Raw genomic sequence first — 54786 nt, 5'->3', positions numbered from 1 at the left:
GGCAGCGGCAGGGACCGGCAGATGTCGGCCACCGTGCGCGGGGCGCGTTCGTTGGCGGACAGGGCCACCATGTGTTCCTCGCTGACGATCACGTAGCGCTTGCGGCCCTGGGAGATGAGGGCCACCCCGTCGTGATCGGCCTGTTTGAGCACCGATCCGTACTGCGCCTTGAAGACCGAGATCGGCATCGGCGTGGTGTTGCGCGGCATGGCCGAGCCGACCTGGTGGCTCAGGTCCCGCAGGGCGCGGTTCAGCGGGTCGCGTTCGCCCTCGGGCAAGGCAGCGTCGGTGCGGGCAGAGAAATGGGACGGCATGGTCGACCTTTCTGGTCAGGTTGTGCTGCCATTGTTGGTCAGGCTGACCAGGGTGTCAATTGTGTCCATGGCAGGCCCCTGCGGCGCCCCGCAAGGCGCCGGTCCGCACTTGTACCCAGCCGCGACTGCGCTACACTTGCCCGCTATGTTCATTCATCGCATGTTCATTGCAGGTTGTGGAGACCGGGGAGCCTGGCCCTGGCGCAAGCCTGTCCAACTGAACAGCTGAAGCACCCGGGGCGCGACCCGGCGTGCACCCGAGGCCCTACGGGCCAATCGAATGAATCGGCGCAATCCATACGCAGCCCGCATCCCACACCAGGTCTGCCAGCGCCACGCAATCCGGAGCCTTCCCCCGTGATCACCGAACTCGAATTCAAGAGCCTTGCTGCGCAGGGCTACAACCGCATCCCTCTGATGGTCGAGGCGTTTGCGGACCTCGAAACCCCCCTGTCCCTCTACCTCAAGCTGGCCCATGCGGGCGGTGACGGCAAGCACAGCTTTTTGCTGGAGTCCGTGGTGGGCGGCGAGCGCTTCGGGCGCTACAGCTTCATCGGCCTGCCTGCACGCACGCTGCTGCGCGCCAGCGGCTTCGGCGATGCGGCATGCACCGAGGTGGTGACCGATGGCCAGGTGGTGGAGACGGCCAAGGGCAATCCGCTGGATTTCATCGCTGCCTACCAGAAGCGCTTCAAGGTGGCGCTGCGTCCGGGCCTGCCGCGCTTTTGCGGCGGCCTGGCCGGCTACTTCGGCTATGACGCCGTGCGCTACATCGAGAAGAAGCTCGAGGATTCCTGCCCGCCCGACACGCTGAACTGCCCCGACATCCTGCTGCTGCAGTGCGAGGAAGTCGCCGTGATCGACAACCTGTCGGGCAAGCTGTACCTGATCGTGTATGCCAACCCCGGCGAGGCCGAGGCCTATACGCGCGCCAAGAAGCGGTTGCGCCAGCTCAAGGAGCAGCTGCGCTACTCGGTCAGCGCGCCGCAGATCAAGGCGGGCGAGAACCATCCGGCGCAGCGCAGCTTCGCCAAGGACGACTATCTGGCGGCCGTGGAAAAGGCCAAGGAGCTGATCGCCGCGGGCGACTTCATGCAGGTGCAGGTGGGCCAGCGCATCCACAAGCGCTACACGGCCAGCCCCCTGAGCCTGTACCGCGCGCTGCGCTCGCTCAACCCCAGCCCCTACATGTACTACTACCACCTGGGCGATTTCCACGTGGTGGGCGCCAGCCCCGAGATCCTGGTGCGCCAGGAGAACACGGACGAGGGCCGCAAGGTCACCATTCGCCCGCTGGCCGGCACGCGTCCGCGCGGCGCCACGCCCGAGGCCGACAAGGCGATCGAGAAGGAACTGGTGGCCGATCCCAAGGAGCGTGCCGAGCACGTGATGCTGATCGACCTGGCACGCAACGACATCGGCCGCATCGCCCGCACCGGCAGCGTCAAGGTCACCGAGGCCTTCGCGGTGGAGCGCTACAGCCATGTCATGCACATCGTCAGCAATGTCGAGGGCCTCCTGCGCGAGGGCATGGACAGCATGGACGTGTTCAAGGCCACCTTCCCGGCCGGCACGCTGACGGGCGCGCCCAAGGTGCATGCCATGGAGATCATCGACCAGCTGGAGCCCACCAAGCGCGGCATCTACGGCGGTGCCTGCGGCTACCTGAGCTTTGCGGGCGACATGGATCTGGCCATCGCCATCCGCACGGGTGTGATCAAGGACGGCACGCTCTACGTGCAGGCGGCTGCCGGCGTGGTCGCCGATTCGGTGCCGGAGATGGAATGGAAGGAAACGGAGCACAAGGCACGTGCGCTGCTGCGCGCGGCCGAGCTGGTGGAGGAAGGACTGGAATGAGCACGGACAAGGCCCGACGCGCCATCGACCTGGTGCAGCACTGCACGGACATGCAGGACGTGCGCCGCAACGTCGATGCGCTGGACGATGTGCTGGTGCCGCTGCTGGTCACGCGCATGGGCTACATGCGCCAGGCCGCGCGCATCAAGGCCGACGCTTCCCAGGTGCGCGACGAGGGCCGCATCGAGGCCATCGTGGCCCGCGTGCGCGAGCGCGCGGCCGCCGAGGGCGGCCAGAGCGACATGATGGAGGCGGTCTACCGCCACCTCATGGAGGAATGCATCGCCTACGAGCACCGCGAGTTCGCGCGGCTGCGCGAGGGCGGCTCCGGAGACTGATTCAGGCCGCAGCTGCGGCCGGCAGCCAGCGCAGCGCGTGGCGCGCGGCCACCCATTCCTCGTTGGTCGGCTCCACGCCGATGGTGACGGCGCTGGCGGCCGTCGAGATCACGGCGGCGTCGCGCACATTGGCCTCGGCGTCCACGCGCAGGCCCAGGAAGCCCAGGGCCTCGCAGATGCGCCGGCGCATCTCGGCGCTGTGTTCGCCCACGCCGGCCGTGAACACCAGCAGGTCCAGGCCACCGAGCACGGCGACCAGGGCGCCGATCTCGCGCACGATGCGCCGCACGTACAGCGCCAGTGCGTCACGTGCGCGCGCGGCGCGGTCATCGTCGCCGGCCTCCAGCGGCAGCAGCACGCGCGGCTCGGACGAGCTGCCCGAGACGCCCAGCAAACCGGACTCGTGGTACAGGATGCGGCCCACTTCCGACAGGCTGAGCTTTTCGATCTCCATCAGGTAGATCACGGCGCCGGGGTCCAGCGCGCCGGTGCGCGTGCCCATCATCAGGCCGTCCAGCGCCGAGAAACCCATGGTCGTGGCCACGCTTTGCAGGTCCTGCATGGCGCACAGGCTGGCGCCGCTGCCCAGGTGGGCGATGATGGTGCGCCCGTGTGCCAGCCCGCCATGGCGCTCGGGCAGGGCCGTGGCCATGTATTCGTAGGACAGGCCATGGAAGCCGTAGCGGCGCAGCCCGCGCTCCCAGGCCGCGTGCGGCAGCGGCAGCAATTGCTCGACCTTGGGCAGCGTGTGGTGGAAGGCCGTGTCGAAGCAGGCCACCTGCACGATGTCGGGGCGCTCGCGCAGCAGGATCTCGATGGCCTCCAGCGCGAAGGGCTGGTGCAGCGGCGCCAGCGGGATGAAGGCCTTGAGATCGGCCAGCACGCCGGCATCGACGCGCACGGGCTCGAAGTAGCGGCTGCCACCGTGCACCACGCGGTGGGCGACGGCGGCCACGCGGGCCCCCGGCTGTTGCGCCAGGCGGGCCTGGATGCGCTCGCGGATCAGCTCCAGCGCGGCGCGGTAGGGGTGGGCGGCATCCAGCGCCACGGCGAAGGGCGGCACGCCGGTCTCGCCGAAGTCGGGCGACGGCCCGCCTATGCCCTGGACCTTGCCGTTCCACAGCGGCTTGCGCGGCAGCGGCGCCTGTGCGGCATCGAAGACGGCGAACTTGATGCTGGAGGAGCCGCAGTTGAGCACCACGACCAGGTCGCGGGCGGGAGAGGTGCTGGGGTTCATGGCGGGGTGTTCCGGTAGCGGTGGGCCAGCAGCAGGGCGATGGCGCAGGAGGCGATGCGCGATGCGCGACTGTCCGCGCGGCTGGTCAGGATGACGGGCACCTTGGCACCCATGACGATGCCGGCGCTGGCAGCCTCGCCCATGTACATGAGCTGCTTGGCCAGCATGTTGCCGCTTTCCAGGTCGGGCACGACGAGGATGTCGGCCTGGCCCGCGACCGGCGAATCGATGCCCTTGGTGCGCGCGGCGGCCATGGACACGGCGTTGTCGAAGGCCAGCGGGCCGTCGAGCACGCCGCCCGCGATCTGGCCGCGGTCGGCCATCTTGCACAGCGCGGCCGCATCCAGCGTGGCGGGCATGTGGGGGCTGACGGTCTCCACGGCGGCCAGGATGGCGACCTTGGGCTCGGGCACGCCGATGGCATGGGCCAGGGCGATGGCATTGCGCACGATGTCGGCCTTTTGCTGCAGGTCGGGCGCGAGGTTGATGGCGGCGTCGGTGACGATGAAGGGCCGGGGATAGTGCGGCGTCTGCAATACGAAGCAATGGCTGACGCGGCGCTTGGTGCGCAGGCCCGAGGCCGAGGCCACGACCTCGGCCATGAGTTCGTCGGTGTGCAGGCTGCCCTTCATGATGGCCTCCGCATCGCCCGAGGCGGCCAGTTCGGCACCGCGCTTGGCCGCGGCGTGGCTGTGCGGCACGTCCTCGATGCGCAGCCCGCCCAGGTCCAGCCCGTGCTCGGCGGCCACGGCCTCCAGCCGTGCACGCGGGCCGACCAGGATGGGGTCGATCAGGCCTTCGCGGCGCGCATCCAGCGCGGCCGAGAGGCTGGGCTCGTCGCAGGGATGGACCACGGCCACGCGGATGGGCGGCAGTCCGGCCACATGGGCCAGCAGGCGCTGCAGGCCGTCGCGCCCGCCCGCGTTCAGGCGGATCTCGGGCAGGCTGGTGCGCTGGCGCTCGATATGGCGCGTGGGCGCGTGCACGATGGCCTGGCCTTCGATCACGGCCGCGCCATGCTGGTTGGTGCAGGCCACGGCCAGCGTGACCTGGCGCTGTTCGGCCTGCTTGTCCAGCACCTCCACGCGCACCGTGAGGCGGTCACCGGCCGCCAGCGGCGCGAGAAAGCGCAGCGTCTGGCCCGCCAGCGTGGTGCCGGGGCCCGGCAGCCGCGTGCCCAGCACCGAGGCCAGCAGCATGCCGCCCCACATGCCGTGGGCGATCAAGGGGGTGTCGTCGCCATCGGCGCTGCCGTCCGTGCTGTCGGCCACGGCCGCGCCCGACAGGGCGGCGAACAGGCGCAGGTCCTGCGTGCTCAGGGTGCGGTCCAGGCTGGCACTGTCGCCCACGCGCAACTCGTCAAAGCGGTGGTTGTGCAGCAGCGCCAGGTCTTCAGGCGGCGAGGCCGCATCGGATGCGGTGGAAGGAGTCATCGTTTCTTTCGAGGGCTGGTGTGCGCGCGGCTGGCCGGTGCGCGCGTGGCTGCCTTGCGGGCCGGCGTGGACTTCGCAGGTGCGGCTGCCGTGGGCGGCGCGGGTTGCTGCGGCGGCTGCGGCACCGCGGTCGCTGGCTCTGCCGTCTCCAGGGCTCGCACGAAATGGGCCAAGGCCTGCTGCAGGCGCTGGTGCTCGGCCTCGCTGAGGTTGCCGCCCTGGTTGGCCAGCTCGTCCACCGTCGCCATGCCCCAGCGGATGTCGCGGGCCGGGGAGGCGGCCAGCAGATGGGCAATGGCCGCCATGGCGGCCTCGGGCTCGCGCTGCATGAGCAGCGCCTGGCGTCGCACGATGCGGCGGAACTGCGCCATGTCGGGCGGCACGCCGCCCAGGTGGTCCTGCAGCAGCCGCCAGGCGTGGCGGAAATGGCGTTCATCGGCCTCTCCGCGTGCGCGCAGCACGTGGAACAGCGCACGGATCACGGCCTCGTAGAGCCCCCCCTGGTCCACACCCTCGTGCAGCCGCGCCAGCTCCTGTCGCATGTACTGGCAATGCTCGGGCGATTCCCCGGGGTGGGGGCGTGGTGGCCCGTCGTCCTGGCGGCTTTGCCCGGCAAGCGCCTGCACCAGGGGCGAGCCGTAGATGGCATGGAACAGCCGGGCCTGCATGGTGTCGCGCTGGTCGCGGTAGCTGTCCAGCAACTGCACCGTGGCCTGCGACAGGGCTTCCTGTGCCTTCAGGAAGGGGTTGTCGGCATCGACGGCGCGCCGGTTCTCGCGCGCATGTTCGGCGGCCTGGGCCACGGCCGGGGCCAGCGGGTGCGAGTCCGACCAGCACTCATAGCCCACGCGCAGCGGATGCATGGCCTGCAGCCAGCGCGCCGACAGCGGCGTGGACAGCGCCTGCACCCAGGGCTGCACGGTGTTGCGGTACAGGGCCAGGTTGATCTCGGAGACGCGCGCGGCCGCGGCGAAGTGGCGTTCGCTCTCGGGGTCGGGCTGGACGATGGCGCGCACCTCGTCCAGGCTGCTGCGCCGGATCTTCATCAGGTAGGCGTCGTCGGTCAGCTCCTGCGGCGGCACGCCGGCCGGGCGGTCGGCGATCTCGGCGCGGTAGATGCCGGCGGGCAACAGGTCGATGATGTCGATGTGCTCGGCGAACTCGCGGTGCTCCTTGCGGCCCACGGCGCCCGAGACGAAGATGCCCAGGTGGCCGATGCTGTCATGCGTGGCGAAGACGATGGTCTGGTCGTGGGCGGCGATGTCCTCGTCGTCGCGGTACAGGTCGGTGATCCAGCCCAGGGCCTGGCCCGGTGGCGTGATGTTGTCGCCATGCGAGCAGAACACCACGATGGGCGAGCGGATGTTGCGCAGGTCGATGCGCACGCCGTCCGAGGTCGTCAGCTCGGCCGTGGCCAGCCGGTTGCCGATGAACAGGTTGTCCACGATGTACTGCATCTCGCGGCCTTCGAGAAAGACATGGCCGCCCCAGTACTTCTCGAAGCCCAGGTAGCGCGGCCCCTCGGTGTCCACGTCGGCATAGACCTGGTACTGCTTTTCCCACAGCGTGTTGGCGGGGTTGAGGTTCTCGAAGTTCTGCACCAGCCAGGCGCCGTCGAATCGGCCCGCGCCCAGGTCGCTGGTCAGCGCCGTCATCCAGCTGCCGCCCATCAGGCCGCCGCCATAGCGCATGGGGTTGTCGCCGGCCCAGTAGGACAGCGGTGCGCCGGCCACGATGATGGGGCCGAACAGCTCGGGCCAGACGGCGGCGGTCATGAGGATCTGCCAGCCGGCCTGGCAGTTGCCGATGACGGCGGGCTTGCCCCGGCTTTCGGGGTGCAGCTCGGCGACCTTGCGCACGAATTCGGCCTCGGCGCGCATCACGTCCTCGACGGTCTGGCCGGGTACCGGGTCGGGCAGGAAGCCCACGAAGTAGCAGGGATGACCGGCCTTCAGGGCCGCGCCGATCTCGCTGTCGGGCTTGAAGCCGCCGATGCCCGGGCCATGGCCGGCGCGCGGATCGACGACGATGAAGGGGCGGCTGGCCGGATCGACCACGGTGCCGGCCATGGGCGCGATGCGCGCCAGGCCGTAGTTGACGGGGCGCGGAAGCTCCAGCCCCGACAGCACGATCTCGGCCTGGAAGCTCAGCACATTGGGCACTTCCTCTGCCAGGTGCTCGCGGTACTGGTTGCCGCGCTGGCGCCGGATGTCGGCATACAGCAGCGTGCGCTGCCAGGCGTCCGTGGCGTACTGCGCCGCTGCCTGGGGCAGCTTCAGCGGATCTCCCCACATTCCTGCCCAGTCCGCGGCATTGCCGCTCTTGCGTTCCTCGTTCATCTGGCCCTCTCCTGTTGCTGGCATGGCATGTCCTCGTCGTGCGGATGGCGCCGGTGCGCGGGCTGGCCGCTACCGGCGCGGCAGGGGGCTCACTGGAGCGGCTGGGCGGCATCCTTGGCCGCGGCGTCCTGCACGGGCGCCTTGGCTGCATGGCCGGGGGTGGCCACGGATTGCACGGCCGAGGTCCAGCGTGCGAGCAGGTCGCTCCAGGGCACGGCGGTGTCGGCCGCGCCCTTGGCGTCGCCCAGCGTGGCGGCCACCTGCTGCTGCCAGTCGCGCACGGCCTGTTGCACGCCCTGGGTCAGGGCCATCTGGCTGGCCACGGCGGTCTGCACCAGGGCCTGGGCATGGCCCATGCGCAGGTGGGCATGGCGCCAGAAGGCCTGGGCCGGCAGCGTGGCCAGCTCCTGCCAGCTGCTGGTCTGCTGCACGCCCTCGATCTCGCTGCCGGTCTCGGCGATGCGTTCGGGGCCGCTGCGTGCGGCCTGCTCCAGCCACTGCTGGCCGCTTTCCTGCAGCAGCCGGCCCAGGTGCAGCTGCAGTTCGAGCTGGGCCTTGAGCAGATGGAGGGGAATGGTCTGTGCGCTCATGTGAAACTCCTTGCTGGTTGAGATGGAAAGACGCCTGGGTGGCGGAACGAAATCAGGCCATCTGGCCGATGGTCTTGCGAAAGCGGGTGAGGGTGAGGGCGAACAGCACGGAGCCGATCGCGGCCAGCGCGAGAAAGGGCTTCCAGACCACGTCCAGCCCCGCACCGCGGTAGAGGATGGCCTGCGACAGTTCGACGAAGTGCGTGGTCGGCGCGGCCAGCATGATGTTCTGCACCAGGTCCGGCATGCTCTCGCGCGGCGTCATGGCGCCCGACAGCAGTTGCAGCGGCAGCAGCACGAGCACCAGCAGCATGCCGAACTGTGGCATGTTGCGCGCCAGCGTGGCAAGGAAGATCCCCAGTGACGTCGTGGCGAACAGGCACAGCGCGGCTCCGGCCAGGAACAGCGGCAGCGAGCCTTCGATGGGAACGCCCAGGGCGCCGCGCACCACGAGGTTGAGCGAGGCGAAGGCGGTGACCAGCACGACCAGTCCCATGGACCATATCTTGGCCAGCATGATCTCGGTCGGTGTCACCGGCATGACCAGCAGGTGCTCCACCGTGCCGTGCTCGCGCTCGCGGATCAGGGCCGCGCCCGTGAGGATGATGGACAGCATGGTCACGTTGTTGATGATCTGCATCAGCCCGCCGAACCAGATCTTGTCCAGCGCGGGGTTGAAGCGCGCGCGCACCGCCAGGTCCACGGGCAGGGCGGTGGCACCGCGAAAGCGGCGCACGAATTCGCTGACCTCGGCCGAGACGATCTGCTGCACGTAGCTGTTGCCCGTGAAGGCCTGGCTCATGCGCGTGGCGTCCACGTTCAGCTGCAGCTCGGGCGCGCGGCCCGCCAGCACGTCGCGCTGGAAGTTGGGCGGGATGTTGAGCACGAAGGTGTAGGTGCCCGAGTCCATGCCCGGGTCCATCTGCGTGCGATCGATCATGGCCGGCGGCGCGAACTGCGGCGGATAGAAGGCCGCCGCGATGCGCTGGGACAGCGGCGAGCCGTCCTCGTCCACGATGGCGATGGGCGCGTTGTGCAGGCTCTCGGGCATGGCCGTGGCTGCCGTGTAGATGGACACCGTGAACACGTAGGCGATGAGCACCAGCAGCACGGGATCGCGCCACAGGCTCCACAGCTCCTTGACGCCGAGCCGGTAGATGTTGGAGAAAAGACGGGTGCGCATCTCAGTTTTCCTGTTTCCGGGTCAGCGCAATGGCCAGCCCCAGGATCACGGGCACGGACAGCAGCAGCGGCCAGAAGGAGCCGGCCAGCTCCCGGAACCCCAGCGCCTTGCTGAACACGCCTCGGCTGATGGCGATCATGTGGCTGGCCGGATAGACCTCGCCGATGACGCGGCCCGCGCCCTCCAGCGAGGAGACGGGGTCGACCAGGCCCGCGAACTGCGTGGTGGGGATCAGCGTGCCGATCAGCACCAGGAACATCGAGGCGATCTGGCTGCGCGTCAGCGTGGAGGCCAGCAGGCCGAAGCCGGTGGAGGCGCCGCTGAAGATCAGGGCCGCCAGGGCCAGCGTGGCAAAGCTGCCCGTGACCGGCACGCCGAACAGGGTGACGGCCAGCAGGCACATCAGCACGAAGTTCAGCATGGCCAGCGCCACATAGGGCAGCTGCTTGCCCAGCAGGAATTCGGTGCGCGTGACCGGCGTGACGTAGAGGTTGGTGATGGAGCCGCTTTCCTTCTCGCGCACCACGGCCAGGGCCGTCAGCATGGCGGGCAAAAGCAGCAGCAGCAGCGGCATGACGGCCGGCACCATGGCCGGCAGGCTGCGCACGTCGGGGTTGTAGCGAAAGCGTGTCTGGATGTCGATGAGGCCGGCCGGCGCCGCGCCCAGGCGCTCGCGCGCCTGCTCGGTCAGCCAGTGCTGGTGGATGCCCAGCAGGTAGCCGCGCACGGTCTCCGCGCGCGTGGGCATGGTGCCGTCGAACCAGGCGCCCACCTGCACCGAGCCGCCGCGCAGCACATCGCGCGCAAAGCCCGGCGGGATCTCGATGGCCAGGGCCAGCTCGCCGCTGCGCATGCGCCGGTCCAGCTCGCCGTAGTCGGCGATGGGCGGCTGCTCGATGAAGTAGCGCGAGCCCGACAGGCTCATCGCATAGCTGCGGCTGATCGTGGTCTGGTCCCGGTCCAGCACGGCAAAGCGCAGGTCCTCCACGTCCAGGCTGATGCCGTAGCCCATGACGAACATCAGGATCAGCGAGCCCACCAGGGCCAGCGTGGCGCGCACGGGGTCGCGCTGCAGCTCCAGCGCCTCGCGCCAGACATAGCTGAACATGCGCCGGGCGCTGAAGCGGCGCCGGCGCGCGGGATGCGCGACTGCCGGCGCCGGCGCGGTGTCGGGCGGCTCCTCGGACGGCGCTTCCCCACCGCCGGCCTCGACCAGGTAGCCGATGAAGGCCTCCTCCAGCGTGGCCGCGCCGCGCTTGGCCACCAGGCGCGCAGGCGTGTCGCTGTCCAGCACCTTGCCCGCATGCATCATGGACATGCGGTCGCAGCGCTCGGCCTCGTTCATGAAGTGGGTGGAGATGAAGATGGTCACGCGGTCGCGCCGCGACAGCTCCACCAGCAGGCGCCAGAAGCCGTCGCGCGCGACGGGGTCCACGCCCGAGGTGGGCTCGTCCAGGATGAGCAGCTCGGGCTTGTGCACCATGGCCACGGCCAGCGACAGGCGCTGGCGCATGCCCAGCGGCAGGGCGGCCGGCAGGCTGTGCTGCGCGGCTTGCAGGTCGAAGCGCTGCAGCATCTCGGCCACGCGCGCGGGAATGTCCGCCTCGGGCACGCCGAACAGGCGCGCGTGCAGCACCAGGTTCTGGTGCACGGTCAGCTCGCCGTACAGCGAGAACGCCTGGGTCATGTAGCCCACGCGGCGGCGCGTGTCGATGTCGCGCGGGTCCACGGGCTGGCCGAACAGCCAGGCCTGGCCCTCGCTGGCCGGCAGCAGGCCGGTCAGCATCTTCATGGTGGTGCTCTTGCCGCAGCCGTTGGAGCCCAGGAAGCCGAAGATCTCGCCACGGCGGATGCGGAAGGACACATGGTCCACGGCGACGAAGTCGCCAAAGCGCATGGTCAGGTCCCTGGCCTCGATGGCGATGTCGTCCTCGCCGCCCTCGGGCAGGGGGGCGATGGTCACGGGCGCGTGGCCGCGTTTCTTCTCCTCGGGCAGCAGGGCGATGAAGGCTTCCTCCAGCGAACGGCTGCCCGTGCGCTCCAGCAGCTCGGCGGGTGAGCCCGTGGCCAGCACGCGGCCCTCGTCCATGGCCACCAGCCAGTCGAATCGTTGGGCCTCGTCCATGTAGGCCGTGGCCACCAGCACGCTCATGCCGGGGCGCTGGCGGCGGATGCGCGCGATCAGGTCCCAGAACTGCGCGCGCGCCAGCGGGTCCACGCCCGTGGTCGGCTCGTCCAGGATGAGCAGGTCGGGGTCGTGGATCAGCGCGCAGCACAGGCCCAGCTTCTGCTTCATGCCGCCCGACAGCTTGCCGGCCGGGCGGGCCAGGAATTTGCGCAGGCCCGTGGCCTGGGTGAGGTCGTCGATGCGCCGGCGCCGCTCGGCCGCGTCGTGGCCGAACAGGCGCGCGAAGAACTGCAGGTTCTCCTCCACCGACAGCGTGGGATAGAGGTTGCGCCCCAGGCCCTGCGGCATGTAGGCCACGCGCGGGCAGACGGCCTCGCGGTGCCGGCGCTGGGCCATGTCGCCGCCCAGCACCTCGACGCTGCCTTCCTGGATCTTGCGCGCCCCGGAGATCAGCGCCATGAGGCTGGACTTGCCCACGCCGTCCGGCCCGATCAGGCCGACCATGCGGCCTTCGGGAATGTCCAGGTCGATGCCCGCCAGCGCCTCGACCTGGCCATAGCGCTGGTGCACGCCCTTCAGGCGCACGACCCAGCCGCTGGCGTGGTGCGTCGTGCTCTCGCTCATTGCGCGGGCTGGGCTGGCAGCTTGATGGCCAGGTTGGCGGGCCACTCATGGCTGGCGTCGGTGCGCAGCCAGGCCATGCCGGGCACGCCGGTCTTGACCTGTTCCAGATGGCGGCGCAGCAGTTCGGGCGGGATCTGGGCGCGCACGCGGAACATCAGCTTCTGGCGCTCGCTGGCGGTCTCCACGGTCTTGGGCGTGAACTGGGCCTGGCTGGCGACGAAGGACACGCGCGCCGGGATCACGTATTCGGGCGCGGCATCCAGCACCAGGCGCACCTCGCTGCCCAGGGCGATGCGCCCGGCGGCGGCCTCGGGCACGAAGAAGGTCATGTAGACATCGGACAGGTCCAGCAGGTTGAGCACGCGCCCGCCCGCACCCAGCACCTCGCCGGGCTGGGCCACGCGCAGCTGCACGCGGCCGTCGCGCGGGGCCTTGAGCACGCCGTCGTCGATGTCGGCCTGCACGCGCGCCACCGTGGCCGTGGCGGCCTGCACCTGGGAGCGCACGCCGACCACCTGGGCCTCGGCGGCCTTCACGGCGGCCTGGGCGGCGGCGGCCTGGGCGCGCGTGGCCGCCAGCGCCGCCTCGCTGCCGCGCACGCGGGCGCGGTCGTCATCGAGCTCCTGCACGGAGGAGGCCCCCTCGCGCGCCAGCGTCTCCGAGCGCTTGAAGCGGCGCTGTGCCGCGTCCACCTCGGTCTCGCGCTGCACGATCAGGGCCTGGGCGGCGGCCAGGTCGCTGCGGCGCAGCGTGACCTGGGCCTCGGCCGCGGCCACGCTGTGCTCGGCCTGCTGGCGCATGGCGTCGGCTTCCTGGCGCTGGGCGCGCAGGGTGTCGATCTGCATGCGCGCCACGGGCTGGCCGGCCCGCACGAAGTCGCCCTCGCGCACCAGGATTTCCTCCACGCGGCCGGGCAGCTTGGTGGAGATGTCGATCTCGGTGGCCTCGACACGGCCGTTGCTGCCGACGAAGCCCTCGCCCGGGCCCTTGGGCGTGAAGGTCTTCCAGGCCCACCAGGCCACGAGGGCCAGGACCGCCACGGCGGCGATCGGCACGATCTTGTTCTTCAGAGAGGTGTTCTTGTCCATGGGCGGGTCCGGAGGCTTCAGGAATTCGGGGGATCGGCAGGCATGGCCGGCAGGGTGGCGGGCAGCGCGGCAGGTTCCGCACCGCTGCCGCCGCCCAGGGCGGCATACAGGCCCACCTGGCTGGACAGCAGGGCGCGCCGCGCTTGCACCAGTTGCTGGCGTGCGGCCAGCAGGTCGCGCTGGGCGTCCAGCACCTCCAGGTAGGCGGCCGAGCCGTTGTCGTAGCGCAGCTGCGCCAGCCGCGCGCGCTCGGCCTGGGCCTGCACGGCGGTGCGCTGCACGGTGATCTGTTCGGACAGCCAGCGGCGTGCGGCCAGGCCATCGGCCACCTCGCGGAAGGCGGTCTGGATGGCTTTCTCGTACTGGGCCACGGCCATGTCGCTGCGGATCTCGCCCAGCTCCAGGTTGGCGCGGCGCCGGCCGCCGTCGAAGATGGGCAGGGACACCGTGGGCACGAAGGCCCAGGCGCGGCTGCCGCCGTCGAACAGGCCGTCGAGTTCGGCGCTGGCCGTGCCCCAGCGGGCCGTGAGCGCAATGCGCGGGAAGAAGGCGGCGCGCGCCGCGCCGATCTGGGCCCGGGCCGCGCGCAGCTGGTGCTCGGCCGCGGCAATGTCGGGCCGCGCCGCGAGCAGTTCCGAGGGCAGGCCCGGCCGCAGCTCGGCCAGCACCAGGGCGTCGTCAAAGGGTGCGGCGGCGGGCAGCGGGCCCGGGTGGGCGCCGACCAGCTGGGCCAGGGCGTGCAGCTGCTGCGCGCGTGCCAGCTCCAGCTGGGCCAGCAGGGCCTGCGCCTGGGTCAGCAGGGTCTGGACCTGGGCCAGCTGCAGGCGCGAGCTGGCGCCCACGGCCTCGCGGCGCGTGAAGATGCGAAAGGATTCCTGGCGCGTGGCCAGCGTCTCGCGCGCAATGGCCACGCGCTCGTCCAGCTCGCGCAGGCCCAGGTAGCCGTCGGCCACCTGGGCGATCAGCGCAGTCTGCACGGCATGGCGGCCCGCATCGCTGGCCAGCCAGGTCTGCAGCGCCGCGTCCTTGAGGCTGCGCACGCGGCCCCACAGGTCCAGCTCCCAGCTGCTGAAGCCGACCTCGGCACGGTACTCGCCGCTGACCACGGAGCGGCCCGAGAGGTTGAGGTCGCCAGGCACGCGTGCCCGTGCGGCCTGGCCGCCCACGCCAATGGCCGGGAACAGCTCGGAGCGCTGGATCTGGAAGGCCGCGCGCGCCTCTTCGGCGCGCAGCGCGGCCACGCGCAGGTCGCGGTTGTGCTCCAGCGCGGTGGCGATCAGCTGGCGCAGCACCGGGTCGGTGAAGTAGTCGCGCCAGGCCAGGCTGGCGGCTGCAGCGCCTTGCGTACCGGCCTGCAGGTGCGCGGGCCAGGCCTGGGGCACGGGCAGGGAGACGGGCTCCTGGACGGGCGCCATGGAAGTGCATCCGGCCAGCAGCGCGGCGCCCAGCGCGGCCAGCAGCAGCGGCGGCATGGGCGAGGCCGTGGCGGTTCGGGACAGGTCTGTGGTCATCTGGGTCGCATGCGGCATGCCCGGAAGGGGCCGCTAGTTGAGGATGTGGTGGCCGCCATCGACGTAGAGCGTGCAGCCCGTGATGGCGCGCGCCCCGTCCGAGGCGAGGAAGGCGCACAGCGGGCCCACGTCGTCGGGGCGCAGTTCACCGGCGATGGGCGAGCGGCGCATGCTGTCGGCCACCAGCTCGTCGAAGGCCGCGATGCCCGAGGCAGCGCGCGTGGCGATCGGCCCCGGCGAGAGGGCGTTGACGCGGATGCGCGAGGGGCCCAGTTCTGCCGCCAGATAGCGTGTGGCCGACTCCAGCGCGGCCTTGACCGGCCCCATGATTCCGTACTGCGGCATGACCTCGCTGGCGCCCAGGTAGCTCAGTGTCATCAGGCTGCCACCCTCGCGCATCAGCGGTTCGGCCAGGCGTGCCATGCGGATGAAGGAATGGCAGGAGATGTCCATGGCCAGCGCGAAGCCCTCGCGGGAACTGTCTGTCACGCGGCCCTGCAGGTCCTGGCGCGGCGCGAAGGCCACCGCGTGCAGCACGAAGTCCAGCCGGCCCCAGCGCGTGGCGGCCGCATCGAACAGCGCGCGCATCTGGCCGTCGTCGCCCACGTCCAGCGGCAGCCGCAGCCCGGCGCCGATCTCGTCGAGCAACGGCTCCACATGGGGACGGGCCTTGTCGTTCTGCCATGTGGCGCCGATCTCGGCACCCGCCGCATGCATTGCCTGGGCACAGGCCCAGGCAATGCTGTCGCGGTTGGCGATCCCTATGACCAGTCCCTTCTTGCCAGCCAGTAGCGTCATCTCGAATGCTCCAGATCAGAGGGCCTGCCCGGGAGGCGCAGGCCGCCCTGTATTGCAGACATATGCATGCCGGCAAATGTTGATGCTTCCTTTGAAGCCAATGCCTTCGATAGCCTGTTTTGATGGATGCAAATAACAAGTTTGCATGCCAATAAGGCCTATTGGTCTTTTTCATTCTATCTATGTTGCACTGCAGCGTCAGTTTTTGATGTTGCCAATCCGTTATATCGATGCCGCCTGATCTATTGAATTGACCTAAGTCAAAAAAAGGCCTGCGCCAGTAGCGGGGCGGCCTGCCATCCGCTGCTGCGGCCATGTTGGCGCTGGTTTCTTCGCGCTGCTGCGCCCGGGTGTTCCGTATTGGCTGTCCGGGCCGAATGGCAGGTGTGGCAGTCATATTTGCGCCGTGGGTAAAGAAAACCGGAAATCTGCCGATGGACCTTGAACAGAGGAAATCCATGCCTGCAATGGTCTGGAGCGCCATTGGCCCAGGAAAAAGACCGAAGGAAGACATTCACCCATGACCAGCATTCCATCCACGGGCGCCGGCTTTGCCGCCAGCGCACTGGGCACGCGGCCCCAGGCCACGGTGGCCGTGCGGCAGCCGCAGGCCGGCACGCAGGGGGCGGCGGCATCCGGCGCGCAAGACGTGCAGGGCACGCAGGTCACGCTGGGCCAGTCCGTCGACGCCAGCGCCATCTATGCCAGGCCGCAGCCTGTCGACATGGGGCAGTTCCGGTTGAGCCGGACCTGGGCTTCGCAGGATCGGGGTGACGTCAGCACCCTGATGGCCCGCAATCTGGCCCTGGGCCCGTCCGCCAGCCTGGCCGACCGCTGGCGCGGCCTGGGCGGTGCGCTGCTGTCGCGCATTGCCGCCGGCCAGACGGACTTTCGCCAGGCGATCGCGGAGTACCAGGAGCCCACGCAGACCGACGCCGTTGCGGGCGGCGCGGACCCACAGGCCCTGGACAAGGTCGCGCTGGGCGGGGTGTCCGAGGGCGCGGCCACCGTGAGCCTGAAGATCCGCACGCAGTCGGGCCAGAGCGTGGAGCTCAGGATCGCCACGAATGACGGCAGCCAGGAGGGGAGCAGCAGCGGGCTGCGGGTCGAGGTCACGAGTTCGGGGACGCTGAGCCAGGCCGAGAGCGCAGCCATCGGCCGGCTCGCCGACGGGCTGGACGAGGCGCTGGAAGCCCTGGGGCAGCGGGGCAAGCCCCGGCTGGAGCTGGGCAAGCTGATGGATTTCGACCGCGGCGTCCTGGCCGGACTGGACCTGGACATCCAGAACCCCAAGCCTTCGCAGCCCCTGTCCTCCTTCAGCCTGCATGTGGGCGCCGATGGAAAGTCGGTGGCGATGAAGGGCGCGGCCGGCGAGCTGGCCGTCAACCTGGAGTCCGAGGCCCCCGTGGGTGTCAGCGCGTCGCAGCGCCAGGCCGCGCTGGACCAGCATCTGCAGCGCTTCGACGCCGCGGCGCAGCGGGGTCGCGCGGACGAAGCCCTGGTGGACCTGTTCAAGAGCGCCTTCACCCAGCTGCACAGCGCGCAGGCGCCCGAGGCGGCGCAGCGCATGGCGGTGCTGTCCGGGCTGGAGCGTTCCGTGCAGTCGCTGCAAAGCGGCCTGGCCGATTTCCAGGCCAGCTTCAGCGGCGACTTCGAGAAGACCAACCGATTCGGCGCCGTGACCGAGGCCGGCCGGGCCGAGTACCAGGTGGGCCAGAAGACCTCCCGCCAGGCCCGGGGCACGGCGGGCGAGACCATCGCCCAGGTGATGACCGAATCCCTGGACGCATATTCGAAGAAGGCGCGCCACAGCGGCATGCTGGACCCGCTGTCGGGCAACTACGACCTGATCAAGGTGAAGGACAGCAGCAGCATCACCACGTTGATCGAGACGGGCATGAACCAGATCGCCAGCGCCCGGCGCGATACGCAGGAGAGCCGGCTGCACACCTGGGAGCAGCTCGAGAAGCACCGCGTGCAGCAGCGCCGCGAGACGCCCGAGGGGCGCAGCTTCACGGAGCTGATCGGCGTGAGGTAGTCCCGGCGCGGCCCGGTCGGTCGCCGGGTCGGCCTGTCGTCGTTGTGTCACAAAACTTCCGTATAAGAAGTTTCTTTTGACCAAGACATGACAACGGCCCGCGCGTTCATGACCGAATTTCCCGTGACTGCCATCCACTGCGGAGTCCCGCAGTGAACGCGCGCCGTGCATTGGCGGCAGGGCTGGCGGCCCTGCTGCTGGCGGCCGTGGGCGGCGGCATCTGGTACTCGCGCACGGCCCTGGTGCAGGACCGCCAGGCAGAGCTGACACAGCAGCAGGCCGTGACGGCGCGCGGCCTGATCGGCTCGGAGAAGGAAGCCTTCTTCCAGGACGAGCGCGTGCGCGGGGTGCTGGCCCGGCATGGCGTGACGGTGACGGTGCAAAAGGCGGGCTCGCGCAGCATCGCCAACGGCTACGACCCCAAGCTCTACGATTTCGGTTTCCCGTCGGGTGCGCCGGCGGCGGCGCAGCTCAAGGCGGCGGCCAGGGCGGCCAATGTCTACACGCCGTTCTACACGCCCATCGTGCTGGCGAGCTGGCGGCCCATCGCCGACATCCTGATCGCCAATGGCGTCGCGCGAAAGCAGGGCGACTTCTACTACGTGGCCGATCTTCCGGCGCTGCTGGCCATGGCCGCAAAGGGCACGCGCTGGCGTGACCTCAAGGCCTCGTCGGCCTTCGCCACCGGCAAGGCGGTCCTGCCCGCGAGCACCGATGTGCGCAGCTCCAACAGCGCGGCCATGTACCTGGCGCTGGCCAGCTATGTGCTCAATGGCCAGCAGGTGGTGCAGGGCCCGGAGGATCTGGCGCGCGTGATGCCGCAGGTGGCGCCGCTGTTCCTGCGCCAGGGATTCCAGGAAAGCTCCTCGGCGGGGCCGTTCGAGGACTATCTGGCCCTGGGCATGGGCAAGGCGCCGCTGCTGGTGGCCTACGAGTCGCAGCTGGTGGAGTTCCTGCTCAGGCATCCGCAGCGCAGGAACAGCGAGATGGTGATGCTCTACCCGCAGCCCACGCTGTATTCCAAGCATGTGCTCGTGCCCTACACGCCCGCGGGCGAACGCGTGGGCCAGCTGCTCGAATCCGACCCCGAGCTGCGCGCGCTGGCGCAGGAGTACGGCTTTCGCACGGGCGGCGACATCCACGGGCCCGAGCGCTGGGCCACGCAGGGTGTGCAGGCCCCCGTGCAACTGGTGGACGTGATCGAGCCGCCCAGCCAGGAATGGCTGGAACGAATGATCGTGGACATGGAGCAGCGCTTCAAATGACCGAACGAGCCAGGAGCAACCGATGAGCGAAATCCCCCAGACCACCACCGCCAACGCCGCCGTGTCCCTGCCCGTGCCGGAGCAGGATTTCGTGCTGGAGCCGCCTGCGCCGGCCCTGCCCGTGCCTGTCGAATCGGCCAGCGGCAAGGTGCGCCTGAGGGCCGAGGACGTGCAGCAGCTCGACGCCCAGGTCGCACAGTTCATCGACGACATCACGGCGCACGACAGCCAGTCGCCCGAGTTCAAGGGCGCGGTCGAACGCATCCATGGCATGGGCAACCGGGAGGTGGAGGCCGCGGCCGCCGTCTCCAACCGCATGCTGGAGCGCCCGGTCAAGACGCTGAGCAACGGCCTGTTCGACCAGGGCAGCCAGATCGGCCAGGGCCTGATCGATCTGCGCCGCCAGGTGGAGGCACTGGACCCCTCGCGCCAGGACGACCTGTTCAAGCCGCGCAAGCTGCTGGGCCTGATTCCCATGGGCAACAGGCTGGTGGACTACTTCGACAAGTTCCAGTCCAGCCAGAGCCACCTGAACGCCATCATCGACAGCCTCAAGCGCGGCAAGGACGAGCTGCTGCGCGACAACGCCGCCATCGAGCAGGAAAAGGCCAACCTGTGGGGCCTCATGGAGCGGCTGGAGAAATACATCCACATCGGCAAGAAGCTGGACGCGGCGCTGCAGGCCAAGGCCGCACAGCTGGACGCCAGCGACCCCGAAAAGGCCCGCGTGGTGCGCGAGGACATGCTGTTCTACGCACGCCAGAAGGTCACCGACCTGCTCACCCAGATGGCGGTGAACGTGCAGGGCTACCTGGCGCTGGACCTGGTGCGCAAGAACAACCTCGAACTGGCCAAGGGCGTGGACCGCGCGACCACCACCACGGTCTCGGCGCTGCGCACCGCCGTCATCGTGGCGCAGGCGCTGGCCAACCAGAAGCTGGTGCTGGACCAGATCACGGCACTGAACACCACCACGGGCAACCTGATCGCAGGTACCAGCGAGCTGCTGCGCGAGCAAAGCGGCCAGATCCACCAACAGGCGGCCGCCAGCACCATCGACATCGCCCGGCTGCAGCAGGCCTTCGGCAACATCTACCAGACCATGGACGCCATGGCCGACTTCAAGGTCAAGGCGCTGGCTTCCATGCAGACCACGGTGGACACGCTGTCGCAGGAGGTGGACAAGTCCCGCGCCTACCTCGAAAAGACCCGCCGCGAGGAGGTGCGCGATGCGCTGCGCGCACCGGTCGGCGAGGTGCAGCTGTGAGCATGCCGCAGCGCCTGGCGGCCCTGCTGCTGTTGCTGGGGCTGGGCCTGGCGCTGGCCGGTTGCGGCAAGTCGTCCGAGCCGGCCGCCGCGCAGCCTGCAGCCAAGGCCGGGGAGGTCGCCTTCACGGTGCTTGCGGGGTCCGAACTCCAGGACGTGGCGCCCGCGCTGGAGCAGGCCGCGAAGGAGGCCGGCGTGCCGCTCAGGCTCAGCTACGCGGGCACGCTGGACATGGTCGAGCGCATCAACGCGGGCGAGCGTTTCGATGCCATCCTGCCGCCCAATGGCGCCTACCCCGCGCTGGCACTGGCCGACAGGCCGCTGGCGCGCGAAAAGCTGTTTTATTCGCGCGTGGCGCTGGGTGTCAAAGTCCCGGTGCTGCAAAAGCTGGGCTGGGACAAGGCGGTGCCGACCTGGGCCGACATCGCGCGTGCCGCGGCCCAGGGCCGGCTGCGCTACGGCATGACCAATCCGGCCAGCTCCAACACCGGCATGAGCGCGCTGTTCGCGGTGGCCTCGGCCGTGGCCGGCAAGACCGAGGACTTGCAGGCCAGGGAGGTCGACGCCCGCGTGCTCAAGGATTTCCTGTCGGGACAGAAACTCACGGCGGGCAGCTCGGGCTGGCTGGCCGAGGCCTTCGAGCGCGAGCCCGCCGCTGTCGATGCGCTGGTCAACTACGAGGCCGTGATCCTGCGCCTGAACGAGAGGCTGCCCGCGGCCGACCGCCTGGCGCTGGTCTATCCGCGTGACGGCGTGATCTCGGCCGACTATCCGCTGATGCTGCTGAACGCCGGCAAGCGCGATGGGTACGACAGGCTCGTGGCCCGGCTCAAGGCGCCGGGCTTTCAGGAGCAGCCCCTGCGCCAGGCCCGGCTGCGCCCGTCCATCCCCGAGGCGCAGGCCAGCGCGCAACTGCCGGCCACGCCCGTGGTGGAGTTGAGCTTTCCGAACCGGCTGGAGGTCATCGATGCCGTGCTGTCGGCCTACCAGGGCGAGCTGCGCCGCCCGGCCACCAGCATCTTCGTGCTGGACGTCAGCGGCTCCATGAAGGGCCAGCGGCTGGTGCAGATGAAGGAGGCGCTGAAGCTGCTCTCCGGTGCCGAGGCCTCGGCCGCCAGCCAGCGCTATGCGGCCTTCCAGGCGCGCGAGCGGGTGTGGCTGATCCCGTTCTCGGGCCAGGTCGGACAGCCCGTGCGCGTGCAGCTCGAGCCCGGCGACCTGCAGGCCGGCCGCGCCCAGGTCCTGGACTATGCCGACAGCCTGTTGGCCGATGGCGGAACCGCCATCTACGACGCGCTGACGCTGGCCCAGCAGCAGGCGCGCCAGGAACTGCGGGCCGACCCCGAACGCTTCGTGAGCATCGTGCTGCTGACCGACGGGGCCAACACCGCCGGGCGCGACTGGGCCGCGTTCGAGCGCGAGCAGCGCATGGCTCGCGCCGGCGGCGCGCCCCTGGCGCGGGTGTTCCCCATCATCTTCGGCGAGGCGCAGCCCGGCGAGATGCAGGACCTGGCACGGCTGACGGGTGGGCGAGCCTTCGACGCGCGCAGCACAGGCAAGGGAGGGCTGGCGCGGGTGTTCAAGGAAATCCGGGGCTACCAGTGAGCGGCCCCCGGATGAAGGGACAGGCGTGATGCGCCGCCTCCTGCTCTTTTTCTACGGCAACGGCAACCTTGCGGGCCTTGCGCTGGCCCTGCTGGGGCCGGTGCTGCTGTTCACGGGCGTGATCGGCGCCGGCTGGGGCTGGATCACCCTGGGACTGTATGGCGCGGGCCTGCTGCTGGGCTGGGCCCTGCGGCCGGCGGATGCCGGCTTCGAGCGCGCACTGCGGCAGCACTGGAGCGCCGAGGACATCCGCGAGCGCATCGACGAGCTGGCGCACCAGGCCGCACCGCTGCTGACGGCCGAGATGCAGCGGCACCTGGACAGCGTGCGTGGCTCCGTGCATGAGGTGCTGCCCGCGCTGGCCGACGCCGGCCCGGTCTTCAATGACGGCCTGTTCACGGTGCGCGAGACCGTTCTGGAGTACCTGCCCGCGACGCTGTCGCACTACGCGGCCCTTCCGCCGCTGTTCCGGGTCACGCAGCCCGTGCACGAAGGCAAGACGCCCAGGCAGCTGCTGACCGAGCAGCTGGCGCTGCTGGCTGCGCAGATGCAGCAGGTGGTGGCCCATGTGGCAGCCAGCGATGCCCAGGCGCTGCTGGCCAATGGGCGTTTCCTCAAGCAGAAGTTCGACCAGCCCGATTTCCTGAAATGACGTGGCCGCCGGGGCGGGCTGCCGCACCGGGCAGGCCCTGTGTTAGCATGTGCCGCTATGCAGCCTGCTGCATGCACGTCTTCCAGACCTCTGAACTTTCGATCCAAGACAGCCATGAACGGTACCCCCGTTTCCATCATCGTTGCCCAGTGGTGGCGCTTCCAGTAAGGAAGCGGCACGTCGTTGCGGTTGCGAACCGCGCCTTGCCGCCGTGACGGCAGCAAGGCTCACCCCAGCAGATGGCTCCCCGGCACGGCGGCTCCCAGAACCCAGGAGATTGCCCAGATGCCCCCAGATTTCCCCCCTCGAGCACCCCAGGCGGCGCGCGTGCGCCCGGCCTCGCAGCGGCATGCCCGCGCCTGCCGCTTTTCCCTTTGAGACCCAGGAGCCGTGATGTCCAGACTGCTGATGATCGACAACTACGACAGCTTCACCTACAACATCGTCCAGTACTTCGGTGAACTGGGTGCCGATGTCACCGTGGTGCGCAATGACGAGGCCACGCTCGACGAGGTGATCGCCCTGGTCGAACGCGAGAGGATCGACCGCCTCGTGATCTCGCCCGGCCCCTGCTCGCCGGCCGAGGCCGGCATCTCGGTGGCGGCCATACAGCACTTCGCGGGGCAATTGCCCATCCTGGGCGTGTGCCTGGGCCACCAGAGCATAGGCGCGGCCTTCGGTGGCGACATCGTGCGCGCCGGCCAGCAGATGCATGGCAAGACCAGCGTCATCACCACGGACCGCAAGGGCGTGTTCGCCGACCTGCCCGAGCAGTTCACGGTCAACCGCTACCACTCGCTGGCCATCGACCGCGCAACCCTGCCCGAGTGCCTGCAGGTCACGGCCACCAGCGAGGACGGCGAGATCCAGGGCGTGCGCCACAAGAGCCTGGCCATCGAGGGCGTGCAGTTCCACCCCGAGAGCATCCTCACCGAGCACGGCCATGCCATGCTGAAGAACTTCCTGGAACAGAAGGCCTGACAGGCGAGCACCGAACCGAGACACCGCAATGACCCAGATCACCCCCCAGGAAGCGCTGCAGCGCACCATCGAGCACCGCGAAATCTTCCACGACGAGATGCTGCACCTGATGCGCCTGATCATGCGCGGCGAACTGTCGCCCGTGATGACGGCGGCCATCGTCACCGGACTGCGCGTGAAAAAGGAGACCATCGGCGAGATCACGGCCGCGGCCGAGGTGATGCGCGAGTTCTCCAACAAGGTCCATGTGGCCGACAAGCGCCATCTGGTGGACATCGTGGGCACGGGCGGCGACGGCGCCAATACCTTCAACATCTCCACCTGCTCCATCTTCGTCATCGCGGCGGCAGGCGGCAAGGTCAGCAAGCATGGCGGGCGCAGCGTCAGCAGCAAGAGCGGCAGCGCCGACGCCATGGAGGCGCTGGGCGTCAACATCCAGCTCAGCCCCGAGCAGATCGCGCGCAGCATCGCCGACGTGGGCATCGGCTTCATGTTCGCTCCCAACCACCACCCGGCCATGAAGAACGTGGCACCGGTGCGCAAGGAGCTGGGCGTGCGCACCATCTTCAACATCCTGGGCCCGCTGACCAACCCGGCCAGCGCACCCAACATCCTCATGGGCGTGTTCCACGAGGACCTGGTCGGCATCCAGGTGCGCGCGCTGCAGCGCCTGGGCGCCGAGCATGCCATCGTGGTCTATGGCCGCGACGGACTGGACGAGATCAGCCTGGGCGCCGGCACCCTGGTGGGCGAGCTCAAGGACGGCGTGGTGCGCGAATACGAGATCCACCCCGAGGACTTCGGCCTGCGCATGGTGGGCACGCGCGCCTTCAAGGTGGACAATCCCGAGGAATCCAAGGCCATGCTGCTGGGCGTGCTTCACGGAGAGCAGGGCCCGGCGCGTGACATCGTCTGCCTGAATGCGGGTGCCGCGCTGTATGCGGCCAACGTGGCGGCGAGCATCGAAGATGGCATGCTCCGCGCCCAGGCGGCGCTGGACAGCGGCGCGGCCCTGGCCAAGCTCAACGAACTCGTGGCCTACACGGCCCAGCTGGCGGCCTGAGCCGCACAGTCCCTTCATCGCTGAATACCAAGGAAACAACGTGTCCGACATCCTCAAGCAGATCTGCGACGTGAAAGTGCAGGAAGTGGCGGCCGCCCAGAAGCGCATGTCCTTCGCCGACATGCGCCGCGACGCCGAAAGCCGCGTGCTCACGCGAGACTTCGTGGGCGCGCTGCGCGCCAGGATCGCGGCCGGCCAGGCCGGCGTGATCGCCGAGATCAAGAAGGCCAGCCCCAGCAAGGGCGTGATCCGCGAGGACTTCATCCCCGCCGACATCGCGCAAAGCTATGCCGAGGGCGATGGAAAGAGCGGCATCAGCGCCGCCTGCCTGTCCGTGCTGACGGACAGGCAGTTCTTCCAGGGCAGCATCGACTACCTCAAGCAGGCGCGTGCCAGCTGCACCCTGCCCGTGCTGCGCAAGGATTTCATGGTCGATCCCTACCAGATCTACGAGTCGCGCGCCATCGGCGCCGACTGCGTGCTGCTGATCGCCGCCTGCCTGGACGATGCGCAGATGGCCGAGATGGAGCAGATCGCCCACAGCCTGGACATGGCCGTGCTGGTCGAGGTCCATGACGGCGCCGAGCTGGAGCGTGCACTGAAGCTCAGGACGCCGCTGGTGGGCATCAACAACCGCAACCTGCGCAATTTCGAGGTCAGCATCCAGACCACGCTGGAGCTGCGAAAGAACGTGCCGGCCGACCGCCTGCTGGTCACCGAGTCGGGCATAGGCAGCCGCGAGGACGTCAAGGCTCTGCGGGAAGCCGGCATCCACGGCTTCCTCGTGGGCGAGGCCTTCATGCGCGCCAAGGAGCCGGGCGAGGCGCTGGCCAAGCTGTTTGCCTGAAACGGCCCGCGGCCGCCCTCCCGCATCCCCGAAACTCCTGTCCCGCACGCCATGAACGCCTCCGCCGACGCACCGACCCAACTGCAATCCGCCGATCCCGCCGACTGGCCCGTGGCGCCAGGCTGGCAGCCGCTGGTCGAGGACTTCTTCGCGGGGGCCACGGGCCAGCAGCTGCTGACCTTCCTGCACCAGCGCCTGGAGGCCGGTGCCGTCATCTTCCCGCCGCTGCCGCTGCGCGCGCTGGAGCTGACGCCGCCCGATGAGGTGCGCGTGGTCATCCTGGGCCAGGACCCCTACCACGGCCGGGGGCAGGCCGAGGGGCTGTCGTTCTCGGTGGCGCCGGGCGTGCGCATGCCGCCTTCGCTGCAGAACATCTTCAAGGAGATGCAGCGCGATCTGGGCGTGCCCTTTCCGCCCTTCCCCGACCCCGGCGGCAGCCTCGTCAAATGGGCCCGGAACGGCGTGCTGCTGCTCAACACCTGCCTCACGGTGGAGGAGGGGCAGGCCGCCAGCCATTCTGGCAAGGGCTGGGAGCTGCTGACCGATGCCGTGATCCGCCATGTCGCCCAGGGCGAACGCCCCGTGGTCTTCATGCTCTGGGGCAGCCATGCCCAGTCCAAGCGCGCCTTCATCCCTGCCGACCGGGGCCACCTGGTGCTGACCAGCAACCATCCCTCGCCGCTGTCGGCGCTGCGCCCGCCCGTGCCCTTCATCGGCAACGGGCATTTCGGCAAGGCGCGCGATTTCCGCGCGCAGCACGGCTACTGAGCGGGCCGCTGGGGCCGGGGCTCCACGACAGGGAAGACGCTTTCGAAGCGGTCCAGCATGGACATCAGCGCCATGACCTGGCCGGCGTCGCCATCGATGCGCAGCCGGCCGCTTGTCACGGCATCGGCCAGCGTGGTTTCCTGGCCCGCGATGGCGTCCAGCGTGGCGCGTGTCAGGCGCAGGCTGGCATGGGCATCCGGGGCCAGGCCCGGGCTCTGGGTCAGGGCGCTGTTTTCGAGGTTCAGGCTGCGCTGCTCGCCGGTGTCGGTGAAGATCCAGTTGAGCACGATGCGCCGGCCCGCGGCCTTGTCCGCATCGAGCCTCACGCCCAGGTAGTCGAAGAACATCTCCAGCGGCAGGCTGCGCACCAGGTCGCGCGCCGCGCCGCCGGGCCGGGGCAGTTGCGGCACGCCGTTGCGCAGCTCCGCCGCGCCTTGCAGGAAGGCGTTGCGCGCCGTGGCGGACTCCATCTGGTAGCCCAACTGCTCATAGGCATCGGCCGCCAGTCGGCGCGCTTCGCGGTTGGCCGGGTCGGCGAACACCAGCTGCGAGGCGATCTGCGCCACCCAGCGGTATTCGCCGCGCTCGTAGTCGGCCCGGGCGCGGCGCAGCACAGCCTCGGCGCCGCCCATGTATTCCACGGTCTTGCGGGCCGCAGGCACGGGGGGCAGGGCCTCCAGCTGGGCGGGGTTGCCCTCGTAGTAGCCCAGGTAGTGCTGGTAGATGGCGCGCACGTTGTGCTTCAGATGGCCGTAGAAGGCATGGGTGGCGCCGTCGCGGGCCAGGGACTCGGGCATGGAGATCATCTCGGCGATCTCCGAACCCACGTAGCCGTGGTTCATGAGCCGCACGGTCTGGTCATGCAGGTATTTGTAGGTGTCGCGCTGGCCGGCCAGCATGCGCTGCAGCCGGGGCTGGCCCCAGACCGGCCAGTGGTGCTGGGCGATCAGGATCTCGGCCTGGCCGCCATAGGTGTGCAGCGCGTCGTTCAGGTGCCGGGACCAGCCCAGCGCATCGCGCACCTGGGCACCGCGCAGCGGCAGCAGGTTGTGCTGCGTATGGACCGCGAGTTCGGCCATGTTCAGCACCTTGAGCTGGGGGTAGTACATGATCATCTCGGCAGGCGCCTCGGCACCGGGCGTGAGCACGAAGTCGATGTCCACGCCGTCGATGCGCAGCGTCTCGCGCGGCTTGCCGATCACGCGCGTGGGTGCGATCAGACCCATGGTGCCGGGCGCGCCGGCCTTGCCCAGGCCGGCGTCCACCTGGCCCTTGGCATCGCGCGGCAGCAGCATGCCGAACTGGTAGAGGGCGCGGCGGCCCATGGCATGGCCGGCGATGACGTTCTCGCCCACGGCCTCGGCCATGAAGCCCGCAGGGGCGATGACCTGCGTGCGGCCCGCATCCACTTCCTCCTGGCGCACCACGCCGCGTACGCCGCCGAAGTGGTCCACATGGCTGTGCGAATAGATGACCGCCACCACGGGCCTGCGCGGGCGGTGCTGGAAGTACAGCTCCATGGCGGCCCGGGCGGTCTCCGTGTACATCAGCGGATCGACCACGATCAGGCCGGTGTCGCCCTCGATGATGCTCATGTTCGACAGGTCCAGGCCGCGGACCTGGTAGAGCCGCTCCGTGACCTCGAACAGACCGCTGACGCGGTTGCGCTGGGCCTGGCGCCACAGCGCGGGATGCACGGTATCGGGCGCCTGCTCCTGCTCCAGGAAGGCGTAGGCCTGCATGCCCCAGATGGGCCGGCCCTGGGCATTGCGCACGACCAGCGTGTCGGCCGAGGCGATCAGGCCGCGCCGCGCGTCCTCCATGGCCTGGGCGTCATCGCGTGGCTGCTGTGCCAGCGCCGCCTGCTGGGCCGTGCGCGTGGCGGCGCTGGCCGCCTGCGGCCGGGCCATGTCGGATACGGGCAGGCGGCTGCCCGCACAGGCGCTCAACAGGGTCGCCGCGGCCAGGCAGGCCAGCAGGCGGCAAGGGGGCGCTGGTGCGCGGGGCATCGAGAGGGGGGATGGCATGGCGGGACTGTCTCCTGGCAAGTGATCGGAACCTGGGGCGAAAATACCCAGGCGGCCGGTCCTTGTCTGTCGGCTACCCGACATCGATGTCTTAAACGATGCCTGGAACGCCAGGCCCTGCCCATGGAACCGTCCCACCATCCGCTTTCCTATCTGCCCGTGTTGCACACCGGCCGCTGGTTCAGCGCGCTGGAGCCATCATTCGCGGGTCACCTGCTGGCCCTGGCCCAGCCGCGCCGGCTGGAGCCTGGGCAGGCCCTGTTCCTGCGCGGCGACGCGCTGGAGGGCGGATTGTTTGCCGTGGTCCAGGGCAGCATCGGCTTTTCCGGGGTGGGCGGCCAGGGCGAGCATGCGCGTGAAGCGCTGCTCACGCGCATGGGCCCGGCCACCTGGTTCGGCGAGATCGCACTGTTCGACGGCTCGCCCCGCACCCACGATGCCCACGCCATGGAGCCCAGCATCGTGCTGCAGCTGCCCCGCCAGCCGCTGCTGGACTGGCTGCACCAGCACCCCGCGCACTGGCATGACCTGGGCGTGCTGATGTCGGGGCGCATGCGCGCGGCCTTCGCCGCCCTGGAGGACCTGGCCCTGCTGCCGGCCCCCCAGCGCCTGGTGCGGCGACTGGTGGCCATGGCACGCGGCTATGGCGAAAGGCTGGAAGCCGTTCCTGCCCGGCCCCGGCTGCAGGTGACGCAGGAGCAACTGGCGCGCATGCTCTCGATCTCGCGCCAGACGGTCAACACGCTGCTGCAAGGACTGCAGGCGCGCGGCATCATCCGGGTGCAGCGCGGCGAGATCGAGATCTTGCAGTGGCAGGCCCTCTGTGACGAGCGCTTCTGAGGCCTGCTGCGCACGGGGCCGGGTCAGACCACCAGCACATCCTCCACGTCCTGCACCTTGCGCCGTGCCAGCGCGAGATTGGCCTTGGCCTTGTCGAGCACGAGATAGAGGAACAGCCCCTCATGGTGGGTGGAGGGGCGCAGGATGTGGTACTGCCGGCTCAGGGTGATCAGGATGTCCTCGATCGCGCCCTCCAGGCCCAGCGAGCGCATGGTCTTGAGCTTGGCGCGCACCAGCTCGGTGTTGCCGGCGGCGGCCAGCTCCAGGTCCACGCCGGAGCCTTCCTGCCCCAGGATCATGCCGCTGTTGTAGTCCACCAGCGCGGCGCACATGGCGCCGTCGCAGCGCATCAGTTCGTCCATGGTCTGCTTGATATTGGCCATAGCCTTCCTACCTCCCTTGTGTTGTGGAAATGTCCGGCACCTGTGCGGTGCCCGCTCGCCTGAAAAGCAGGGCGGCTGCCGCCGGCCCATGCCCGTTCACCCTTGCTCCAGCATCCGCGCGGCCTCGCGCGAGACGTAGAGGATCTGGCCCAGCGTGGCCTCCCGCGAGGCCACCACGCTGAGCACCAGGCTCAGGTCCGGCCGCCGCGCCTGCAGCATGACGATGAAGCCCTCGGCGGCCTCTATCACCACGTTGGAGCAGGCGCCCAGCTGGTTCTCCTCGCCCGCGATCGCTCCCAGCGCCGCCATCGAGCTGGCCATGGCCGACAGCCGGGCCGTGCTGCCCTGGCCCTGCGCGTGGGCGGCCACCTCGAAGCCGTCCTCGGTGCTCACCACGCAGCCGTGCACGCCGTGCACCTTGCCCGTCAGGGCCTTCACGACCGCATGGGCACACGCCTTCAGGGCGGGGTCAGTCGTCATGACGGCTCTCCTGTGCACGGGCTTCGATCTGCAGCAGCAGCAATTCGATCAGCGCCACCACCTGCGCGGATTCGCGCACGTCGGCAGGCACCACCGGGCACAGCAGGCCGCGTGACTGCAGGTGGCGGGCGAAACTCTCGAGGTCGGGCTGGACATGCCGGTCCATGCGGCAGACCGCGACCACGCATGCGGTGGTGCGCAGTGCGCTGGACAGGGCCTGGACGTAGAGGTCCAGATCGGCCAGGGGGTCGGGCCGGCTGTTGTCGATCAGCAGGATCACCCCCAGCGCGCCGCGCGAGAGGATGCTCCACATGAAGTCGAAGCGTTCCTGGCCCGGCGTGCCGTACAGGTACAGCTTCTCGCCGTTGTCCAGGGTGAGCTCGCCATAGTCCAGGCCCGTGGTGGTCAGTGCCTTGTCCAGCGAGCTGTCGGTGTTGCGCACATCGGTGTTCAACGGCGTGATCTCGCTGACGGCACGTATGGCCGTGGTCTTGCCCGCGCCCGTGGTGCCGGAAATCAGGATCTTGAGTTCGCTCATGCGCTGGGGGCTCTCGTCAGTTGTGCCAGGCGGCGGCGTATGCGCTCCAGCACTCCCGGCTGGGGCGGTGCCGCATGGCGCTGCAGGCTGCCGGCGTGGGAGGCCGTGGCGGTCCAGCGCAGCAGGCCGGCCGCATCCAGGCGGTTCAGAAAGGCCGCGCAAACCTCCGGCGCGAGGTTGGAGCGCTGGCACAGCACCCGCAGGGTGGTCGGGTGGCCGGTCATCAGCGTGGCCAGGCGGATGTGGTGTGCGCCCGTCAACAGCTGTTGCGGGGGCCAGCGCAGCAATTGCACCAGCATGTCCGGTACCTGGGCCGGATCGGGGACGGAGGGCGTGGCCGGGGTGGCGGCAGGGGCGCTGCCGTGCACCGTCTGGCGCATCGCCAGGGCCCGCATGCCCAGGGCATTGAGGCAGTCCTCCAGCGCATCCGCGCGCAGCGGCAGGCCCAGGTGGTCGCTGGCATGCCGGCCGTCCTGGGGCTGCCGGCCCACGCGCAGCGTCAGCCGGTGGGACGGTACCTCACGCAGTCCGTCGTGCATCACGACCAGATCGGCCGAGGACTGCCTCCATTCCCAGCGGTGGCGGGTGCGATGGTCCACCAGCCGCACGAAGGACCGGAACAGCGTGGCATCGCGGTCGCACAGGCCGCACAGCATGAAGGTCAGCGTGGGCCGCTCATCCATGCCCGGCTCCCTGCCGCGGCATCCGCGGATCCTTTCCTGTCTGAATATTCGTGTCCATGCCGCCGCCGTTTCTGGAATGCGCCGCGCCGCAGAGCCGTGCGCAGTCAGTGGTCCCAAAGGAATAGAGAACCGATCATAGGCAGCGCATGGGCAGGAAATTCTGGGTGGCAGGAGCGATTCAGAATCGTCCTATCAAGATTCAGACAAGTCCTATCGAATCAAGGGTTTGCAATGGGACTTCCGGGCACTGGAATCCGCTTTTTCAGAGATTCGGACGCATTTCGGCATTGAAAAATAGGAACTATCCTGTTTTTGTAACCAAGGCCCTGGATTGCATTGGAAATTCCGCCGCCGGCCCTTTGTTTCTGGTAATTGGCCTGCATCGAAATCCGGGCTGGTGAAGGCTGTTCGGGGCACTTCCGGGCCGGGCGCCTGCTACCAGGATCCCGGCAATCTGAGCTGGAGCAGTTCCAGGAAGGACTGGGCCGCATGCGGCAAGGTGCGGCCTGCCAGCGTCTGGACTTCGATGTCGCGCAGGTCCATGCCGCGGTCGCTGAGCGCCACGGCCACCAGGGCGCCCGTGGCCACCATGTGGCGCGCCGCGATCTCGCTGGCCACGGCCACGGCGCCGCCCTGGGCCGCGAAGTTGAGCAGGGTCTTGCCGTGGTTGCTCTCCATGACCGGCGTGAGCATCAGGCCCTGGCGGCTGCAGGCCGCGTCCAGCAACTGGCGAACGGCGGTTTCGGGCGGCGTCAGCGCCAGCGGGTGGCGCACCAGCTGGGCCAGCGACACACGGCGTGCCGGGGCCAGCGCGTGGCCGGGCGCGACCAGGGCCACCAGGGGCGCGGCCACGCGGCAGGCCACGGCAATGCCTTTCTCGGGCGCGCGGCTGAAGCACAGGCCGATGTCGGCCGTGCCGCCGCGCACGGCCTCGGGCACGTCCGGGGTGGGCAGCACCTTGACCTCGAAGACGATGCCCTGGTGCTGGCGCTGGAAGGCCGCGCACAGGCGCGGCAGGAATTCGCTGGCGAAGGCGTCGGAGCTGGCGATGCGCACGCGGCCGCTGCGCAGGCCCTGCAGGGCCTCGATTTCTCCCAGTGCCCGCTCGGCGTCCAGCCCGGCGCGGCGCGCGTGGTCGGCCAGGATCTCGCCGGCCGCGTTGAGCACCATGCCGCGCGGGTGGCGCTCGAACAGCGGTGTGCCCAGCAGCGCCTCCAGCGCGGTGATCTGGCGGCTGATGGCCGAGGCCGCCACATGCAGCCGCGCCGAGGCTTCGGTCAGCGAACCGCACTGCGCGACTTCATGGAAGTAACGCAGTGCGGTGTCCTGCAACAGGAGATGGCGGGCGTCGGGCATGGGGGCCCTATTGTGGGCGTTTTGCCGCCGTGGCAATGCAGGTTTGCAAATTTGCTGATGGCGGCAAAGGGGCGAGGGTTCTAGGATGGCCCGTTGCGCCTCGCGCCGGTACGGTCCGGGGCGGTCCATTCACCAGACCAGGAGCGCGTCCATGAAGGCATGGCCCACTGTTTCCATCCCGCGCCGCAAGGCGTTGCAGACCGCGGCGGCCTGTGCACTGCTGGGGGCCACCGCTCTGCCGGCGCCGGCCCAGCAGGCCTGGCCCGCCCACCCCGTGCGCCTGGTCGTGCCTTTCCCTGCCAGCGGCGCCACCGATCTCGTGGCGCGCGTGGTGGCCCAGCGCATGTCCCAGGACCTGGGCCAGCAACTGGTCATCGACAACCGGCCGGGTGCGGGCGGCACCATCGGCACGGGCGAGGCGGCCAAGGCCTCGCCGGACGGCTACACGTTGCTGTTCACCACCAGCAGCACGCACGCCATCTCTCCGCACCTGATGCCGCGCCTGGCCTACAGGGCCGACAAGGATTTCACGCCCATCGCCGAGATCGGCGGCGCGGCCAGCATCCTGCTGGTCACGCCTTCGCTGCCCGTGCGCAACGTGCAGGAACTGATCGCCCATGCCAAGGCCCGCCCGGGGGCTCTCAACTACGCCAGCAGCGGCAACGGCACCATCGTGCACCTGAACTCGGCGGCCTTCGCCGCGCGTGCCGGCATTCAACTGACCCATGTGCCCTACAAGGGCACGGCCCAGTCCATCACCGACCTGGCCGCAGGCCAGGTGCATCTGCTGTTCGACTCCATCCCCACCGGCATGCCCCATGTGGCCAGCGGCCGCCTGCGCGCACTGGCGGTGACCGGCGACAAGCGCAGCGCCCTGGCGCCCGAGCTGCCCACCGTCGCCGAATCCGGCCTGCCCGGCTATTCTTCGGTCACCTGGTTCGGCGTCTATGGCCCGGCGGGCATGAAGCCGGAACTCGTGGCGCGCATCAACCAGGCCTTCAACAAGGCCATACAGCACCCCGAGGTGGTGGCCAGCCTGGCCCGGCAGGGCGTGGAAGCGTCCCCGCCGCGCACGCCCGCGCAGTTCGCCGCCATGGTGCAGGCCGACAGCGCACGCTGGGCGCAGGTCATCAAGGACAACAAGATCACATTGGATTGACATGACAAGCACCATCAAGGACTGGACTCTTCCCTACGCCTCGCACCGCTCCCCGGTGCTGGGGCGCAACATGGTCTCCACCTCGCAGCCGCTGGCCGCGCAGGCCGGCCTGTCCATGCTGCTGGCTGGCGGCAATGCCGTGGATGCGGCCATTGCCACGGCCATGGCGCTGACCGTGGTCGAGCCCACGGGCTGCGGCCTGGGCAGCGATGCCTTCTGCATCCTGTGGGACGGCAAGGAGCTGCACGGCCTCAATGCCTCGGGCCGCTCGCCCGAAGCCTGGACGCCCGAGTATTTCGCCGCGCTGGGCGGCATCCCCGAGAAGGGCTGGAATGCCGTGACCGTGCCCGGCGCCGTCTCGGCCTGGGTGGCGCTGTCGCGCCGCTTCGGCAAGCTGCCGTTCGAGCAACTGGCCCGGCCTGCCATCCGCTATGCGCGCGACGGCTTTGCGGTCTCGCCCACCATCGCCACGCTGTGGGCGCTGGGCGGTGCCAGGCTCGGCGACCAGCCCGGTTTTGCCGAATGCTTCCTGCCCGATGGCAAGGCCCCCAAGGCGGGCGAGGTCTTCCGCAGCGAAGCCCATGCGCGCACGCTGGAGGAGATCGCAGCCACCAAGGGCGAGTCCTTCTACCGTGGCGCACTGGCGCGCAGGATGGCCGAGCACGCCAAGGCCTGCGGCGGCGCCATGACCGAGGCCGACCTGGCCGCCCACCAGGCCGACTGGGTCGGCACGGTGTCGCAGCGGTTCGGTGATTCGGTGATCCACGAGATCCCGCCCAATGGCCAGGGCATTGCCGCGCTGATGGCGCTGGGCATGCTGGACGCACTGGGCGTGGGCGCCGAGCCGCTGGACGGCGTGGAGTCCGTGCACCTGCAGGTCGAGGCCATGAAGCTGGCGCTGGCCGACCTGCACGAATACAACGCCGACGGCGACCACATGCGCGTCGAAGCCGCCCATCTGCTGGACGCCGGCTACCTGCGCGAACGCGCGGCGCTCATTGACCGCGAACGCGCCAGCGCGCCCACCTACGGCGCGCCACGCCCGGGCGGCACGGTCTACCTGGCGGCGGCGGACGCCAGCGGCATGATGGTCTCCTTCATCCAGTCCAACTACATGGGCTTCGGCTCGGGCGTGGTGGTTCCGGGCACAGGCATCAGCCTGCAGAACCGGGGCCACGGCTTCACCACCGAGGCCGGCCATGCCAACGAGGTCGGCCCGCGCAAGCGCCCCTCGCACACCATCATTCCGGCGTTCGCCATGAACGCCGACGGCACGCCGCAGATGGCCTTCGGCGTCATGGGCGGCCCCATGCAGAGCCAGGGCCACCTGCAGATGGCCCTGCGCGTGCTGCGCTACGGCCAGAACCCGCAGGCCGCCGCCGACGCGCCGCGCTGGCGCGTGACGGGCGGCAAGGGCGTGGCCGTGGAGCCGGCCTTCGATGCCGAGGTCGTCGCCGCCCTGCGCGCACGCGGCCACGAGGTCACGGTCGAGGAAGGCCATGGCGTGTTCGCCTTCGGCGGCGCGCAACTGGTGCTGCGCGAGGGCGACCACTACATCGGCGGATCGGACCCGCGCAAGGATGGGGGCGTGGTGGCGTTCTGAGCGCGCTCCGGGTCCCCAGCCTGATAACGACAACGCCCGCAGCATGCGGGCGTTGTCTGGACAGTGAAGGCGTACTTCTATGAGTACGCAGTGTCGGGGCTGACGATGGCTGCGCGTGAAAGGATGACGTGTTTCACCAGAGGTCGGGCAGATGGTGAGACGTTCTTCAGCTTCACCCTTTGCTTGAAGGCCGTCAGGCCCAATTGGGCGGCGAGGCTGCCCAGGCACTGATCAGCAAATGAGGGGGTCGGGGCGCGGTCTGCGAAATCGATAACCACCTCTTCGTACAGGCTCAGCGCGACCAGAACATCTTCCAGGAAAGCTTGGCCATTGGGGCGTGTTGCCATCTTGGTCTCGAGTTTCCCCATGTGAAATTCAAAAGTCGAAGTCGTCATCTGCATATCCCCTGACTGGTGGCCATGATTGGTAGACCCGTTGGGTACTGATGGTGTTCCTTGTGTCGAACTCTGCCAAGACCAGTGTTCCCTGCCATGCTACACACTCAACGCCAGACCTGCTATGACCGTTTGCATGGTGATGCCACTCTGTGCCCGAGTACAGCCCAAGTGCACCACCGTTTTGCTCGGCAAGCTGCCGTGTAAGAGCAAGGCCGTAGCCTGCATGCCCTTGGGTCAGCTTGCTGCTCGCATGCAGTTCGGTCGCCAAGGTGCAGCAATTTCCGGTGGCTGCCTTCGTACGCATCTCCTGCGAGTCGGCCACCCTGAATGATTCTCGGATGCCGATGCCCGTATCGGCAATCGCCACTTGAAGAAGGTTCCCCCTCGGCCAAAATTGGGCACAAGCCAAGCCATGCAGACCATTGTTGACTCTTGCATGCGCGAAGCAGTTGTCCATCAATTCGCTGATTGCAATGCCAAGACTCTCCTTGGCTTCCGGATTCAGGTTGGCTTGATCTGTAATCTCGGCGACGCGCCTTGCGCAGTCTTCAGTTTGGTCTCTTGTTCGCAGGGTCTCGATGGGAACGAACTTGCCTGTAGCACTGTGTTCGTTGATACGCAGCGGCGGCCGCAGCCCGACAGCCTCCCATAACTTCATTCGCGTTGCATAGGATTTGATCGTGTCTGGGAGTTCAATCCGTCCCGCGCGATTGGACTTGAGCACAAGTGCCAGTGAGACAAAGTGGAAAGGACGCAGGAACTCCGGAGCCTTGCAGGACTTGGTTTCCTGTAGGCGACTCAAATTCGCCAACCACTGCTGCACTTCTTCCGTTGTTGTCTGGCGCATGTAGAGCTTCTTTGACTTGGTGTTACTGAGCCATCTTACGCATCCCTGATATCGCGCTGCTGCGCGCCATGGTGTATTGGCGGCGCCTTCGCAGAGGGAGACAAGGGCTTGGGCTTCAAATCCAACACCCAGTCTGCCCGCCCCCGCGTGGCCGCGATCCGGCGCGCGTTGGGCCCGTCCACCTGCGCCACCCAGTCGCGTGCGGCCGCCGGGCTGCGGCCATGGGCTTCATGGCGGCGCAGCAGGCGTTCGACGCGCAGTCCGTCGTCCAGGTCCACGTACCAGGCCTCGTCCAGCAGCGCGCGCACCGCAGGCCAGTGCGTGCCGGGCGCGTCGCGTTCCGCCATCAGCAGGTAGTTGCCTTCGGTGATGACCAGGGGCACCTCGGGTGCGATGGCGATGGCGCCCGCCAAGGGCTCCTCGAGGGAGCGCCGGAATGCGGGGGCATACACCGTCTCGCCCGCCACGGGCATGCGCAGGCGGCGCAGCAGGGCCACGTAGCCGGCCGCGTCGAAGGTGTCGGGCGCGCCCTTGCGGTCGGCGCGGCCCAGTCGCTCCAGTTCGGCCTGCGCGAGATGGAAGCCATCCATGGGCACGGCCACCGCCAGCGGGCCCAGCGCCTGGACCAGGGCCGCGCAGGCCGTGCTCTTGCCCGCGCCGGGCGGGCCCGCCAGGCCCAGCAGGCGGCGGCCGCCCGACCGTGCCATGGCAAGCGCGCGCGCCAGGGCCTGCGCCGGCAGGGCGGCTGTCATGCGCGTGCCTTGCGCAATGCGTCGGCCATGAAGCCATGCGCATGCACGGCCAGGTCCATGCCATCGTCCCAGAGGTTGCGCCAGATGCCCAGCGCGTTGGACAGTTGTTCGTTGACGATGGCCGACGAGAAGCTCTCGAAGGTCACGGGCCCCTGGTAGCCGATGCGCGCGAGCGCGCCGAAGAACTGCGGGAAATCGATGTGGCCCGCGCCCAGGTAGCCGCGGTGGTTCTCGCCGATGTGCACATAGCCCAGCCGTCCGCCGCAGGCCAGCACGGGCGCGGCGAGGTCGGCCTCCTCGATGTTCATGTGGTAGGTGTCCAGGTGCACGCACACATTGGGCTGGCCCGCGTCGTCGATGAATTCCAGCGCCTGCGCGGCCGTGTTCAGCAGATTGCTTTCATAGCGGTTGACCACCTCCAGGCCCAGTGTCACGCCGCGCTCGCCCGCGAAGCCGGCCACGCGCCGCAGGGCCTCGACGGCGTTGCGCCGGCCCTGCGGCGTGCAGGGGTGGCCGTACTTGGCCATGGCGCCGTAGAGGATGCCGCCGAAGTAGTGCCCGCCGATGCGTGCGGTGATGTCGATGCCCTCTTGCAGCAGGGCGATGCCGCGCGCGACCACGGCGGGATCTTCGCTGGAGACGTCGGCCTCGAAGGTCAGGCCGCGCGAGCAGCCCACGCCCAGACCATGCTCCTGCAGCAGGTCGCGCGTCAGCGCCAGGTCCATGAGCCGGGGCCCATGCAGGGACAGCTCCACCAGGTCGTAGCCGGCCTGGCGGGTGCTGGCGATCACATGGCGGGTGGATTGCGGCGACAGGTCGCCGGCCCAGACGAGCGCGTGGATGCCGAGGGGGTTCATGAAGTCTCCGGTTCGGGCTGGGAAGAGGCCAGGGGCGCGGGTCTGGTGCGGCCGCGCCAGCGTGCCAGCAGGTGGCGGGCGGCCACGGCGGCGATCATGGTCGCGCCCCACAGCGCCTGCGTGAGCTGGGCATTGGCGCCCAGCAGGTTCACCCCGCTGGACAGGACCTGCAGGACGAGCAGGGCGACGAACAGCCCCGAGACCCTGCCGAAGCCGCCCATGGGATCGGTGCCGCCGAGGATGGCCGCGAGCACGGTGACCAGCAGGTAGGACTGGGCATAGCCGGCGCTGGCCGAGTTGAAGCGCGCCATCATCAGCAGCGCCGCGACCCAGCACAGCAGCGTGGACAGGGTGTAGACGCCGATCAGCACGCGGCGCGTATCGATGCCCGCATGGCGCGCGGCCTCGGCATTGGAGCCCACCATGCGGATGGCCAGCCCGTGGCGCGTGCTGCCCAGCAGCAGGCCCACGGCCAGGCTCGTGGCGGCGAAGATCCAGAACGGCAGCGGAAGGCCCAGCCACTGCGCCGACCCCAGGGCCAGGAAGGCCTCGGGGAATCCTGCGATGGGCTTGCCGCGCGTGAGCCACACGCACAGGCCGTTGATCAGCGACATGGTGCCCAGCGTGACGAGGATGGGATGGGCATGCACGCGCGCCACCAGCCAGCCGCTGGCCAGGCCCACGAGCAGGCTGGCCAGCGCGCCCGTGGCGAGCGCGGCGGCGATCAGCAGGCCCTCATGGCCCGACAGGTCCGGGCCCAGCGCCGACAGCCCGCCCACCAGCACCCAGGCCATGGCCAGGCCCGCCATGTTGGCGCTGGCGACCACGGCCAGGTTGATGCCGCCGCTGACCAGCGGCAGCATCTGTGCCAGCGCCAGCAGGCCCAGCTCGGGCACCTGCAGCAGCACCGATTGCAGCGTGCCCAGGGTGGCGAAGCGCCCGGGCAGCAGCAGCGTGAACACGGCGCACAGCAGCGCCAGCAGCACGATCAGGCCCAGCGGGGCTGTGCCGGCGCGGGTCATCGCGCGCCCCTTGCCAGCGGCATGGCGCCACCGCGCCGCTGCTGGCGCCGCCATCCTGTCGCGGCCGCGCTGGCCAGCACCACGGCACCCAGCAGCACCTGGAAGAAGTACGGCGACACGCCCATCAGGTTCAGCCCGTTGCGCAGCACGGCCAGCAGCAGCACGCCCAGCAGCACGCCGCCCACGCTGCCCGTGCCGCCGAACAGGCTGGCGCCGCCCAGCACGGTGGCCGCCAGCACGAACAATTCCATGCCGACCATGGCGTTGGGCACCGATTCGCCGACACGGTGCGCCTGCACCAGGCCGGCGACCGCCGCCATCAGCCCCATCCAGCCATAGGCCACGGCCTGCATGGCGCCCAGGCCGATGCCCATGCGGTGCGCGGCCTCGGGGTTGCCGCCGAAGGCATGCAGCCGCCGTCCCAGCGCGCTGTGGCCCAGCATCAGCGCCGTCACCAGGGCGGCCGCTGCGGCCACGGCGATGGGCAGGGTCAGGCGGGCCCCGGGCCCGCCGTCCGGGCCCGCGAGCTGCACCAGCACCCGGGCGTTGCTCCACCAGCCGGGCAGGTCATAGATCGACCGTCCTCCCGTGGCGTGCATCAGCAGCGCGAAGTACAGGTTCAGCGTGGAGATGGTGATGATGATGGAGGTGGCGCGCAGCCGGTGCACCAGCAGCGCGTTGAACCCGCCCAGCGCCATGCCGGTCGCCAGTCCCAGCGCGATGCTGGCCGCGGCGGGCCAGCCCAGCCGCGTGGCGGCGTGCGCCGCCAGGTACTGGGCCACCGTGGCGGTGGCGGCGAACGAGATGTCGATGCCGCCCGCCACCAGCACCACCAGCAGGCCCACGGCGAGGATGGCGGTGACCGAGGCGCCCTCGGCCACGTCCAGCCAGTTGCCCAGCGTCCAGAAGCCCGGCGCCACGGCGCCGAACAGCAGGGCCATGGCGGCGATGGCCATGGCCAGCCGGGCCGCGTGGCCATGGAGCAGCGCGCGGACCGGTTCAGCCATGGACGGCCTCCTCGATCTCGGCCACGCCATGCCGGCCCGGCACGAACTCGCCCGCGATGCGCCCGCCGCGCATGTGCAGCACGCGGTCGCAGTGGGCGAAGACCTCGGCCACCTCGTCCGAGATCACGATCACCGCCACGCCCCGGGCCGCCAGCCCATGCACGATCCCGAAGATGCCCTGGCGGTTGCCGATGTCCACGCCCACGGTGGGCGAGTCGAGGATGAGCAGGCGCGGCGCGGTCGCCAGCCACCGGGCCAGCACCACGCGCTGGGCATTGCCGCCCGACAGCTGGTGCACGGGCGCATCCAGGGCGGGCAGGCGCATGTGCAGGCGGTCGCGCCATTCGGCCGCCGTGGCCGCGCGGCGGCGCGCGGGCAGCCAGCCCAGCGGGCCGGACAGGCGGGGCAGCACGGCCAGCACCAGGTTGTCCTGCACGGACTGGCGCATGTCCAGGCCGATGGACTGGCGGTCCTCGGGCACATAGGCGATGCCGGCCGCCATGGCGTCGCGGTTGCTGCGCAGGACCAGCGTCTCGCCGCCCAGGCGGATGCTGCCGCGGTCGGGCCGGCGCATGCCGAACAGGCCCAGGGCCAGCTCGGTGCGGCCGGCGCCCAGCAGCCCGGTCAGGCCCAGGATCTCGCCCTCGCGCACGTCGAAGCCCACGTCCTCGTAGTCGCCGTCCCGGCCCAGGCCGCGCACCTGCAGCAGCGCGGGCGCGGCGGACAGGTCGCGTGCATGCACGCTGTCGTCCGGCTCCTGCCCGGTCATCAGCGTGGCCAGGCGTCGGGCGTTCAGCTGTGCCGCAGGCCAGGTGCCGAGCTTGCGGCCATCGCGCAGCACGGTGACGCGGTTGGCGATCTCCATCACTTCGTCCAGCTTGTGGCTCACGAAGACGATGGCGATGCCCTCGGCCTGGAGCCGCCGCACCACGGCCAGCAGCGCATCGACCTCGGCGCGCGTGAGCGAGGCCGTGGGCTCGTCCATGACCAGCAGCCGGGCGCGCGCCGCGATGCCCCGGCAGATGGCTACGAGCTGGCGGCTGGCGATGGGCAGTCCGCCCACCGGCGCATCCAGCGGCAGCGCGATGCCCAGGCGCTGCATCACGGCCTGGGCGGCCTCGCGCTGGCGCCTGCGGCGCACGGGCGCCCACCAGCGGCCCATGGCCTGGTCGAAGGCGATGTTCTCGGCGACAGCCAGGTTGGGAAACAGGGCCAGGTCCTGGTAGATCACCTGGACGCCCAGCGCCTTGGCGCTGGCGGGCGTCAGCCGCTGCACGCGGCGGCCGGCGATCTCGATGCAGGCGCCAGGCTGCGGCGCATGCACGCCGCTGAGCACCTTGATGGCCGTGCTCTTGCCGCTGCCGTTGTGGCCCATCAGGCAATGGACCTCGCCGGGCATCACGTCCCAGTCCAGCGCATGCAGGGCCGTGGCATCGCCGAAGCGCACGGTGACCGCCTGCATGCGGACCAGCGCCGTTGGGGTGGCATCCATGGCAGCGCCCGGCTCACAGGCCCAGGCCGACCAGCCGGTCTATGGTCTGCCGGTTGATGGCCTCCAGCTTCTGGCCCTGGATGTTGCGGCGCGCCTTGTCCACCTGCACCCTGCCCAGGCCCGGTATCTCCATGCCGTCCACGGGCTCGCGGCCGTCGATCAGCATCTTGCCCACGTGCACGATGACCTCGCCGGCCAGCGCGGGGTTCCAGATGAAGCCCTCGCGGATGACGCCGTCGCGCACCAGCTTCGCGCCCTGGCCCGGAGAGAAGGAGCCCACGACCGCGACCCGCTCGGCCTTGCGCGCATCGGCCACCGCGCGGCCCGCGCCGATGGGGCCCTGGCTGCCGAAGGCCAGAAAGCCCTTGAGGTCGGGATGGGCGCGCATCAGGTCCTGGGCCGTGCGGTAGGAGTCGTCCAGGCTTTCGGCCACGCCGAATCGCTCGGACACCAGTTGCATCTTCGGGAAATGCCGCTTCTGGTGGGCGATGGCGGCATCGGCCCAGGCATTGTGCAGCGGCACGGTCAGCGAGCCCACGAAGACGGCGTAGCGGCCTTCGCCGCCCATGGCCTTGCCCAGGCTGTCCATGTGGCGCTCGCCGAAGCCTTCGATGGAACTCAGCTCGATGTTCCAGTCGGCGCCCTTCTGGTCCGGCGATTCGTGGGTGAGCACCTTGATGCCGGCGCTGCGTGCGCGCCGGAACACGGGCTCCAGCGCCCTGGCATCGTTGGGCACGACGGCGATGACCTTGCTGCGGCGCGCGATCAGGTCCTCGACCGCACGCACCTGCTGGGCCGCATCGGCCTCGGTGGGGCCGACCATGCCGCTTTCGACGCCCAGCTCGCGGCCGGCCTTGAGAATGCCCGTCTCCATGGCGTTGAACCAGGGAATGCCGCCGACCTTGGCCACCACGGTCACATCCTGCGCGCTGGCGATGCAGGCCAGCGCAGCCAGCATGCAGGCCCCCAGCGCACGGGCGCCGAATCTGCTCCAACCCTGGGTCATGGTATCCCTCCCTCATGGTTTGCACAATCGATTGCGCAAACTATAGACATGAGCACTTCGATTGCCGATGCGGGATTTCCCGGGCGAGGGCACAACCGCCGCTGCGGACGGCCTGCGAGGCGGCGCCAGCGGCTACGATGGCCGCCAGATGCGCCGGCACCGGCGCCGGCACCGCCGACCCCTTGCAGAGCACCGTGAACCGCCCCCGCACCTCCACCATCTACGACCTGGCCGAACTGGCCGGCACCTCGGCCTCCACGGTCAGCGCCATCCTCAACGGCAGCTGGCAGGCGCGGCGCATCCGTGCGGAGACGGCGCAGCGCGTGCTGGCGCTGGCGCAGGAACACAGCTTTGCCGTGAACCGCCAGGCCAGCGGGCTGCGCCGCCAGCGCTCGGGGCTGATCGGCATGGTGATTCCCACGCACGAGGACCGCTTCTTCGGCGCGCTGTCCCAGGCCTTCGAGCGCCAGGCCCACGAGCGCGGCCTGTGCCCGCTGGTGGTCAGCACGCTGCGCGACGGTGCGCTGGAGGTGGAGACGGTGCGCTCGCTGATCGCCTTTCGCGTGGAGCACCTCATCGTCACGGGTGCCACCCGGCCCGATGCCATCAGCGCCGAATGCCGCCAGGCCGGCGTGCGCCATGTCAACGTCGACCTGCCCGGCAGGAAGGCGCCCTCCGTCACCAGCGACAACCGCTGGGGCGCGGCCGAACTCACGCGCTTGCTGCTGGCGCGGGCCGCCGAGGGTGCAGGCGCGCGCAGCGATGCCGTCTGCTTCCTGGGCGGCATCCGCAAGGAATACGCGACCGAACAGCGCATCGCGGGCTTCAGCGAGGCCCTGGCCCCGCTCCAACCCGTACCGCAGGAGCACATCGTCTGCTGCGGCTACGAGCCTGAAGCGGCCCGGCAGGCCATGGCCGCGCTCCATGAGCGCCTGGGCGGCCTGCCGCGCGCCCTGCTGTTCGCATCGGGCATCACGCTGCAGGGCGCCATCCGCTTCCTGCGCGAGCTGCCCGATGCGCAGCTGGCGCAATGCGCCTTCGGCAGCTACGACTGGGATCCCTACGCCGAATGCCTGCGCTTTCCCGTGCACATGGTCCGCCAGAACGTCGAGGGCCTGATGGCCGAGGCCTTTCGTGCCATCGATGGAGAAGGCCTGCGCGCCGGGCAGGTGGTGCAGGTGCGGCCGCAGCTGGTGGTGGCCGGAGCTTCTACCTGATGCAGCCTTTCAGGCCCTGACCCCCACCACCCCCGGCATCACCCTGAAATCCACCTGCGCCTGCGCCAGCCGCTGCATGGCCGGGATCAGCGCGCGCGCATCGCCGCGCCGCCACTGGAAGGCGTAGTGCAGGGGGGCCAGGGCCGAGCGGGCCGTGGTGCCGCCGATGGCGCGCAGGCCCAGCGCCGCGATCCAGCCGGTGGGCAGGAAGCCCACGCCCAGGCCGGCGCGCAGCATGCCGGCCACGGCGCCCCAGCTGTTGCACAGGATGCGTTCGCGCACCGTGGCGCGCTGTGCGAGCAGCCAGTCGTCCAGAAGGCGGGTGGTGCCGGCCTGTGGCGGCAGGGTGATCAGTGCATGGCGCTGCAGCAGCGCCGCCACGCCCAGGCGTCCCACACCCTGCAGGTGCGGCGCGGCAGTCCATGCGAAGCGGGCGGCGCCCACGGGATGGGACAGCAGGCTGCTGCGCGAGGAGCGGCCCGCGATGACGGCGAAGTCCAGCTCCCCGGCGTCCAGGCGCTGCTCCAGCACGCCGCCCACGTCCACACAGGGCTCCAGCACCAGCTGCGGATGGGCCTGGCGCGCGGCGGCCACGAAGGCCGGCAGCCAGGTCAGCGCCGACAGGTCGCCCACGCCGAAGCGGCAATGCCCGGCCAGGGCCTCGCGCGTGTCCAGGGCCTGGCCCAGCGCGGCCATGGCGTTGAGCACCTCCAGCGCGGCAGGCAGCAGGCGCTGGCCGGCCTCGGTGAGCACGGCGCGGTGGCCGCTGCGGTCGAACAGCGGCTGGCCCAGCGCGGATTCCAGTTCCGTGATGCGCTTGGACAGCGAGGACACGGACAGGTGCACGCGCTGCGCGGCCGTGGCGAAGTTGCTGCAGGTGGCGGCCCACCAGAAGGCTTCGAGCTGCTTGACCGAGGGTGGGGACATGGGCTTGTCATTGGCAAAAAGCGAACAAGTGCATTCTAAATAATCCACTTTCATTCAATGGATGCGCGGCCTACAGTGGCGCCGGTTCCTGAACATTCCGAGGTCCGCTCCATGGCCGCCATCGCTTCCTCCTCTTCCTCTGCCTCCACGCCTTCGGCATCCGCCCTGCCAGCGCCGCGCGCCCCGGCCGTGCTGCGCCGCATGCTGTCGCTGCATGATTTCGAGGAGGCCGCGCGCCGCCGCCTGCCCCGGCCCATCTTCGGCTACATCGCCGGGGCGGCCGAGGACAACGCCTCGCTGCGCGACAACCGCGAGGTGTTCGGCGAATGGGGCTTCACCACGCGCGTGCTGGCCGATGTGTCGCAGCGCTCCCAGGCCGTGGAGCTGTTCGGCGGGCGCTACAGCAGCCCCTTCGGCATCGCGCCCATGGGCATCAATGCGCTGTCCACCTACCGGGGCGACCTGGTGCTGGCGCGCGCGGCCCAGCGCGCGGGCATCGTGTCGGTGATGAGCGGCACCTCGCTGATCCCCATGGAGGAGGTGGCGCGCGAGAGCCCGGCCACCTGGTTCCAGGCCTATATCCCCGGCGACCAGGCGCGCATCGATGCCCTGATCGACCGCGTGGAGCGCGCGGGTTTCCGCACCCTGGTGGTGACGGTGGACATCCCCATCTCGGCCAACCGCGAGAACAACATCCGCACCGGCTTTTCCACCCCGCTCAAGCCCGGGCTGCGCCTGGCCTGGGACGGCATGGTGCGGCCGCGCTGGGTGGCGGGCACCTTCCTGCGCACGCTGCTGCGCCACGGCATGCCGCATTTCGAGAACTCCTTCGCCACGCGCGGCGCGCCCATCGTGTCCTCCAGCGTGCTGCGCGATTTCTCGGCACGCGACCACCTGAGCTGGCGCCATATCGAGGCCATCCGCCGCCGCTGGAAGGGGCCGCTGGTCATCAAGGGCGTGCTCAGCGTGGAGGATGCGCTGCAGGCCCGGCGCGTGGGGGCCGACGGCATCGTGCTGTCCAACCATGGCGGGCGCCAGCTCGACGGCGCGGTGTCGGCCATGCGCATTCTTGAGGACGTGGTGGCGGCCCTGGGCCCGGACTATCCCGTGCTGATCGACGGGGGCTTCAGGCGCGGCTCCGATGTGCTCAAGGCCGTGGCGCTGGGCGCGCGCATGGTGCTGGTGGGCCGGCCCTTCAACTATGCCGCCGCCGTGGGTGGCGAGGCCGGCGTGCTGCATGCCATCGGCCTGCTGCGCGACGAGGTGGACCGCAACCTGGCCATGCTGGGCGCCTCCTCCTGCGGTGCGCTGGACCGCTCGCACATCGTGCGCCGCGCATCGGCCTGACAGAAACCTCCACCGTCCGTTCAAAACACAGCCATTCCCAGGAGACATCCCATGAACCACTTCACTTCACGCCGCAGCCTGTGCGCCCTGCTGCTGGCCGCAGGCGCCGCGCCATGCGCCATGGCGGCCGATGCCGGCACCTACCCTGCCCGCCCCGTGCGCCTGATCGTGCCCTTCGCTGCCGGTGGCACCACCGATATCGTGGCCCGGGCGATCGCCCCCCGCATGGCCGAGGCCCTGGGCCAGCCGCTGGTGGTGGACAACAAGGGCGGCGGCGGCGGCGCCATCGGTGCGCACGAGGCCGCGCGCGCCCAGCCCGATGGCTACACCCTGGGCGTGGCCACCGTGTCCACCACGGCCACCAATCCGGCCATCAATGCGCGGCTGCCCTACAACCCGCTGACCGATTTCACGCCCATCACCAACATCGCGGCCACGCCCAATGTGCTGGCCGTGCATCCGGGCTTCAAGGCGCAGAGCTTTGCGGCCTTCGTGGACGAGGTGAGGAAGAACCCTGGCAAGCATGCCTACGGCACGGCGGGCACCGGCTCCATCGGCCACATGCTGATGGAACTGATGTCCAGCCGCTCGGGGCTGACGCTCACGCATGTGCCCTACCGGGGTTCGGGCCCGGCGCTCAATGACGCGGTGGCCGGCCAGGTGCCCATCGTCTTCGACAACCTGCCCTCGGCTCTGCCCTTCATCAAGGCCGGCCGGCTCACTGCGCTGGCGGTGGCCGCGCCCGAGCGCCTGGCCCAGCTGCCCCAGGTGCCCACCTTCAAGGAGCTGGGGCTGGAGCCCGTCAACCGCAGCGCCTTCTACGGCATCTACGGGCCCAAGGGCCTGCCGCCCGAGATCGTCGCGCGCCTGCATGCGGCCGCCCAGCGCGCGCTGGCCAGCCCCGAGGTGCGCCGCCAGATCGAGGACACGGGTTCGCGCGTGATCGGCAACCGCCCCGAGGAGTTCGCGCGCGAGATCGCGGCCGAGAACGCCCTGTATCGCAAGATCGCCACGGAGCGGCGCATCGTCGCGGACTGAGGGGCCTGCACGGGGTGCCTGGGCGGGGTGGCGATTTTTTTTTGCCACCGCTGTCACAGGCGGCCCACCTGGCGCGTCTAGAGGGTATGGGCCAGCCATTCCGGCCGGCTGCTACATCCCTCAAGGAGTGATTTCCATGAACGCCTCCAGCGCCACGTCCACCGCCCGCCCCCTCGCCGCGCCCAAGCCGCGCCTGAATTTCCAGGCCCTGGCCCCCGAGCTGTACCAGGCCCAGGCCGGCATCAACGCCATGCTGCGCCAGTCCAGTCTGGGGCTGGGGCTGCTGGAGCTGGTGTTCCTGCGTGTCTCGCAGATCAACGGCTGCGCCTTCTGCGTGGACATGCATGTGCGCGAGCTGCTGTCCCAGGGCGAGGACCTGCAGCGCATCCACAGCCTCGTCACCTGGCCCGAGGCGGATTTCTACGACGGCCGCGAGCGCGCCGCCCTGAACTGGGCCGAGCGCTGCACGCGCCTGAGCCAGGCCCACCCCGAGCAGCAGGACTTCGAGGCCCTGCGCCCGCATTTCAGCGAGCGCGAAATGGTGGAGCTGACCTATGCGATCGGCAGCATCAACGTCTGGAACCGCCTGTGCGCGGGCTTTGCCGCCCCCGTGGCGCGCAAGCCCGTCAAGACCTGAACGCCCGCAAGCCGCTCACTCCGCCGAGAGCTTGCGCTCCTTCACCAGCCTGCCCCATTGCTCGTACTCCTTCTTCATGAAGGCCGCGAACTCGGCGCGCGTGGTGGGCTGGGGCGTGAGGCCGTGCTTGTTCAGCGCCTCCTTGACGCCAGGGTCGTTGAGTACCTTGACGATCTCGGTGTTCCAGCGGTCCAGCATCGGCTTGGGGGTCTTGCCCGGTGCCACGAAGGCATACCAGTTGAGCGCCTCGAAGCCGGGATAGCCGGCTTCGGCCACCGTGGGGATGTCGGGCATGTACGCCGGGCGCTTGAGGCCCGTGGTGGCCAGCGGGATCAGCTTGCCGGCCTCGATGTGGGGCAGGGCCGTGGGCGGCGCCGCGAAGTAGCTGGTCACGCGCTCGCCCAGCAGGTCCTGCAGCGCCGGCGCGCCGCCCTTGTAGGGCACGTGGACCATGTCGATGCCGGCGCGCTGGTTGAACAGCTCGCCGGCCAGGTGCGATGCGGAGCCCGCGCCCGTCGAGGCGTAGTCCACCGTGCCCGGGTTCTTCCTGGCCTTGGCCACGAACTCGGCCAGCGTCTTCACGCCCGCGCCCTTGTGCACCACCAGCACGTTGGGGAAGTTCACGCCGCCCGAGATGGGCGCCAGGTCCTTGAACGGGTCATAGGGCAGCTTCATCAGGTGGGGCGCGATGGTCAGCGGGCCCACCGAGCCGAACAGCAGCACCGAGCCGTCGGCCACCGCATTGGCCACCTGCTGGTGGGCGATGTTGCCGCCCGCGCCCCCCTTGTTCTCCACCACCACGCTCTGGCCGATGTTCTCGCCCAGCTTCTTGGCGATCAGGCGCGCGGCCGCGTCGGCGGCCCCGCCGGCCGCGAAGCCCACCACCAGGGTCACGGGTTTTTTCGGGGGGAAGTCCTGCGCCTGCGCACTGGTGCCCAGGGCCAGCAGCGCGGCTGCCACGGTGGTGGCGCGCAGGAAAGCGCGCTTGTTCTGTCGCTTGTTCATCATGGGTGTCTCCGGTGTAGGGATGGAATCGAGGCAGGCGGGTGCAGGGGCGCTTTGGCGCACGCTCTAGTCCGCTCCCAGGCCGATGGGGCTGGGCTGGCGCTTTTCGGTGTTGTGGCGCAGCAGCGAGGCCGTGCGGAACACGCCGTGCGCGAACTTGCCGTAGGGCAGGGTGGCGAACAGCGCGATCACGGCACCCAGGTGCAGGCACAGCAGCAGGGCCAGGGCCGGCGTGCTGCGGCCCAGCCACAGCGCCATGCCGCTGGCGGCGACCAGGAACAGCAGGGCGATGAAGCCCAGGTCCATGGGCTTTTGGCGCGCGTCGCCGTGCAGCGGGTGGCGGCGCCGGTTCAGATGCCACAGGCCCGCCGTGCCCAGCATCAGGCTGGTGCCGCCCACGGCGCCCAGCAGCTTGGGCAGGCTGGGGAAGTCATAGGGCGCGGCCCAGCCGAAGACGTAGTGGTAGACCGTGGCCAGCGAAGTGGCGGCAAAGCACAGCAGGAAGCCGTAGAAGGTCAGGTGGTGGAAGCGCCGGCGCTTCAGGGTGTAGGCATCGTCCTCGTTGTGGCAGCCCTCGCCGTGGCCGCCGTCCAGGTATTTGAGGCGCAGCACGTCGTGCGCGGCCTCGGCGGCGGCCGGCGTGCCCACGTCCACGCCGCTGGTGGCGGGCTTGACGTCCTTCCAGAAGCGGCGCACGCCCATGCCCAGCGCGAACACCACGAACAGGAACACGGGCGCGAACAGGCCCACCAGCAGGTTGTGCGGGAACAGGTGGTAGAAATTGCCGCCCAGGTTGTCGCCCCACAGGCGACCCAGGCCGCCTTGCAGCGCCACGGCCAGCACCAGGAACAGCGACAGGCCGGCGGCCAGGGCCAGCGACAGCGTGAGGCCGTTCCTCCGGTACAGGCGCCCCAGGGCGGGCGGCCAGGCGTAGTCGGCATAGGTCTGGCCGCGCACCTCGGCCATGGCCTTCGGGATATTGATGGCGAACTCGTGTGGCGGTGCGTACTGGCAGGCATGCAGGCAGGCGCCGCAGTTGTGGCACAGGTTGGCCAGGTAGTGCACGTCGGCCTTGCCGAATTCCAGGCGGCGCGTCATGGCCGGGAACACCGCGCAAAAGCCTTCGCAGTAGCGGCAGGCGTTGCAGATCTGCAGGGCGCGCGCGACTTCGCCTTCGGCCGTTGTCTCGGTGGCGATAGGCACGATGGGAATGACCTTGCCGGTGGCCAGTGCCTGGGCCTCCTGGGCCAGAGCGTTCAGGGTTTGCATCTCTCAAGCCTCGTCTTTGACAGCGCCGCGCACGGCCGGGTGGCCTGTGGCGGCCAGGGCCGCGTTGCGGCCCGCGATGCGGCCGAAGGCCGTGCCGATGGACATGCCCACGCCGGCCGTATACCCCTTGCCCAGCACGTTGCCGGCCATCATTTCGCCGGCCACGAACAGGTTGGCGCTGGGCTGGCCGCCAAAGCGCACGGCCGCCGTGTCGTCGGTTTCCAGGCCCAGGTAGGTGAAGGTCACGCCGGGGCGCAGCTGGTAGCCGTAGAAGGGCGCCGTGTCGATGGGGCGGGCCCAGTGGGTCTTGGCGGGCGCCAGGCCTTCGGTATGGCAGTCGTCCAGGGCGGTGTGGTCGAAGCTGCCGACGCGGCAGGCGCCGTTGTAGGCATCCAGGGTCTGCATGAAGCGTTCCTCGTCCAGGCCCAGCTTGCGCGCCAGCTCGGGCAGGGAGTCCGCCTTCACGCCCGGGAAGACCGGCGGCATGAAGCGGCCTATGGCCTTGGCGTCGATGACGGACCAGGCGGTCTGGCCCGGCTGCTGGGCCACCAGGCGGCCCCAGATCGCATAGCGCTTGGGCCAGAAGTCCTCGCCCTCATCGTAGAAGCGCTCGGCATCGCGGTTGACCACCACGCCCAGCGAGACGCAGTCGATGCGCGTGCAGATGCCGCCGTCGTACAGCGGCGCGCGCGCGTCGATGGCCACCATGTGGGCCTGGGTGGGGTCGCCGATGCGGTCGGCGCCATGGTCTTCGAGCAGGTGGCGCAGCAGCACGCCCCGGTTGAAGGCCGTGCCGCGGATCAGGAAGTTGTCGGACGGCCACTCGCCGCGTGCGTTCTGCCCCCAGGCCTCGCGCAGCCACTCGCGGTTGGACTCGAAGCCGCCCGCCGCCAGCACGCAGGTCTTTGCGGTGATGCGCTGTTCGCCCACCCAGGCGGCCTTGAACTCGCCGCCCTCGATCTCCAGGCGGTCCACGGGCGAGTCGTAGCGCACCTGCACGCCCAGCCGCTCGGCACTGCGGTAGTAGGCGTTGACCAGGGCCTTGCCGCCGCCCATGAAGAAGGCATTGGTGCGCGCCACATGCAGCGCGCCCGACAGCGGCGGCTGGAAGTGCACGCCGTGGCGCCGCATCCAGCCACGGCAGGTGGAGGAGGCACGGATCACCATGCGCGCCAGGTGTTCGTTGGTGATGCCGCCCGTGACCTTGAGCAGGTCCTGCCAGAACTCCTCTTCGGGGTAGGCCTCGACCAGCACGTCCTGGGGCGCGTCGTGCATGCAGCGCAGGTTGCGTGTGTGGCCGGAATTGCCGCCGCGCCATGCGCGCGGTGCGGACTCCAGCAGCAGCACGCTGCGGCCGGCCTCGCGCGCCATCAATGCTGCGCACAGGGCGGCATTGCCTCCGCCTATGACCAGGACATCGGTGTCCATGGGGTTCTCCTTGCATTCGCCATCGTGGGGATTGCGAATGTAGGAAGAACGCCGCGCCGCGGGCAGGGGGCTGCCGGCATGGGGGTATCAGTCTTCGTGATGGATGAGGGCGGTTCCGGCCCAGGCGCCACCCCGCACCAGCTGGCGCACGCAGTCGATCAGCACGACGCGCGCGGCCAGGGCCGCGGGCGACAGCTCGTCCTCGGACAGGCTGCACAGCAGGTTGGTGCGCAGGGCATCTTTGTCCGTGATACGCGACCACTCGAAGCGCTCGGCGGCATCGCCGTACCGCCCCATGGAGGCCCAGGGCTGTACCGTGCTGCCCAGGCGCGCGTCCACGGCGGCCATGACCATGGACAGCGAGTCCACCTCCAGCACCAGATTGGGCGCGAAGCGCGCCTGCGAGAAGGCCGTGTCCAGCGTGCTGCGCAGGCCGTGCAGGCCGGTGGGAAGGATCAGCGGCTCGGCCGCCAGATCGGCCAGCGCCATCTGTGGGGGTAGCGGCTCGGGGTGGTGGCCGCGCGCGCGGATCAGGAACAGCTCCTCCTCGATCAGCGGGTGCACCTGCCAGCGCCGCCCCGGAGCGCGGGCCTGGGCGCCATGCAGGCGCGCGTCGAACAGCACGGCCATGTCCAGGGCGCGCGCATTGAGCATGTCGGTCAGGTGGCCGGACATGCCTTCGACCATGTGCAGGCGCACGTCGGGATAGCGCTGGCGCATGGCCTGCATCATGGGCAGGCCCAGCATGGCCGCGGTGGTGGGCGCCAGGCCCACGCTGACCGAGCCCGACAGCCGCGCCTGCTGCGCGCTGCGCACTGCCTGCTCGGCATGGCGCAGCGTGAGTTGGGCCTCGCGAAAGAACGCCACGCCGGCCTCGGTGGGCACCACGCCGCGCGGCGTGCGCTGCAGCAGCCGCGTGGACAGCTCGCCTTCGAGCCGGCTGATCTGCTGGCTCAGCGCCGACTGCACCATGTCCAGGTCCAGTGCGGCGCGGCTCATGGAGCCCAGCTCGACGATGCGTACGAAATAGCGGAGTTGTCTCAGTTCCATGGGGTGGGGCGCTCGTGGTTGCAGCGGCGATTGTCGGTGCAGACGGGGGCGTGGGCTTCAGAGGCCGCCCGGCAGCAGGGCCGCCAGGGCGTCGCCGATGGAGCGCGCAATCAGCTTCTGGCGCTCGCCGGGCATGCGCTCCAGCGTGGAGGCCACGCTGACGGCGGCCACGGGTGCGCCCGCGCTGTTGCGCACCGCCATGCCCACGGCCAGCACGCCGCGCGTGGCGTGGTTGCCGATGACGGACCAGCCGCGCTGGCGCGTGGCCTTGACCAGCAGGGCCATGCGCTCGGGCGTCATGCCGCCGTACTGCGCCAGCACGGGCGCGTTGGTCGCCATCGCGGCCTGCACCTCGGCATCGGGCAGGGCCGCCAGCAAGGCCAGGCCCGCCGCGCCCACGCCCAGCGGCTGGCGCGTGCCCACCTGGATCACGAGGATCTGCACCGGGTGCGTGCCCACGTGCCGGGCGATGCAGTGCGACGCCGCGCCTTCGCGCACGATGGCAAAGGCCGCATCGCCGCAGCCCGCGCTCACGCGCTCCAGCACGGGCTGCAGGCGCACGGCCAGGTTGGGAAGGACGGCGGCGCCGGCCATGGCCCCCAGCCGGTGTCCGGCCACGTAGCGAAAGCGCCCGCTGCGTGCCACATAGCCGCAGTCCATCAGCGTGGACAAAAGCCGGTACAGCGTGGCGCGCTCCAGCTGCGTGGCCTGGCACAGGTCCACCACGCGCAGGCCCTCGCGCCCTGCGGCCAGCACGGCGTCCAGCACCTGCAGGCCCCGGTGCAGCGTGCGGCTGCCCGCATCGTCGGCGGGCTGTGGAATGTCCGCTGGCCGGACGTTTGGATTGGTGTGGCGCGAGGGCATGGGAAAGAATTTCTCGGTCGATGCAAACAAGACCTCATGGCCGCGCAGTGTGCCGCAGTGCATGGCGCCAGCCACAACGATCACCTGGAGACAAGACATGACGACACCCGACCTGCGCATGGCGGTTCCACGCCGGCGCCTTCTGGCCTGCACCCTGGCCTGTGCGGCCACCGGCGGCGTGCCCGCGCTGGCGCAGCCCGCGCCCTGGCCTGCGCGCCCCGTGAAGCTGGTCGTGGGCTATGCGGCCGGCGGCGCCACCGACGTGATCGCACGCCTGGTGGCCGCCCGGATGGGCGAGCAACTGGGCCAGAGCGTGGTGGTGGACAACCGCACGGGCGCCAACAGCAACGTGGGCGCCGAGGCCGTGGCGCGGGCGCCTGCGGACGGCTACACGCTGTATGTCTACACCATTGCCAACACCATCAATGCCTCGCTCTACCCGCGGCTTGGCTATGACCCGGTCAAGGACTTCGAGCCCATCGGCCTGATCGCCAAGATTCCCAACATCCTCGTGGTCAACCCGCGCCTGCCCATACAGAACGTGGCCGACTATGTGCGCCATGCCCGGCAGAGTGCCCAGGGCATCAGCTTCGCCTCGTCGGGCAGCGGCTCGTCGATCCATCTGTCGGGCGAGATGTTCCGGCAGCTCTCGGGCCTGCGCATGCTGCACGTGCCCTACCGGGGCAGCGCGCCGGCCATCACCGACCTGCTGGGCGGGCAGGTGGATTCCATGTTCGACAACGCGCCATCGGCCCTGCCCCACGTGCAGGCCGGCAAGCTGCGCGCGATCGCCATCACCAGCGCCCGGCGCTCGGCCCTGCTGCCCGATGTGCCCACGCTGGCGGAGTCGGGGTATGCGGGCTTTGACGTGCAGTCGTGGTTCGGGCTGGCTGCCCCTGCGGGCACGCCGCCTGCCGTGGTCGAGCGCCTGAACCTGGCGCTGAACACCGCCCTGGCCGCGCCCGAGTTGCGCCAGCGCCTGGGCGAGATGGCCGCCACGCCCGAGCCCGGCACCCCGGTGCAGATGCGCAGCTTTGCGGCGTCGGAGATCAAGCGCTGGCGCGAGGTGGTCAAGGCCTCGGGCGCCACGGCCCAGTAATTCGACACCCGTTCGACACAACGGCACCACAAGGAGACGACCCCCATGCAACCCATTGATTTTTTCTGGCGCGCGGCCGAACGCTGGCCGCAGCGCATTGCCATCGACGCACCGGACGGCTGCATCCGCTATGACGCGCTGGCCCGCAAGGTGGCTGCGCTGGCGGCCGGCCTGCAGGCGCTGGAGCCCGCCGTGCAAAGCCGCGTGGGCATCTGCGCGGGCAACAGCGCAGACCATATCGCCGCCCTGCTGGCGGTGATGGCCAGCGGCAAGATCTGGGTGCCGCTCAATCCCAAGAGCACGCAGTCCGAGGTGCGCCGCATCATCGATGCCACCGAGCCTTCCATCGTGCTGTGCGATGCCGGCGGCGCTGCGCTGGTACAAGGGGCGCCGGGCATCCACGTGGTGCTGGGCGAAGGCACGCAGGCGCTGGAGCAGGCGCAGACCGGCGCGGTGCAGACCGGCGCTTTGCCTGCGGTGCCCGACCTGCCCGCCGATGCCATCCAGGCCATCAAGTTCACGGGCGGCAC

General features: G+C 69.9%; 50 protein-coding genes (2 of these 50 running past the window's edge). 20 read left to right on the top strand and 30 right to left on the bottom strand.

Going from position 1 to position 54786, the window contains the following annotated elements:
• Positions 1 to 314 carry the 5' portion of a hypothetical protein gene (locus L1Z78_RS27195; protein WP_234639434.1) on the bottom strand. The gene continues 82 nt to the left of window position 1, outside the view, so the window shows 314 of its 396 coding nt (coding positions 1-314); it begins with the start codon at positions 312 to 314; the stop codon falls past the left edge of the window.
• A gap of 357 nt (positions 315 to 671) precedes the next feature.
• On the opposite strand from L1Z78_RS27195, the gene trpE reads away from it, so the two are divergent.
• Both trpE and L1Z78_RS27185 read left to right on the top strand, forming a co-directional pair.
• The gene (gene trpE, locus L1Z78_RS27190) at positions 672 to 2171 is read left to right on the top strand and encodes an anthranilate synthase component I (protein ID WP_234639433.1); all 1500 of its coding nucleotides are present in this window, start codon (positions 672 to 674) and stop codon (positions 2169 to 2171) included.
• Positions 2168 to 2509, top strand: coding sequence for a chorismate mutase (locus L1Z78_RS27185; RefSeq protein ID WP_234639432.1), 342 nt, complete (start codon positions 2168 to 2170; stop codon positions 2507 to 2509). The genes trpE and L1Z78_RS27185 overlap by 4 nt, the downstream gene beginning before the upstream one ends.
• A gap of 1 nt (position 2510) precedes the next feature.
• On the opposite strand, the gene L1Z78_RS27180 is transcribed toward L1Z78_RS27185, so the two are convergent.
• The 9 genes from L1Z78_RS27180 to fabI all read right to left on the bottom strand — a co-directional run bounded on the left by L1Z78_RS27180 (position 2511) and on the right by fabI (position 15440).
• Positions 2511 to 3746 (bottom strand): acetate/propionate family kinase, encoded by a 1236-nt coding sequence (locus L1Z78_RS27180; protein ID WP_234639431.1) that lies wholly within the window; start codon positions 3744 to 3746, stop codon positions 2511 to 2513.
• Positions 3743 to 5179 (bottom strand): bifunctional enoyl-CoA hydratase/phosphate acetyltransferase, encoded by a 1437-nt coding sequence (locus L1Z78_RS27175; protein ID WP_234639430.1) that lies wholly within the window; start codon positions 5177 to 5179, stop codon positions 3743 to 3745. The genes L1Z78_RS27180 and L1Z78_RS27175 overlap by 4 nt, the downstream gene beginning before the upstream one ends.
• Positions 5176 to 7473: a DUF3141 domain-containing protein gene (locus L1Z78_RS27170; protein ID WP_234642277.1), complete on the bottom strand. Its 2298-nt coding sequence runs from the start codon at positions 7471 to 7473 to the stop codon at positions 5176 to 5178. Before L1Z78_RS27170 ends, L1Z78_RS27175 begins: the two co-directional genes overlap by 4 nt.
• Before the next feature lie 134 nt (positions 7474 to 7607).
• Positions 7608 to 8108, bottom strand: a complete 501-nt coding sequence (locus L1Z78_RS27165) for a hypothetical protein (protein WP_234639429.1) — start codon at positions 8106 to 8108, stop codon at positions 7608 to 7610.
• A 52-nt stretch (positions 8109 to 8160) separates the two neighbouring features.
• Positions 8161 to 9291: an ABC transporter permease gene (locus L1Z78_RS27160; RefSeq protein ID WP_234639428.1), complete on the bottom strand. Its 1131-nt coding sequence runs from the start codon at positions 9289 to 9291 to the stop codon at positions 8161 to 8163.
• A gap of 1 nt (position 9292) precedes the next feature.
• Positions 9293 to 12043, bottom strand: a complete 2751-nt coding sequence (rbbA, locus tag L1Z78_RS27155) for a ribosome-associated ATPase/putative transporter RbbA (protein ID WP_234639427.1) — start codon at positions 12041 to 12043, stop codon at positions 9293 to 9295.
• A complete protein-coding gene (locus tag L1Z78_RS27150; protein ID WP_234639426.1) occupies positions 12040 to 13131 on the bottom strand; it encodes an HlyD family secretion protein in 1092 nt (363 codons plus the stop codon). Before L1Z78_RS27150 ends, rbbA begins: the two co-directional genes overlap by 4 nt.
• 17 nt (positions 13132 to 13148) lie before the next feature.
• Positions 13149 to 14642, bottom strand: a complete 1494-nt coding sequence (locus L1Z78_RS27145) for an efflux transporter outer membrane subunit (RefSeq protein ID WP_234639425.1) — start codon at positions 14640 to 14642, stop codon at positions 13149 to 13151.
• 33 nt (positions 14643 to 14675) lie between these two features.
• Positions 14676 to 15440 (bottom strand): enoyl-ACP reductase FabI, encoded by a 765-nt coding sequence (fabI, locus tag L1Z78_RS27140; protein WP_234639424.1) that lies wholly within the window; start codon positions 15438 to 15440, stop codon positions 14676 to 14678.
• A 520-nt stretch (positions 15441 to 15960) separates the two neighbouring features.
• Here fabI and L1Z78_RS27135 point away from each other — a divergent pair.
• The 9 genes from L1Z78_RS27135 (at position 15961) to L1Z78_RS27095 (ending at position 25925) form a co-directional block, all read left to right on the top strand.
• On the top strand, positions 15961 to 17478 hold the full coding sequence (locus tag L1Z78_RS27135; protein ID WP_234639423.1) for a hypothetical protein: 1518 nt from the start codon (positions 15961 to 15963) through the stop codon (positions 17476 to 17478).
• A gap of 152 nt (positions 17479 to 17630) precedes the next feature.
• Positions 17631 to 18743 carry a hypothetical protein gene (locus tag L1Z78_RS27130; RefSeq protein ID WP_234639422.1) on the top strand — a complete coding sequence of 371 codons (1113 nt, stop codon included), beginning with the start codon at positions 17631 to 17633 and terminating at the stop codon, positions 18741 to 18743.
• Between the two features lie 22 nt (positions 18744 to 18765).
• Positions 18766 to 20010: a toxic anion resistance protein gene (locus tag L1Z78_RS27125; protein WP_234639421.1), complete on the top strand. Its 1245-nt coding sequence runs from the start codon at positions 18766 to 18768 to the stop codon at positions 20008 to 20010.
• A gap of 2 nt (positions 20011 to 20012) precedes the next feature.
• The gene (locus L1Z78_RS27120; protein WP_234639420.1) at positions 20013 to 21614 is read left to right on the top strand and encodes a vWA domain-containing protein; all 1602 of its coding nucleotides are present in this window, start codon (positions 20013 to 20015) and stop codon (positions 21612 to 21614) included.
• Between the two features lie 28 nt (positions 21615 to 21642).
• Positions 21643 to 22266, top strand: a complete 624-nt coding sequence (locus tag L1Z78_RS27115) for a hypothetical protein (RefSeq protein ID WP_234639419.1) — start codon at positions 21643 to 21645, stop codon at positions 22264 to 22266.
• Positions 22267 to 22659: 393 nt separating this feature from the next.
• Positions 22660 to 23247 carry an anthranilate synthase component II gene (locus L1Z78_RS27110; RefSeq protein WP_234639418.1) on the top strand — a complete coding sequence of 196 codons (588 nt, stop codon included), beginning with the start codon at positions 22660 to 22662 and terminating at the stop codon, positions 23245 to 23247.
• Positions 23248 to 23275: 28 nt separating this feature from the next.
• The gene (trpD, locus tag L1Z78_RS27105; protein WP_234639417.1) at positions 23276 to 24310 is read left to right on the top strand and encodes an anthranilate phosphoribosyltransferase; all 1035 of its coding nucleotides are present in this window, start codon (positions 23276 to 23278) and stop codon (positions 24308 to 24310) included.
• A gap of 40 nt (positions 24311 to 24350) precedes the next feature.
• A complete protein-coding gene (gene trpC / locus L1Z78_RS27100) occupies positions 24351 to 25157 on the top strand; it encodes an indole-3-glycerol phosphate synthase TrpC (protein ID WP_234639416.1) in 807 nt (268 codons plus the stop codon).
• 51 nt (positions 25158 to 25208) lie between these two features.
• Positions 25209 to 25925, top strand: coding sequence for a uracil-DNA glycosylase (locus L1Z78_RS27095; protein ID WP_234639415.1), 717 nt, complete (start codon positions 25209 to 25211; stop codon positions 25923 to 25925).
• Here the strand turns inward: L1Z78_RS27095 and L1Z78_RS27090 are convergent.
• On the bottom strand, positions 25919 to 27952 hold the full coding sequence (locus L1Z78_RS27090) for an alkyl/aryl-sulfatase (protein WP_234639414.1): 2034 nt from the start codon (positions 27950 to 27952) through the stop codon (positions 25919 to 25921). The two genes, L1Z78_RS27095 and L1Z78_RS27090, sit on opposite strands and share 7 nt — an antisense overlap.
• 123 nt (positions 27953 to 28075) lie before the next feature.
• Here L1Z78_RS27090 and L1Z78_RS27085 point away from each other — a divergent pair, with 123 nt between their 5' ends.
• Positions 28076 to 28792, top strand: a complete 717-nt coding sequence (locus tag L1Z78_RS27085) for a Crp/Fnr family transcriptional regulator (protein WP_234639413.1) — start codon at positions 28076 to 28078, stop codon at positions 28790 to 28792.
• Positions 28793 to 28815: 23 nt separating this feature from the next.
• Here L1Z78_RS27085 and L1Z78_RS27080 read toward each other — a convergent pair whose 3' ends face one another.
• From L1Z78_RS27080 to L1Z78_RS27060, 5 genes are all read right to left on the bottom strand, one after another.
• Complete coding sequence (locus L1Z78_RS27080) at positions 28816 to 29175, bottom strand: hypothetical protein (protein ID WP_234639412.1); 360 nt, start codon at positions 29173 to 29175, stop codon at positions 28816 to 28818.
• Between the two features lie 96 nt (positions 29176 to 29271).
• Positions 29272 to 29655, bottom strand: a complete 384-nt coding sequence (locus L1Z78_RS27075; RefSeq protein ID WP_234639411.1) for a roadblock/LC7 domain-containing protein — start codon at positions 29653 to 29655, stop codon at positions 29272 to 29274.
• Positions 29645 to 30193 (bottom strand): GTP-binding protein, encoded by a 549-nt coding sequence (locus tag L1Z78_RS27070; protein ID WP_234639410.1) that lies wholly within the window; start codon positions 30191 to 30193, stop codon positions 29645 to 29647. The genes L1Z78_RS27075 and L1Z78_RS27070 overlap by 11 nt, the downstream gene beginning before the upstream one ends.
• Positions 30190 to 30876, bottom strand: coding sequence for a hypothetical protein (locus L1Z78_RS27065; protein ID WP_234639409.1), 687 nt, complete (start codon positions 30874 to 30876; stop codon positions 30190 to 30192). The genes L1Z78_RS27070 and L1Z78_RS27065 overlap by 4 nt, the downstream gene beginning before the upstream one ends.
• Positions 30877 to 31311: 435 nt before the next feature.
• Positions 31312 to 32232 carry a LysR family transcriptional regulator gene (locus L1Z78_RS27060; protein ID WP_234639408.1) on the bottom strand — a complete coding sequence of 307 codons (921 nt, stop codon included), beginning with the start codon at positions 32230 to 32232 and terminating at the stop codon, positions 31312 to 31314.
• A gap of 151 nt (positions 32233 to 32383) precedes the next feature.
• On the opposite strand from L1Z78_RS27060, the gene L1Z78_RS27055 reads away from it, so the two are divergent.
• Together L1Z78_RS27055 and L1Z78_RS27050 are read left to right on the top strand one after the other, a co-directional pair.
• On the top strand, positions 32384 to 33391 hold the full coding sequence (locus L1Z78_RS27055) for a Bug family tripartite tricarboxylate transporter substrate binding protein (RefSeq protein WP_234639407.1): 1008 nt from the start codon (positions 32384 to 32386) through the stop codon (positions 33389 to 33391).
• Between the two features lies 1 nt (position 33392).
• Positions 33393 to 34994 (top strand): gamma-glutamyltransferase family protein, encoded by a 1602-nt coding sequence (locus L1Z78_RS27050; protein ID WP_234639406.1) that lies wholly within the window; start codon positions 33393 to 33395, stop codon positions 34992 to 34994.
• Between the two features lie 77 nt (positions 34995 to 35071).
• On the opposite strand, the gene L1Z78_RS27045 is transcribed toward L1Z78_RS27050, so the two are convergent.
• Genes L1Z78_RS27045 through L1Z78_RS27010 form a run of 8 tightly spaced genes read right to left on the bottom strand, consistent with a single transcriptional unit; the run spans position 35072 to position 42375 of the window.
• Positions 35072 to 35389, bottom strand: coding sequence for an STAS-like domain-containing protein (locus L1Z78_RS27045; RefSeq protein WP_234639405.1), 318 nt, complete (start codon positions 35387 to 35389; stop codon positions 35072 to 35074).
• On the bottom strand, positions 35370 to 36239 hold the full coding sequence (locus L1Z78_RS27040) for an ATP-binding protein (protein WP_234639404.1): 870 nt from the start codon (positions 36237 to 36239) through the stop codon (positions 35370 to 35372). Before L1Z78_RS27040 ends, L1Z78_RS27045 begins: the two co-directional genes overlap by 20 nt.
• A 35-nt stretch (positions 36240 to 36274) precedes the next feature.
• Positions 36275 to 36991, bottom strand: a complete 717-nt coding sequence (locus tag L1Z78_RS27035) for a nucleoside/nucleotide kinase family protein (RefSeq protein WP_234639403.1) — start codon at positions 36989 to 36991, stop codon at positions 36275 to 36277.
• Positions 36988 to 37848 carry a sugar phosphate isomerase/epimerase family protein gene (locus L1Z78_RS27030; RefSeq protein ID WP_234639402.1) on the bottom strand — a complete coding sequence of 287 codons (861 nt, stop codon included), beginning with the start codon at positions 37846 to 37848 and terminating at the stop codon, positions 36988 to 36990. The genes L1Z78_RS27035 and L1Z78_RS27030 overlap by 4 nt, the downstream gene beginning before the upstream one ends.
• Positions 37845 to 38870 carry an ABC transporter permease gene (locus L1Z78_RS27025; RefSeq protein ID WP_234639401.1) on the bottom strand — a complete coding sequence of 342 codons (1026 nt, stop codon included), beginning with the start codon at positions 38868 to 38870 and terminating at the stop codon, positions 37845 to 37847. The genes L1Z78_RS27030 and L1Z78_RS27025 overlap by 4 nt, the downstream gene beginning before the upstream one ends.
• On the bottom strand, positions 38867 to 39877 hold the full coding sequence (locus L1Z78_RS27020; RefSeq protein WP_234639400.1) for an ABC transporter permease: 1011 nt from the start codon (positions 39875 to 39877) through the stop codon (positions 38867 to 38869). Before L1Z78_RS27020 ends, L1Z78_RS27025 begins: the two co-directional genes overlap by 4 nt.
• The gene (locus L1Z78_RS27015) at positions 39870 to 41369 is read right to left on the bottom strand and encodes a sugar ABC transporter ATP-binding protein (RefSeq protein WP_234639399.1); all 1500 of its coding nucleotides are present in this window, start codon (positions 41367 to 41369) and stop codon (positions 39870 to 39872) included. Before L1Z78_RS27015 ends, L1Z78_RS27020 begins: the two co-directional genes overlap by 8 nt.
• Before the next feature lie 13 nt (positions 41370 to 41382).
• A complete protein-coding gene (locus L1Z78_RS27010; protein WP_234639398.1) occupies positions 41383 to 42375 on the bottom strand; it encodes a substrate-binding domain-containing protein in 993 nt (330 codons plus the stop codon).
• Positions 42376 to 42569: 194 nt separating this feature from the next.
• Here L1Z78_RS27010 and L1Z78_RS27005 point away from each other — a divergent pair, with 194 nt between their 5' ends.
• Positions 42570 to 43592, top strand: a complete 1023-nt coding sequence (locus L1Z78_RS27005) for a LacI family DNA-binding transcriptional regulator (protein ID WP_234639397.1) — start codon at positions 42570 to 42572, stop codon at positions 43590 to 43592.
• Positions 43593 to 43601: 9 nt separating this feature from the next.
• On the opposite strand, the gene L1Z78_RS27000 is transcribed toward L1Z78_RS27005, so the two are convergent.
• Positions 43602 to 44519: a LysR family transcriptional regulator gene (locus L1Z78_RS27000; RefSeq protein ID WP_234639396.1), complete on the bottom strand. Its 918-nt coding sequence runs from the start codon at positions 44517 to 44519 to the stop codon at positions 43602 to 43604.
• 111 nt (positions 44520 to 44630) lie between these two features.
• Here L1Z78_RS27000 and L1Z78_RS26995 point away from each other — a divergent pair, with 111 nt between their 5' ends.
• The 3 genes from L1Z78_RS26995 (at position 44631) to L1Z78_RS26985 (ending at position 47541) form a co-directional block, all read left to right on the top strand.
• Complete coding sequence (locus L1Z78_RS26995; RefSeq protein ID WP_234639395.1) at positions 44631 to 45866, top strand: alpha-hydroxy acid oxidase; 1236 nt, start codon at positions 44631 to 44633, stop codon at positions 45864 to 45866.
• 51 nt (positions 45867 to 45917) lie between these two features.
• A complete protein-coding gene (locus L1Z78_RS26990) occupies positions 45918 to 46904 on the top strand; it encodes a tripartite tricarboxylate transporter substrate binding protein BugE (protein ID WP_234639394.1) in 987 nt (328 codons plus the stop codon).
• 136 nt (positions 46905 to 47040) lie between these two features.
• Positions 47041 to 47541 carry a carboxymuconolactone decarboxylase family protein gene (locus tag L1Z78_RS26985; protein WP_234639393.1) on the top strand — a complete coding sequence of 167 codons (501 nt, stop codon included), beginning with the start codon at positions 47041 to 47043 and terminating at the stop codon, positions 47539 to 47541.
• A 15-nt stretch (positions 47542 to 47556) separates the two neighbouring features.
• Here the strand turns inward: L1Z78_RS26985 and L1Z78_RS26980 are convergent, their stop codons facing one another.
• From L1Z78_RS26980 to L1Z78_RS26960, 5 genes are all read right to left on the bottom strand, one after another.
• Positions 47557 to 48546: a Bug family tripartite tricarboxylate transporter substrate binding protein gene (locus tag L1Z78_RS26980; RefSeq protein WP_234642276.1), complete on the bottom strand. Its 990-nt coding sequence runs from the start codon at positions 48544 to 48546 to the stop codon at positions 47557 to 47559.
• 66 nt (positions 48547 to 48612) lie between these two features.
• Positions 48613 to 49815: a tricarballylate utilization 4Fe-4S protein TcuB gene (tcuB, locus tag L1Z78_RS26975; protein WP_234639392.1), complete on the bottom strand. Its 1203-nt coding sequence runs from the start codon at positions 49813 to 49815 to the stop codon at positions 48613 to 48615.
• Between the two features lie 3 nt (positions 49816 to 49818).
• Positions 49819 to 51243 carry an FAD-dependent tricarballylate dehydrogenase TcuA gene (gene tcuA, locus L1Z78_RS26970; protein WP_234639391.1) on the bottom strand — a complete coding sequence of 475 codons (1425 nt, stop codon included), beginning with the start codon at positions 51241 to 51243 and terminating at the stop codon, positions 49819 to 49821.
• Between the two features lie 87 nt (positions 51244 to 51330).
• Positions 51331 to 52293, bottom strand: coding sequence for a LysR substrate-binding domain-containing protein (locus L1Z78_RS26965; RefSeq protein WP_234639390.1), 963 nt, complete (start codon positions 52291 to 52293; stop codon positions 51331 to 51333).
• Between the two features lie 57 nt (positions 52294 to 52350).
• Complete coding sequence (locus L1Z78_RS26960) at positions 52351 to 53157, bottom strand: IclR family transcriptional regulator (RefSeq protein ID WP_234642275.1); 807 nt, start codon at positions 53155 to 53157, stop codon at positions 52351 to 52353.
• A 97-nt stretch (positions 53158 to 53254) separates the two neighbouring features.
• Here L1Z78_RS26960 and L1Z78_RS26955 point away from each other — a divergent pair, with 97 nt between their 5' ends.
• Both L1Z78_RS26955 and L1Z78_RS26950 read left to right on the top strand, forming a co-directional pair.
• On the top strand, positions 53255 to 54256 hold the full coding sequence (locus L1Z78_RS26955) for a Bug family tripartite tricarboxylate transporter substrate binding protein (protein WP_239384183.1): 1002 nt from the start codon (positions 53255 to 53257) through the stop codon (positions 54254 to 54256).
• A gap of 45 nt (positions 54257 to 54301) precedes the next feature.
• Positions 54302 to 54786, top strand: partial view of a class I adenylate-forming enzyme family protein gene (locus tag L1Z78_RS26950; protein WP_234639389.1) — the 5' end (the start) only. 1030 nt of this gene lie beyond the right edge of the window; 485 of the gene's 1515 nt are visible here — the first part of the coding sequence; the start codon lies at positions 54302 to 54304; its stop codon lies off the right edge, out of view.

The sequence above is a fragment of the Delftia tsuruhatensis genome (assembly GCF_903815225.1).
Lineage (GTDB): Bacteria > Pseudomonadota > Gammaproteobacteria > Burkholderiales > Burkholderiaceae_C > Comamonas > Comamonas tsuruhatensis_A.
The sequence above is the reverse complement of the archived record's forward strand: the minus strand, read 5'-3'. Positions and strand labels throughout refer to the sequence as shown.

What these genes read in the sequence shown, in the direction of transcription:
- L1Z78_RS27010 (WP_234639398.1), bottom strand. Translation starts at nt 42,375, where the DNA reads ATGACCCAGGGTTGGAGCAGATTCGGCGCCCGTGCGCTGGGGGCCTGC.
- L1Z78_RS27120 (WP_234639420.1), top strand. Translation starts at nt 20,013, where the DNA reads ATGCCGCAGCGCCTGGCGGCCCTGCTGCTGTTGCTGGGGCTGGGCCTG.
- L1Z78_RS27040 (WP_234639404.1), bottom strand. Translation starts at nt 36,239, where the DNA reads ATGCGCCAGACAACAACGGAAGAAGTGCAGCAGTGGTTGGCGAATTTG.
- L1Z78_RS27170 (WP_234642277.1), bottom strand. Translation starts at nt 7,473, where the DNA reads ATGTGGGGAGATCCGCTGAAGCTGCCCCAGGCAGCGGCGCAGTACGCC.
- L1Z78_RS27115 (WP_234639419.1), top strand. Translation starts at nt 21,643, where the DNA reads ATGCGCCGCCTCCTGCTCTTTTTCTACGGCAACGGCAACCTTGCGGGC.
- L1Z78_RS26995 (WP_234639395.1), top strand. Translation starts at nt 44,631, where the DNA reads ATGGCCGCCATCGCTTCCTCCTCTTCCTCTGCCTCCACGCCTTCGGCA.
- L1Z78_RS27085 (WP_234639413.1), top strand. Translation starts at nt 28,076, where the DNA reads ATGGAACCGTCCCACCATCCGCTTTCCTATCTGCCCGTGTTGCACACC.
- L1Z78_RS27030 (WP_234639402.1), bottom strand. Translation starts at nt 37,848, where the DNA reads ATGAACCCCCTCGGCATCCACGCGCTCGTCTGGGCCGGCGACCTGTCG.
- L1Z78_RS27020 (WP_234639400.1), bottom strand. Translation starts at nt 39,877, where the DNA reads ATGGCTGAACCGGTCCGCGCGCTGCTCCATGGCCACGCGGCCCGGCTG.
- L1Z78_RS27035 (WP_234639403.1), bottom strand. Translation starts at nt 36,991, where the DNA reads ATGACAGCCGCCCTGCCGGCGCAGGCCCTGGCGCGCGCGCTTGCCATG.
- L1Z78_RS27070 (WP_234639410.1), bottom strand. Translation starts at nt 30,193, where the DNA reads ATGAGCGAACTCAAGATCCTGATTTCCGGCACCACGGGCGCGGGCAAG.
- L1Z78_RS27015 (WP_234639399.1), bottom strand. Translation starts at nt 41,369, where the DNA reads ATGGATGCCACCCCAACGGCGCTGGTCCGCATGCAGGCGGTCACCGTG.
- L1Z78_RS27000 (WP_234639396.1), bottom strand. Translation starts at nt 44,519, where the DNA reads ATGTCCCCACCCTCGGTCAAGCAGCTCGAAGCCTTCTGGTGGGCCGCC.
- L1Z78_RS27025 (WP_234639401.1), bottom strand. Translation starts at nt 38,870, where the DNA reads ATGACCCGCGCCGGCACAGCCCCGCTGGGCCTGATCGTGCTGCTGGCG.
- L1Z78_RS27145 (WP_234639425.1), bottom strand. Translation starts at nt 14,642, where the DNA reads ATGACCACAGACCTGTCCCGAACCGCCACGGCCTCGCCCATGCCGCCG.
- L1Z78_RS26955 (WP_239384183.1), top strand. Translation starts at nt 53,255, where the DNA reads ATGACGACACCCGACCTGCGCATGGCGGTTCCACGCCGGCGCCTTCTG.
- L1Z78_RS26990 (WP_234639394.1), top strand. Translation starts at nt 45,918, where the DNA reads ATGAACCACTTCACTTCACGCCGCAGCCTGTGCGCCCTGCTGCTGGCC.
- L1Z78_RS27160 (WP_234639428.1), bottom strand. Translation starts at nt 9,291, where the DNA reads ATGCGCACCCGTCTTTTCTCCAACATCTACCGGCTCGGCGTCAAGGAG.
- L1Z78_RS27150 (WP_234639426.1), bottom strand. Translation starts at nt 13,131, where the DNA reads ATGGACAAGAACACCTCTCTGAAGAACAAGATCGTGCCGATCGCCGCC.
- fabI (WP_234639424.1), bottom strand. Translation starts at nt 15,440, where the DNA reads ATGACGCTACTGGCTGGCAAGAAGGGACTGGTCATAGGGATCGCCAAC.
- L1Z78_RS27050 (WP_234639406.1), top strand. Translation starts at nt 33,393, where the DNA reads ATGACAAGCACCATCAAGGACTGGACTCTTCCCTACGCCTCGCACCGC.
- tcuA (WP_234639391.1), bottom strand. Translation starts at nt 51,243, where the DNA reads ATGGACACCGATGTCCTGGTCATAGGCGGAGGCAATGCCGCCCTGTGC.
- L1Z78_RS27080 (WP_234639412.1), bottom strand. Translation starts at nt 29,175, where the DNA reads ATGGCCAATATCAAGCAGACCATGGACGAACTGATGCGCTGCGACGGC.
- L1Z78_RS27065 (WP_234639409.1), bottom strand. Translation starts at nt 30,876, where the DNA reads ATGGATGAGCGGCCCACGCTGACCTTCATGCTGTGCGGCCTGTGCGAC.
- trpD (WP_234639417.1), top strand. Translation starts at nt 23,276, where the DNA reads ATGACCCAGATCACCCCCCAGGAAGCGCTGCAGCGCACCATCGAGCAC.
- L1Z78_RS27185 (WP_234639432.1), top strand. Translation starts at nt 2,168, where the DNA reads ATGAGCACGGACAAGGCCCGACGCGCCATCGACCTGGTGCAGCACTGC.
- L1Z78_RS27075 (WP_234639411.1), bottom strand. Translation starts at nt 29,655, where the DNA reads ATGACGACTGACCCCGCCCTGAAGGCGTGTGCCCATGCGGTCGTGAAG.
- L1Z78_RS27180 (WP_234639431.1), bottom strand. Translation starts at nt 3,746, where the DNA reads ATGAACCCCAGCACCTCTCCCGCCCGCGACCTGGTCGTGGTGCTCAAC.
- L1Z78_RS27175 (WP_234639430.1), bottom strand. Translation starts at nt 5,179, where the DNA reads ATGACTCCTTCCACCGCATCCGATGCGGCCTCGCCGCCTGAAGACCTG.
- L1Z78_RS27090 (WP_234639414.1), bottom strand. Translation starts at nt 27,952, where the DNA reads ATGCCATCCCCCCTCTCGATGCCCCGCGCACCAGCGCCCCCTTGCCGC.
- L1Z78_RS26985 (WP_234639393.1), top strand. Translation starts at nt 47,041, where the DNA reads ATGAACGCCTCCAGCGCCACGTCCACCGCCCGCCCCCTCGCCGCGCCC.
- L1Z78_RS27055 (WP_234639407.1), top strand. Translation starts at nt 32,384, where the DNA reads ATGAAGGCATGGCCCACTGTTTCCATCCCGCGCCGCAAGGCGTTGCAG.
- L1Z78_RS27045 (WP_234639405.1), bottom strand. Translation starts at nt 35,389, where the DNA reads ATGACGACTTCGACTTTTGAATTTCACATGGGGAAACTCGAGACCAAG.
- L1Z78_RS27060 (WP_234639408.1), bottom strand. Translation starts at nt 32,232, where the DNA reads ATGCCCGACGCCCGCCATCTCCTGTTGCAGGACACCGCACTGCGTTAC.
- L1Z78_RS27095 (WP_234639415.1), top strand. Translation starts at nt 25,209, where the DNA reads ATGAACGCCTCCGCCGACGCACCGACCCAACTGCAATCCGCCGATCCC.
- tcuB (WP_234639392.1), bottom strand. Translation starts at nt 49,815, where the DNA reads ATGCAAACCCTGAACGCTCTGGCCCAGGAGGCCCAGGCACTGGCCACC.
- L1Z78_RS27135 (WP_234639423.1), top strand. Translation starts at nt 15,961, where the DNA reads ATGACCAGCATTCCATCCACGGGCGCCGGCTTTGCCGCCAGCGCACTG.
- L1Z78_RS27125 (WP_234639421.1), top strand. Translation starts at nt 18,766, where the DNA reads ATGAGCGAAATCCCCCAGACCACCACCGCCAACGCCGCCGTGTCCCTG.
- L1Z78_RS27110 (WP_234639418.1), top strand. Translation starts at nt 22,660, where the DNA reads ATGTCCAGACTGCTGATGATCGACAACTACGACAGCTTCACCTACAAC.
- L1Z78_RS26965 (WP_234639390.1), bottom strand. Translation starts at nt 52,293, where the DNA reads ATGGAACTGAGACAACTCCGCTATTTCGTACGCATCGTCGAGCTGGGC.
- rbbA (WP_234639427.1), bottom strand. Translation starts at nt 12,043, where the DNA reads ATGAGCGAGAGCACGACGCACCACGCCAGCGGCTGGGTCGTGCGCCTG.
- L1Z78_RS27165 (WP_234639429.1), bottom strand. Translation starts at nt 8,108, where the DNA reads ATGAGCGCACAGACCATTCCCCTCCATCTGCTCAAGGCCCAGCTCGAA.
- L1Z78_RS26960 (WP_234642275.1), bottom strand. Translation starts at nt 53,157, where the DNA reads ATGCCCTCGCGCCACACCAATCCAAACGTCCGGCCAGCGGACATTCCA.
- L1Z78_RS26980 (WP_234642276.1), bottom strand. Translation starts at nt 48,546, where the DNA reads ATGAACAAGCGACAGAACAAGCGCGCTTTCCTGCGCGCCACCACCGTG.